The following is a 50,639-nucleotide window of genomic DNA, read 5'->3' as shown; positions in this document are numbered from 1 at the left end:
AGTGCATATCAGCATACATCCTCCCTACAATTTCCATTCTTTCCGCGTCGTCTCGATCATGCGGGCGATGGCGTCTTTCATGATTGATCCTCGCTCAATGTCTTCTCGACCCGCGCCAGCCCTCGCTGTCGCAAATCTGTCATAGGGTTATCCATGGGGTTGTCCACTGCGGATGTGGGTAAGTCAGGCATGCCCATCCCTCACCCAGCGCCGAACACGCATTTCACAGCCGCCCATAAGGCACAGCCCATTCGCCATCCCCGCGTGTGTCCTACGTCCGCCGCAGCCGCAGGAGCATTTGCGCCGCGACCTGACGGGCTCCATGTAGCGGATGTTTTCTGTTGCTGATCCAACCTGGCCCCAGCCGTCGGTCCCGCCGCGCATTGCGGCAGACCGAGCTGCTGGACTCAATTTGCTGATGTCAGGCATGGTCATCCCCCTTCGCTGCGCGGGCGACCTGGGCGCACTCGGCAATCGCGCGCTCATACCCGCGCCGCTCTGCCGCTTCGATGATCTGACGTTGGGTTTCAGCAAGCGACCTTTCTTTTTCGGCTGCACGCTTGCGCCAAAAGCACACGTCGCACAGGCCCTGGTCCGTGTTGTCACGCCCGTGCCGCCCAGGGTTGATCGCGTAGCTGCCGCATTTTTCGCAGGCTTTCATTGCGCATCCTCCCGATCCTGGGCGGCAGCCCCCAGCGCGGCATACAAGGTGTCCTCGCTGTCGTATACGCAATGCTCGTTGCGCAGAACGGCCCGCATTGCATGCGTGAGCGGTGGCATAGTGGGTTGCGCCTGGGCGGCAACGTCGGGCAAATACCGCACTGCTGCGCCGATCTTTTCCAGCCAACCGGGGCGCTGCTCAAAAGCCGCTTCGACGCCCTCTCGGATTGCGGGATGGATTTGCTGCTGCGCCTGGGCGGCAACTGGGGCTGCGAAGATGGGCGTGCCGTCCTCTGGGGGCCGTCCGCACCAGTCCACCAATGCAGACGGGTAAGGCGATCCGCGCCACCGAACTGTGCCGACCGGCTCCTGCGCTACAGGGGCGGCACAATCCGGGCACGGCTCTCCCCCTTCGTCGGGTTGGTAATAAGTGGGGCCGCCGATCCATCCGCTTCCGCCGCACGTCTTGCACGGCTCCGCGCTTGCGGCAGGCCGTTCCAATTCCCCAGAATTCGACGGTTTTGGCTGGCCGCTGCTGTAGCGGGATAGAAGGGCGCGGGCGAATCCCATGAATCCGGGCGCGCAGTGGCAATCGTACTGCTTCGCCAGCACCTGAATAGCCTCGTCGCTCGGCACCATTTCGCTGACGCCACCGGATTGGTCCATCATTTTCGTGACGCCGCGAAAATGATCCTGTCGGTCGGCTTTGGCGTCAGCGGCTGCCATACATGCCTCCTTGAATTGACGGATGGCCTCGTTTTGATCCTCGAATGGGATTCCGCCTTTTGTGACTATCAATTCTGGCAAAGGCTTCGCTGTCCGATCCTGCCGGTCGGCTTCGACGGCGGCGCTCCACCCCGCTTTAAATGCATCGCGCTCAGCCGGGTACTTTCTAGGGTCGTGATTGTCTCGCCACACGATGAAAGCGCGGTCTTGTTCGGTAATCATGCCTTTTCCTCTCTCAATAGCTGTGTCTTGGTTGCATTCCCCCAGGCCCGCTCCCATTCAATGCGGAACAGCCGCTTGTATGCGCCCGTAATAGCTTCGTAAGCCGCCACCGCGTCTCTCTTCAACTTGAACGTGCCAGCACATTCGATGGTGTGCGAGTCGTCCGGGCCGTACATCACCATGTACAGGACGCTCATTCCCCACCCCCCTCAATGCGGCGCACCACAACTTCGTAAGCAGCCGCTCCGTTTTCGTTGATCGTGAACGTACCACCGTGGCTTTCCGTGTACTGGATGATGCAAGCGAGAAAGTCGGAAGTCACGTCATGCCGGACACCAACGGCTTCTGCGTAGCCCTCTCTCTGTCGAATCCTCCCGGCGTAGATTGTTCGCGTCAGAGGCGACATAACTAGGCGGAATGGGTGTTTAGCTATTGGCATGGTTGCCTCCCTCAATGCGACGGGCGTGGTCGATGGCTTCGTCAAGCTCCTGTCCGTTGTATGTATATACGCGGGTAATAGCACTATCACGACGCATGACGCACCAACCTGAATTTCCTTCTTCCCCGAAATGTGAGAAAAGTTGTGCGTTATCCCTCAGCCAGCGATATCGCAAAGCATCCTCCCGATCCTGGGCGGCAACGGGGGCGGCGTAGAGCGGCACAGGATAGATTTCACGGCATCGGTCTTGCCGCCGTCTATCGGTGGGAATGCGCGAAAGTTCAAGTTCTGTGATTGCGCGACCGTTACCCGGAGTCATCCACGCCACCGGCTCCTGCGCTACAGGCGACTCCACAGGCAAAAGCCCATCCATCAAGTGCGCAAAAGGCTCACCGTTGGCTGCCGCGCTGAGCACGTCGAGGAAGCGCACGGGCATGTCATATGCACCCGCCGCCTGGTAGAGTGCTGCGGCCAAGGGCTGCCACGGCTCCTGCGCTACAGGGGCGGCACCGCCCCCGGTGCGGAATGGATGGGCACAGTAGTAATACGGACCGGCTCCGCAATGCGGGCACGACACGCTGATGCTGCTGCGGGTCAATTCCTGCGCCACCGGCTCACCCCTGCGCTTGCGGTCGTCTTCGATGGCGAGACGGGCGTAAGCTTCCAGAGTTGTTGAGGTATAACCGTTAAAGTACGCGCCAGTGCCCGAAGGCCCATGCAAATCCGGGGTAGGTAGCGGCGGCAGTTCAATTTTGTCGTGAGTGTTCATTTCCTTTCCTTGGCTAGTGTTCGATACGCATCCTTGCCCAACTTGTATTCGGTGACACAGCGTTCACACCTCACATACAAGTCTCGATGTGCCCGAAGAATGCCGTCGTGGTAGGGGGTCGAATGGTAGGGTGGCAGATGTAGCCATACCAAGGCCTGGGCTTGTGCCCGAATAGCCTGCAAAGAAGGTTCATTCCTCTTCTCCCTCAATGCGGCGGGCCTCTTTTTTCAGAAAGTCTTCGTAATCCATCCCTTGGTGATAGGCGTCGATCCAGCGTTGATACTCGGCTGCCATCGCCCGATAGCCCTCCTCCTGATCCTGCGATTGCAGGGCGGATCGGGCCTGCCAGCCTTCCCAGGCGCACTGATGCTCGTATTGCTGGTAGTTTCCCGGCCACGCCGAGTCTTCTCCGTAGCGATGGAACTCCCACTCAAACGGCGGCCTGCTGAACGCGACCTCAAACGCAGCGCGTTCCTGGGTGATGTCAGTCTTGGTTGTCATCGCTGTCTCCCTGTTCCTGTGCGCACTGATCCAGATATTCCCGCGCTTCGTCCAACTCGCCCTGCCAATAGGCCGTGGATTGCCAAGTGCTGATAAAAGCGCTGTCCAGCGCAACCACAAGCGCCTGTAAAAGCCGTTCTGCCTCAGTCATGACCCCTCCTGTGCGAGTGCGGTCAAGCACCGATCAAGCAGGGTCTCCGGCTTGTTGCCGGTCACCCAAATGGTGTCCGTGATTGACGATGGATTGGATTCGATGACGCGGACGGTCTCTTGCACCGCTTCCCGCAGCCTGTCGCGCTCGGCCAGCAGGGCGTCGATGCGGTTGAGCAGACCAATGACCGCCGCGGGGCTGGCAGCCGCGATGAATTGTTCATCCACCACGGGCGGGCGGTCATCACCCAGGGTTTTCCAGTCGTCGGCGTCATACCAGGCATCGCCGAAGTCGTCGATGACGGCTTGCGCTGCTTTGCGCAGCTCCTGTGTGTTGATAGTCATCATGCTTCGATTCCTCCCCGCACCGCAATCGCGATCGCCAAAGGCCGCACCCAAATGGGCGTGGCGGACAATTGAAAGGTCTCGCCAGCCCGAGACAGCAAGATGGCCCGGCCGATTTCCTCGGCCATTGCCTGGGCAGCATCAGGCGGCACCATGTTGCCAATGTGTTCTCGCCAGACCTGGTCAGACGTTCCTTCCATGACCAGCGGGCCATGTTCGGCGAAGTCGTCGGGGTCGTAGTAGGACTGGAGCGCAGCTAACTCAAGAGTGGTGAACGGGCGGTGCCAAGTTCCATCCAATGACCGGATGCGGCAAACCAACTTGTCATTGGGTGCCGGCAACGAAACTTGCGAATTTGCGCTATTTGGCAAGTTCCTGGGGTCGGCCACACTCCAACGACCATTGTCGTGGCAAGCTGAGGCGGAAACCGCGCCGCTGGGCTGGGCCCAATTCACGATGCCGTAGTGGCCGCCGGTCAGGTAGTCGTCGCCCTTGGTGCGGCGCATGCTGGATCGAGGGTCGGCTACCGCATATGCGCCTTGACCGCTGGTGCTACCACTGATCACAGCATTGGCCGATGACTCGTAGGAGGTGACGCCGTATTTTGCGAAACCGTGGCCGCCACGCGGGTCAGCAACACATTGCCCCGTTCCGTGAGCGCTGGTGATTGCGCCGGACGCCTGGTCGAATGGCACGATACGGTATTCGTTGCTGTGTTTTTCTGGACCGCTGTGGCGAGGGTCAGCGACACTAAATGTGCCCTGTCCAGGGCTCTTGACCCCGATCACCGCACCAGACGTATCCTCCATGCGCATGACACCGTATTGCTTGTACTGAGCGGCATTGATGGCCGCGCGCGGGTCTGCGATTGAGAAAGCACCATTTGTCGGCAGTCCACGGCTTGTGACCGCCCCCGATGTATCCCCTGGTCGAAGTACCCCGAGATATCCGTGATACGCTTTGGGCACAATCAGATAATCACGCAGATACCCATCTTCTACCGTTAGGCGATTTAGTGATCGCCAGTCCTTGCCAGCCTCTACAAACGCCAATCGAACCCAGGTTTTCCACGCAAGACGCGGCACCCTATGCATTGGTCCCGCGGTTGGGTCGCCTGGCAGGTGCATGCGATCGAGAACTTCCCCCACTGAGCGAAGCGGCCGCACTGGCGGCTCATACACGGCCGAGGGCATTTTCTCCGCGTGCCGCGCGACCAACAGGAACCGCTTGCGGCTCTGGGCCAGGCCGCCCAGTTCGCCGCAATCGTGCGTGGTTTCGCGCACGACGTAACCGTAGTGGCGCAGCATGCCTGTGATCTGGTCCAGCAGGTGGCGGCCCCGTGTAGCGATGCGAGGGACGTTCTCGAACAGGATCACCGGCACCGGGTCATAAGCCCATGCCTCCAGCATGAGCCAGACGCCGCGCAGGGTCAGTTCGTTCAGCGCCTGGTAGCGGCGTGATGATGCGTGCGCGGCGGGCAAAAGGCCGGAGAAACCCTTGCAGGGGGCCGACAGAAACACGATGTCTGGCACCTGGTGCTGGGCAGCTGCGCGGATGTCGTCGGGGCCTGCCTCAACCCAGTCTGCAGACGGCTCATGGCCATGCCACGCGACGTACTGCTGGCGGCTGAAAAGATCGCGCACCATGCAGGGCATGCCAGTGAGCATGCGAAAGTCCTCGGCCGCCACTGCGTCATTGTCCATGCCGCCCAGGCAAACCATTTTTCCCTGCAGGCCGGGGATTGTGGGGGCCGCGTCGTTGAAACCAGCGGCACCAGACCCGCTGCCGCAAAATAGGTGGAAATGCTTGATGCTCTCGATCATTGCTCTTGTCCAGGAAATGGGATGTCGCGCCCGGGCTTCTGCCGGCGCTGGCGGCTGCGCTTGCTCATGATTTCTCACCCACGAATTCAATCAGCCCGCGCTCGAAGTTATCCGCCTCAGCCTGTCCGTATCCGGCAAACATTGCGTCCCGGGCTTTGTGTCCGGCGTCTTCATCGCCGAACCCGTTGTTGACATGCAGCAGGATGCCGTCGTATTGCATGCTCACGTCCACGGACGGATTCCCGTCTTCGTCGCTGGACAGAAACACCAGCACTTGACGGCCTGACGAGGCCCGGATAATCTTGCAGAAATCGTCTTCGTGATTGCTCATGACCCCTCCGGTTTCGATGCGGCAAGCCGCTGCATATAGGATTTTTCGACGTTGCGGTAGTCCCGAAGCGCCTGGTTGACTTGTTCGTCCATGCCGATGCTGAAGTCGTGGCCGTAGTCGGCTTTGAGTTTCAGCAGCAGGAAGCCCATGCCCATGACGATAGATTCGAGGCGCTCAATTTTCTTCGTGGGCGATTTTCTGCTCATGATCCCTCCCGATCAATCAGGGCGCGGATGGCTTGCGCTGGGCCGCCATTTCCGAACTGTCGCTGTTCAGGCGTTGTCCACTGATCTGCAATCTTGGCTGCCTGTTCCAGCGCCTCCCGCCGCACTGCGGCTGCGTAGGCTTCGGCTTGGGCGGTGGTGATGAGGCTGCTGACGTGCTCGGGTCTCATGTCATGGACTCCAGAGTATTCAGCCTCATCGGGAAGCAAGACATTGCAATAGGCGAGCGTGTTGGCGGCCTTAATTGCATACGCCACTGGCTCCGGCATCTTTATGCTCATGATCCCTCCCTGGCAGCCAGCATGGATTCCGCGTGGCCGTCGATATCCTCGTAGGTCTCGGGGTGACTCCATTCGATCCACTGAGGCTCGCCGTCGATGAAGCCTTCAACCACCTCCAGCCCGGAAGCGTTGCAATAGTCGGGCTTGATGCGATTCTCGAACTGGAATATGTCGTAATCGCCCTGGATTTGAAGGATCTTCACGGCCTCGTCAGGCGACTGCACAGGTACATGAAACGGCTTCATGATGACTTGCGGGATATGCCATACACGCAGGTCGCCGAGCCGGGCCGCCGTCGTTCGTTCGCTCATGTTGTCTCCACGTGTTTGCTGGCTTCCGTGAGTCGCGCCCTGATTTCGTCGGCTTGCTCTTGACCGACGATCACGAATCCATACTTGGCTGCAGCCTCGCGGTAATGCCGCTCGATCAGCAGGCCGGGCTGCATCATCCTGTCGTAGGTGTATTTGCCCGGAATTTCGGCCACGTCCTTACGAGAAAGAAAGGCATCCCACTTGGCAACCAGAAACGGCCCACGCCCTGCGGCAATGGCGTCAGAAACAAGATCGGGGCGAGGGGCTAGCGCCCATTGGGTGCGCGGCAAGGGCCCGAAGGTCTGTACGCCCGAATGCTCCCAGCCTTCCAGTGTGGTGCCGTTCCAGTTGCCGTCTTCGACGACGAACCAATACTCCCGGCCTTCCACGGTGACGATTCCCTGGGCGCGGACATTGATGGCATCCAGCCGATCCTGTCCAAGGATATGGACGCAACCATGCTGGCCTTCGCCCATGTGCGCTGCCTCTGAAATGGCGGTCATGATGTCGTCGCGCAGGGCGGCGGGAATGTCTGCATCGAATGCTTCATCTGGTGTCAGCGTTGCTGGCATGTCATTTCCTTTTGGTGGGCAGGCGTCAGTCATTCGCGTCCGGGGTGGTGGCATCCAGGGCCGCACCGACGCTGCCCCGAAAGTCGATATCCGGCATGATGGTTTGCGGCTTGAACGTGACGCGGTAGTGGTACGCGCTGGCCCGCACGGCCTCCATCTGCTCGGCAAAATAGGTCACGTTGTCAGACAGCCCCAGGAAATGCTTTTTGTAGACGCCTGGCCCCGTTTTGCATGTCACGAAGAACGTCTTGCCGCTGCCGCTGGTGTCGATTGAGCACAGACCCTCAATGGAGAGCATGTAGCCGCCGGTGATGCCGTTGTAAAAAACGATGCGGCGGACGACCTCGAAGTTATCGGCGGCTTTGGAGAGATTGCGGGATGCGATCCGAGCGTCATCTTCGCAGCCAGCGAGGGCCAGGGCCGCCAGGCAGGCGGCAGCGATCTTGGTGATGGTTTTCATGTGTGTCCTTGAATGGAGTTATTGTGGGTCGGCCCGAATCCCGTCCACCGCCGCTACCAGGTCGTCCAGCAGGCGGGCCAGCTCGCCGGTCATCAGGGCGAAGTCGGCGTCCAGGCGCTCGGCCTCGTTGGCGGCCTGGGCGTCCTGGTTTTCTTTCAGCACGTCCAGCGGGGCCACGCGCTTGATGTCCAGGTTGTCGGTCAGCACGAAGGACACCCGGTCATTCCAGGTCAGGGCCAGGCGCGTGCATTGCTTGCCGGCTTCGATGTGGCGGCGCACTTCGTCGGCGTCCACGCTTTGGCGCTGGTAGCGCACTGAGGCCCGCGACTCGCCGGTGGATTGCAGCTGCGTGTCCTGGTCGATGGTGAAGCCGGCCGGGGCTTCGTCCTCGGACAGCCACAGCGTCATGGCGGCGCCTGGCGACATTTCCACGTGCAGCGGCACGATGGGGAGGGGCGTCAGGGTCTTGGCCAGCAGGCCCAGCACTTCATCGGATTGCGCGGCCGCCGATGCGTCGATCACAAACCAGCCGTTTTTCGTGTCGATCCAGACGCGGGTATCGCGCTGGATGACGTGGGACTTGGGCAGCAGCTCCATCGTCACCGCCTCCTTGATCTCCTTCATCTGCTTGCGGCCTGGCTTGTAGCCCTGCTGTTCTTCGATCTGCAGGGCGCGCTCGCGGGCAGCCTGGTTGATGACGCTGGTGGGCAGCAGGCCGCTGTCTTCGCGGGGCGGAACCCAGCCGGATGATTGGGCGTCTTGGCTGCTGCAGGGCTGGAATCGCTGCTGTTCCATGGCGTCGTAAAAGTCGTCAGCGGTCAGAATGCGATTCAGGTCCAGACGGTAGAGTTTCAGGTTTTTGAACCACATGAGCGAGATCCTTGGTGTGATGGGTTGATCTGCGGTGAGCCTTCGTCAGGTCCGCGCTGACGCAGTGCCCGCGCTTGCGGGCCGCGTTGGCAATCCGGGCGCGGTCGTGGTGTCCGCTGCAGTGCCGCAGCAGGCCCAGGTAACTGTTGATGGTTTCCAACGTGTTTTCGGGCGGCATGCTCTCGATGGCTGCCAGACCAGCATTGACCGTGCGGCGCCGGGCCTCCATGCGCCAGGGTTTTATGACGTAGCCGGCGAAGTCCACGCCGCGATTGATCGGCTGGATGATGGTCTTGTGCGGGTTGAGCGCCAGGCCCAAGCCGGGCAGGAATGCTTCGATCTGAGTCTTGGCGGCGTTCAGCCACTGCGCGGATTCGTGCAGCAACACCATGTCGTCTACATATCGGATGTAGGCGTGTGCCCGGATGGTGTGCTTGATGTGCTGGTCCAGGGCGTCCAGCAGAACGTTGGCGAAGAATTGCGACGACAGGTTCCCGATTGGCAGGCCATGATCTGGCGGGGCCGACAGCAAGCGTTTGTGCGGTGGCACACGCTCAATGAGGGCGGGATCGCCGTGATATTCGTAGTCCGTTCGCGGATCGTGGAACAGGATCAGGTGGGCGAGGTCGCACCACCAGGGTTCCGGTATGTGACGCTGCAGTAGCGGCCAGACCGCGTGCTTGTTGATCGACACGAAGAAGTTGGACAAATCCAGCTTCAGGTAGTAGCCGGGCAGCGTCCAGTTCTGCGTCTGGCTGCGGATCTTGGCGTGCAGGCGCTGGACGCCGTAGAGCGTCCCGCGCCCCGGGATGCACGCGCAGGAATCCGCGATGAACCGGCTATGGAAGTCACCGGCAATCTGGTTGTAGAGAAGGTGGTGGACGATCCGATCCCGGAATTCGGCTGCCCACACCTCTCGGGGTTTCGGCCTGGTGATGACAAAGCAGATGGAGCGCCCAGGCCGGTACGAGCCATCCATCAACTCTTCGTGCAACTGGACCAGGTTGTGCTCCAGGTCCTGTTCGAATCGGAGCGCGCTGGCCGTGTTGCGCTTGTTCTTCCTGCAGTCGTAGTAAGCCGCGACCAGCAGTTCGAACGAATAGCCAGAATCCATCGGAACACCCGTGATGATTTGCGGAAAGGGCGGACGCGGAACTCGTTGTTGCGGTTGTTCGTGTTCACGTTGCCGTTCTCGAAGTCCACGGCCCAGGCGTTGTTGGAGCCGTAGGGCGAGTGCCGCACTATTCACGTCGCCCGGGCGAGGCCTTGCGGATTCACCCGGGAAACTGCGCTGGATCACTGCGACTGCTGCCGCCGATATCCGTGTCTGCGCCTGTCGGTGGGCTTATGGCCCAGCGGTGCGACCAGATCATCTATGCGCACTGGGTCGGTCGCCTTGGCGGCCGGTCATCTGGCGCGTTTCGGTGTGTTTTTTCCAGCCGGTCAACTGGCGGCCGATGCTCTGGGTCAACTGGATTGCCCTGGCGTAGTGCTTGCGTGACATTCGGCCCACATCCACAGCAAGGCGCATCGACAGTTCGATGGCTACGACTTTTTCCCGCATGCCCTGGATGATTGTCAATCGGTCCGATGCCGCATTGGCACGATAGACATCCATCACAAGATCAATGCACTGATCGTCCAGCCTCTTGCCCAGCGTGAATTTGTAGTCGCGCTGCATGTTGGCAACGACCTGGGAAATCAGCTTCGCCAGATCGCGGGTGTCTTTGTAGACGGGGAGATCAGTGTGCAGGGCCATATCGTGGACGGGCTACGCCCGCAAAAGGATTAAAGAGATGAAGCGATGATGCTGCGGAAAGGGCGGACGCGGAACTCGTTGGTGCGGGTGTACGTGTCCACGGTGCCGTTCTCGAAGTCCACGGCCCAGGCGTAGTTGGAGCCGTAGGGCGTACTGGTGATCTGAATGGATTCCAGGCCCTCCCGGTGGAAGAGATTGGGGGCGTTGATATAAGCCAGCATCGCGTCTTCTTGGCTGCCGTGGCGCCAGTCGCTGAACCCGTTGATCTCACCCTTGGCGGCGATGCGCTCGGCCGCGTTGTCGTGACTGGCCTTGATGTCGTATTCGGTGCCGCCCGGGATGACGACGTGATGGATTTGGCCGTCAATCAGGCGCGCGCCGATGTAGACGCCGCCCTGTTCGGGCCAGGGCTGGCCGATGGCCGGGATGGTGACTGCGGTAGCGGTGTTGTTCATAGTGTGGCTCCTGCCGGGCTGCGCCCGGAAAAATGGATAAATGGATTAATGGGTAAATCTGCGGAAAGGGAGGACGCGGAACTCGTTGTAGCGGCCGTCCGTGAGCACGTCGCCGATCTCGAAGTCCACGGCCCAGGCGTTGTAGGAGCCGTAGGGCGTCGAGCTCCAGTACCAGGAATCCTTGCCGAACAGGTGCGGCACATTGGCCATAGCGATCAGCATTTCGCGGTGCGCCGGCAGGTAGAAGTCCACGTGGCCATCGGCCTCGTAGTCGCTGGCCAGCTTGGCGGCGGGACAATCGGCACGCAGGATGTTGGTGTTGCTCAGACCGTCCCAGTCGGACAGATCGAGTTCGCCCTCTGCGCCCCATTTGGCGCGGCCAATGTCTTCGTCCTTGGGGGTGATCAGGCCGTACGTCACGCCGTCATTACCCCGGATGTCGCCGACATAGATGCCGCCTTGGCCGGAGAGGTATTCGCCGATCTGGGGGCGGGGTTGAGTAGTGGCCTGGCGGGCGTCTCGCTGCAGCTGTTCGATCAGCTGCTTGACGGCAATGTCGGCGGGCAGGGCAATAGTGGCCCCGCCGCCCAGGTCGTACTGGATGGTGGTCATGGTGGGTTCCTAGAGGTAGGGAGGGTATGATTTCGCCAAACAAAGGAGGTGGACCGTATGGAAAAGAATCAATTGCCCTGTTGGGTCGTTCTAAGCATCATTGCGGGCTTGGTGCTTCTGGGAGTGTTCATCTGGCAGTTCCCGACGAATACGACCGAGTGGGCGTCTTGGGTTCAGGCTTTTGGGTCTATTGGCGCGATTATTGGGGCTATCTGGATTTCGACTATTCAATCGAGAGCAGAGGCCGATAGGCGTCAAGAGGTGCTAGATGAGCGGAAGGCCAATGCCGTTTTGCACGGCGCTTATGCCAAAGCGATAATGCTAGATGTAACTACTCAGATGTGGGATTTGCAGATTAAAAAGTCGCCCAATGAAAATTTGTCCCCGGCTGAATGGCGCGAGAAGGCTGATGTCGTTGTCCTTCTTATCAATAGTCTGGAGAGCATTAGGATGGACGATATAAGACTAATCAACGCAGAGGCTGCCGACTTGGCGCTAAAGGCTTTGGTTTCCGCAAGAAACCTAAAGATTTATAGCGAAAACATAAGAACCATTAAGGCAATATCTGCGTTCAATCAAGACTTAAAGTGTGCCGAAAAAAGGCTTCGCGGCTCTATTAAAAAAATGGGAGACGCAAGTGAATTCATCATGCGGTCCTCTTAAAGTGTGGCGATCGGCTAAAGAATCCTCAGCGACACCACCTGCGCCAGCCGCGCCCCCGTCGACCTAGGCCCTCTCAAGCCGTTCTCACGCCGGTATTTCGTGTCCGTCGAATATGCGACCCCGACAATCCCCGCGATCCGGCGGCTTGATAGGCTCGGGTTTTCGGCAAGCCGCTTGATCTGCGCCCATTTCTCGTCGGGCATCTTGGGCCTGCCGGGGAATGGGTGCTTTGGTTTCGGGGCCGGCTTGATGCGCGGCGGCTTGGGCGGCCTGAATTTCGTCCTGCGGATGCGCCGGGCGATCTTGGGATTGAGCGTCAGCGTCACTAGCTGGGCGAGTGCTTGAGACATGCGGCCTCCGTGATGCTGACGCCCTGACCGTCAGACGGTTTCCATCGTCCGCGCCTCGCTGATGCGCAGGATCAGGGCCGCGCAAATCCGCTGAAAATCAGACTCGCGGTACAACTTGGCGGCCTTGTCGGTGGCTGTGTGCGTGATGCCCAAATCGGCCAGTCCTGCAGCCGATAGACTGATGGGAGCAAGACGCTCATTGATCTGGCCCAGGCGCAGCGCGGCTGGATCGTCGGCGGGAATCGCCGGTGCTGCCGCGCTTGCGGGTTGGCCCTGGGCTGTGTAGGCAACAGCGCCGTGCGCCCCATGTAGCGGCGTTGGTTGCGCGGCAGGTACTGGGGCTGCGGGCGGCGGCGTTACTGCCGCCGCCTTCGCCTTGGCCGCGTCCTCGATCTGCTGGCGGCGCTCGTCATCGGCCTTTTTCTGCTGCTCGACACGCGCCACGACCGCCGCCTCAAAATGATTCGGTGCCATCGTCATCAGATCATCCAGGTCGCGGAATAGGCCCTGATATTCGGGGGGCACCAGCTCATCAAATTTCGCCAGCTTGGCCCGGATGTCAGCCGCGTACTCGTTGGCTTCAATCTTGGCATTGGCCAGGGCCGTACCGACGGCATCCTTGATGCTGGATAGCGTTTTCAGGCCCTTGATGGCGCTGGCGAAGTCCGGCATGCCGGTATTTAGGCGCACCCGGATTTCACCCTGCAGGCCGGCCAGGAAAGCACTGAACTGCTGGCGGGCTGTCGTGACTATTTCGGTGCGAATGGCCTCCTTGCGGGCCTTGACCAGCTTTTCGCTTGCCAGTCGCGTCTGACGGGCGAGTTCTTTCAGGGTGGCGACGGTGCGCTGCATGGCGGCGACATCATCGAGGCTGGCTAGGGCCTGGGTTTCGGCCGCCGCCAGGGCGTCCTCGGCTTCCTTCAGGCGCTTGCATGCGGCTTCCGTGTCGGCGAATTCCTGATCGGTCTCAGGATTTTTGGGGATGCGCCCCACGAAGGCTCGTAATGCCTCGCCGAACAAATCCAGGTTTGATGTGATAGACAGGCTGCCCGATACCTGGGCGAAGACGGCTGGCAGGGCTTCCTGGGCCTGGGCCGTGACCGGCTCTGCGGCTGGCTCCGGGACGTAGCTGGCTAGATCCTCGTCAAACTGCTCCCAGCCAGCCACGATTCGGGCGCGAAGATCCGGATTCGGCGTGTACCAGCAGTGGCGTACATCTACCGGGTTTCCGGCGGCATCAAACTGCGCGGCGGTGAACAGCGCCCGGTCGCACTCAGACACCATCGCCTGATGCTCCATCTGGATCTGGTAGACAAGCGGCAGGTCGGTGCCGGTGCAGTCGGGCCGCATGGCTTCTCGCAGCGTCGCATTCAGTGTCTTGCACTCCCAGTTGATGTTGCCCAGCATCGTCAGGCCGTCGAAACTGGCGGCGTATTTGCCGTTCGCGCCCACGACCGGGTACAGATCGTCGCCGATGAAGTCCTCGGCCAGCGGGCGGGCCAGGGCCTCGATGCGGTGGCCGTCGTCAAAGCGGCGCTGGGTAGCTGCATCCACCTCCGGGCTGATTCCGGTGGCCTTTTCGTGCAGTAATTGGCTGCGGGTCTTGTAGGGCGATTCGCCCATCATGGCCGGGGCGTCGCTGGCCGTGAAGTGTTCGGCGCGAAAGGCCAGCCAGGCGGGCGATCCCTGCTGCAGGTCGATGGTCTGCATTATGCGTTCTCCCTTGCCCACGAAGCGATCTCAACCTTCTGATCTTCCGTGAGGATGTCTTTGGTTTGGATGGTGGCGATCAGGTCATTGACCGTCTTTTTGCCCGACTCGATCATCGCCTTCCATCCGGGTGATTTTTTGGCAAATGCCTCATCGGAAAGAGGCTCGGGCGCCGCCTTGCCGGACGATTCGTCGGCATGGTTCTGCATGACGGTCTGCCATGTGGCTTCGCCATCCCGGATGGCCCCGTAGATGCCGCGTAGGGTGACCAGTTGCGCCGGGGAGCATTTGCCGATGTCATGCCCGAGATAGCCGGTCAGGTCGGTTGCTGTGACGTTGATTTCCGCGAAGGCGTCTACGATTTTCTTGCGTTCGGCATCAGGGTCTTGAGCAGCCTTGTCCAGGCGGATGTGCTTGATGATTTCCTCAGCCTCGTCGCATAAATCGCCCGGAATGATCCGCAGGCCAATGGTGCGAATGGCCTTGGAAATGAGGGCGCCGCGCTTGTTCAGAATGTCGTCGTCGGTGCCCTCGACGGTGTATACGTCCTTGTTCCAGCTATTCTTGCGGACGCTGATGTAGGAGCCGTCACTGTTGGGCTTGGACCTCTCGACGGTCTTGGAGACGCGCACATCCAGCGGGTAGGTGATATTGGCTTCCAGGTCCGTGACGGACACGCGGTGCACCTCTTTCATGCTGTCTTCAAAAATCATGGTGGTTTCGACCAGCACGTTTTTCATGCAGCGTAGGGCGACCTCGACAAAGCGAATGCCCAGGCCCTCTACACCATTGCCGATAGGCTTGATGTAATAGGCGCTCTTGTTGTGCGCGAAGCTCGGGCGCTTGCACTCCTTTATCAGATCGGAACGCACCTGGTCCCAATTGCGTGGGTTGCGCATCGCCATGATGTAGCGCGACTCCACCATGGCCTTGGATTGTGCGGCTATGGCTGTTGATGCTGTCTCCACCGAGGCAATGGTTGTGGTGCTTTCACTGAATCCCTGGCTGACTGCCAAGGCGTTTTGATGGTCTGTCATGCGTATGCTCCCCATTCCTTAAATTCCAGCGCCTCGATCCGAGCCTCAGCTTTCGCTTCAGCCGCTGCGGATTCGTGCGCGGCGATGATTTCTTGCTCGACGGCCCTCGCGTCGGCATCGCCCATCTTGCGTTCCAGCCAGGGTGCAGGTCGGCCGCGCCGATCCAACACATCAAATTCGACTTCAGCGGGTTCCGGCGGGTAACAACGATCAACTGGGCCTGTGATCCGCCCAGGGTCGGCTGGCGTGTAGTGCGTCACCGACACTTGGCACGGGATGCCCTGGATGTGCGTGTTCAGAATCACGGCTCCTCCGTAGCTGATTTGATGGCCGCTCGAATTTCCCTGGCTATGGATGCGGCGTAACCGGGTCGGTAGCCCGGGTCTTGTTCCGCATCTTCGACAAACGACAGGGCGGCCAGCAGGGCATCCAGCATGGCTGGGGATGCCGCAATCTGCCTGCCGTTGGCCATCCCCACGCCGCCACGGTGCGGGGCCACATCGCAGATCACGACGCCCTTGGCGATGACCCGAATGGGGCCGGTGCTGGCGTCCAAGCTCCAGGGGCCGGGGGTTGTGTTGGTGTTCATCAAAGGCTTCACAGAATCGCTGGGCCGTAGTAGGCCGCCAAGCCGAATGCCGCAGCAGCAGCAGCGACAACCACGCAGTCCCCGATTTTTTCCATCAGCGACGGCTCTCGATAGTCGGGGCCCGGGTACTGCGGAAACGCTTCATCCATCGTGCGTGGTGCGCGGCCCTCGGCGCTGGCTTTGCGCTTGACGTACAGGCGCGGATTTTGGATTGTTTGCATGATCAGTCTCCTGAGATAGTTGTGGGGCGAACCGGCTAAGACGGCTCCGCTACCCTAGGATTCGCGGCCTTTTCAGGCTCACAGTTGCCCCACATCAGGCCGCACTGGCCGCCCGGTATAAGCCCCCGGTTCTGTTCAACCACGAACGCGACAAGTTAAGGAATTCGGCAGGCGGGCAAGTGCCTGACCGGGCCAGAACGGCCTGATGTGGGTGATCCCGTGTCGTGGGATCAAGCGTCCAGATCACGCCCATAGAGGACTTGGAGGCGCATCTTGTCCGGGCTGTCCTGCGCTCTCGCGCCGCTTTTCGCGTACCTGCCCGACCCGACGGGCTTAGAGGATCAGATCAGACAGAGTACGCGGGGCGCTCTGGATGCGGATGTTTGCTGCACCGCCCACCGTCCGCTGGGGCGTCCAGGTTATCCCTTACGGGGCCGCCCTGGCAGCGGTAGCGTTTGGATGCTCGGCTTGATCAGGTGCGCTGCTTGGCGGCCTTGTCCAGCTCGGCGCGGCGCTTGTTGATGACGTCGGCCCGCTTTTCGAGCGCCTTCTGTTGTTCGTCCAGGCACCGATGCCCCGCAGCGATGGCTTCTTCTCGCGTCGGCCAAACGTCGGCCGCAGAGATATAAGTCGCCTCCGCTGTTTTGTAGTGGGTGCCGTAGTAGTCGTTGGTGACAGCCACAAGCGTGACTTCCTTGAGCCGGTAACTCGGCAGCAAGCGCCACGTCTGGCGCGGAAATTGTTCGTCCATGATGCTCCTTTGGCGTGGGATGCTGGTTGCATCATCCCACGATGCTCCATCCCAGCTTTGCTGGCACTGAAATTGGTGGGCGCCCCCGGAATCGAACCGGGTTTCCCCTTGGGGATACAGATTTACAGTCTGCTGCAGTCGCCAATGCCGCTCGGCGCCCGTTTGTGCCCGTTTGTACGTCCGGGGCCAGACGGGTCGGATTGCAGCCGTCAAGCTGCGCTCCTGGCTTATATCGTCGCTACCGCGAAGCTGCGTCCGCGCCGGTGGCGTAGATCCTCCCGCCTAGGACGGGGCGCGACGGCATCCGCTTCGATTTGATGGCTGCGTACGATTGCGACATTCGGTTTGCGGCCTATCGCTTCACGCCCTCGCCAGGGCCGGGGCTGATTACCCGAGTTCTTCAAGCCATCACATAGGCGGGCCGGACGTTACCCCGGCGATGCATTCCCGCTTGTTCACCTTTCGGTACTTCCAGTGGCGGATCGGATGCCCTCCTTCCTCAGCGGGCTTTATTTCTGACAGCCCCGCTCTGTCTTTGCGTGTCTCCGATTCTCCACGCCGCCGCCTATGTGATGGCCCTGGCCTTGCATCCGGGATGCCCCGCTCACCGTGGGGTCGGGCCTGTGCGCCTACAGGCTGGCGTTTGAGTGCAAATGTGTGACAATGACAGGATTTACCTAAACTTGAGGAAGATTTCCATGGGCAATAAGATCGTTACTGAAGCCGACCGTAAGCGCACTCCCCGTCCCGTTCTCCCAAAAGGCGTGACCCTTACCACTCGAAGCAGCAAACATGTGAGTAAAGAGCGTGGCCCGAATATCCATCACAAGAAAAATCCCGGCAAACGTCACCGCTAGGGTTAATCTCTGGGGTCAGTATTCAAGCGGCGTTTGAGTCAGGCCGCCCGCCGCCGCCTGGACGTCGCTCTGGTATTCGTCGCTTGAAATCAGGTTGCGGACGGCAGCAGCGCAAGCGACGGCCTCTATATCGACATCTGTGGTGTCTATGCCTGGATCGCCTGTGCGAATGCGGGACTCGCAAGCCCGGGCCGCCTTTTCCAGCGCCGCCGCCACCCTGGCGGCTGCGTAGGCTTCGGCTTGGGTGGTGGTGATGAGCCAGTCGCCAACCTTGACGTCAAGGCGTTTTACAAGATCTGCAATTGGGCCTCCGCCCATGAAAAACAGATCGTAGTCGTGACATACCGCCGCCACCGGTTCGGGAGCCTGAATCTTGCTCATGGCTTTTGCTCCATTGCGGTGTCAACAGTTTTGTCCCACGTGCCGGTATCTTCATCGGGTATGTAATAGCCGCCTGGAAGCGTGTAATCATCTTGAATATTGGCTTTGAGCCACCGATACCGCTCCGCATCCTTCCTCAGCGCCGCGATATGCTCGACCAGCTCCGGCTGCATCCGCTTTCCGTCGTCGCCAGCGGCGAAGCGGATATCGACCAGCAGGCGCAGCAGTTGGGATTCGTAGGATTGCAGGACGGCGGCTTCGATGTGCCGGGCAAAGTCATGATGACTCATGCGGAACGTCTCACGACTAAAAGAGGCGTGAATTTCGTCCCACAACGCTGATATGAATTCGTCCGTCAGGATCTTGGTTTCAGTGGTCATGGCCGCAGCCTTTCAACAAGCTCGATGACGTCCCGCACAGACTCGCAGGCCTCGAATTCAGCATCACTGATTTCGATCCCCATGCGGTCTTCCAGGGCCATCACGATTTCAATGACATCCAGAGAATCAGCGCCCAGGCTGTCTAGGCTTGAGTCTGGCGTGATGCTTGATTCAGGGATGCCCAGGCACTCAGAAATGATCTTGTAGGTGCTGGATTGGATTGCGGTTATGTTGGTCATGGGGTGGTTCCTGTGGTTTTGGCTGCGCGTTTTTTTTCAAGCTCATGCTGAGCAACCAGTATTTGCCATTCCTCACGTTCTATACGTCGGCAGCCTTCTAGCTGCATGTCAAACGATTTGGCTGGCTCGGAAACCGTGTAGCCCTGGCGCTCACGCTGCTCGACCTCTGCCCGCACATCTGGAATCCATAGTGCGTACGGACCATCTACTGAAAGAAAGAGAAATCCGCATTCCTGTAGCGGTGAACCGATGCAACTAGAGCCGTGGCAATCCTCGCCCTGGTAACTGATTCTAAGAGGCACGTTGAACGCCTCCGATATAACGCTTGATTCGCTGGCGTGTCCCTCCTGTGCAGCAAACCTTTTTGCCCACTCGGTCCCTTTTTTCGGCCTGCTCCCGTATTTTCCAGGCTTGGTGAACTCAGGGTGTATGCGCTCTTTAAATTCGACTGTCGTGATAACTCCGTCACCAATCCGCACCCGGTAGCGATCAGCACCCAACTCCTCGGCAAGATCGTGGTTTTGCTGCCTGACTCGCTTTACCTCCGCGATGTGATGCCTGACCAGATCAAGGGCCTTTCCGCTCTCGATCATGTAAATGACGTTGCTCATAGGATCTCCTTATCATTCAGCGCGGCACTGAATCAATGCCGCCTTGAATAACTCCGCGCCCGGCAAGATGCCGCGATGCCTGGGCGCAGATTGCTGACTTGCACAGCGCTTCCCGGTTGGGCCGGGAAATCGTCTCCCTGGTTACGACGCCACCAGGGCAGTGTGTGGGCGCGGCTTTCGCCGTCCCCGGTTCCTGTCTGCGTACTACGGCCCACTCTAGGGCCTGGCTGACACTCGCCGGATTTCGACCCTTTTGCTCCTGCGGGATCGCGTGTTGCGCAGCCGGCCAAACCTGCATCCGTATAGGGCGCGGGGCCGGTATTCATCGTCTTCGGTTTTTAAAGATCATCCGGTTTCCCGGCTGCGGCCGTTGCCGCTGTTGCTGCATCCCTGTCGCTGGCCCTGGGGCCTAGGCTTGGGGATGCTTGCTTCGATAAAGACCCTCAATGAAGGCCCTTGTCGAAGCGCCCGTTTCCGGGCAGATGGATTAGGACAGAAGCGCTTCGGCCATCCCTGCCGCCTTGCTGTTCGTCGCCAGATTCCAGTAGCGCAGCGACTCAGCCAAGCACCAGGGTTCTGCGATCAGCTCGGCCACCAGCTTTAGGCCGGCCTGCTCGTTGCCGCCGTTCTTGATGTAGCGGGCGACTGCGTTCGTGATTGCTTCGGTCTTGGTCATGTCTGGCTCCGTGCGGTTGGTGATGCGATGAATGAATATTACTAAACAGTAATTTCATTGTCAATACTGTTTGGTAATTATTCTGCGTAAGGGAAACCCCCACCAAAACCGAGCGCCCACAAAAAAGCCCTCCGTGGAGGGCTGATGGATTGTCGCTTTGTGGTTATTGCGGCGGTGAGGGCGCGTCAGGCGCTATTGAGTGCGGCACCGAGATTGGAGGCGCTGGCTGCACATAGATAACTGATGGCTGGCTGACTCGCGCATTCACTGCGCCGGAGTCAATGCGCTGAACGCCGAAATAGACAGCCGCTGACAAGCCAATGAGACTGATGGCTAGAGTCGCTACCCATTTATAGATATCGGTATGAGACTTTTCTACAGTCGCACGGATGCCGGTGATGTCCAGCTTGGCATCCAAGGACGCAACAGCGACCTTGACGTCCGAAAGCCCATCCTTTAAAGACGCAACATCGCCTTCGATCCGACCAAGTCGGCCGTCAATGTGACCCACGCGGTGCTCAAGACGATCAAGACGACCATCGATGCTACCTACGCGCTTCTCTAAGCGATCAAGACGTTCATCCATGTCTCCATTATCGCCTCCGCCTCCGCCTGGGGGCAATGGCCCTCGTTCTTTTTTAGGCGGAGCTTCTGTAAACGAGCCTTTATAGTCCTCCAGAGATACGAGATTATTCATGATGCTCCTCGTCATAATCGTCAGTGCCAGAATTATTCTGTCTATCTTCTTGCCACTTGGCGATGATCTGAAGATCAAAGATGCGCTCGAATCCGCAGTTTTTACAGTTTAGGCGTAGCTTGGGATCAAGTTTTGATGCCGTACGTCCTTCAGAGTTAAAAATAAAGGATTTCTCTGCTGTTACATAACCAGTTCTCGGCGATGAGCTAACTAGCCACCCCCCAGCGCCACACGCTGGGCACGCGTTGTTTATCCCTTTAGCATCTGAAAACTCACGAAATAACTTAATGTATTCGTGGCCTTCCAGGACTTTGAAGATTTTTCGGCGCATGCTATCTGCAGGCGGCTCATTTCTTTCGTCGACGTCGTGTGCTTCTTCGTCCATTCTGGATTTACACCCTTTGTTGTAATGCCACTGATTTTTTCGTTACGGATCAAACCCACACCAGAAGGCGCGGGCTTACGATGCGCGATACTTTCCCGGTGACAGCAGGTTGCTGACCGGGTGCATTGTTGCTATTTCCTCCAACCGCAACGTCAGGCGCGTGCCGCCGTTGACTGACTGCAAGCCGACCTCCGTACTTGTGCGGTACAGAAATTCCTTGACCATCTTGCGGCCATCAATCAAAGCCACAGCAACGAAATCCGAGGGATTGAGGGCATGGTTCGGTTCGACGACCACGTACCAGCCGTTTCGGATGGCTGGGAACATGGAGTCGCCCAAGACCCGTAGAGCATAGGCGTCAGGGTCGTTGGACACGGCTTCCACGAAGCCGTCGCAGCCCACCTCCTGCACTACGTCATACCAGCCGTTCTCGCCAAGCCTGGCCTGGCCTACGACGGCCACCAATCGCTGGGCGGGAGCGGCACCGACGTACTCTACCGTTTGAGCCTCAAGCGGAGCAAGCCGATCGAAGACCTCGACCTCGAGAGCATCGAAATCATTACGGCCTTCGAGCAGTCTTGGAACGAATGCTGGAAGCAGCCATTCGTCCTGCGCCAGTCTCGCTCCAGTGGTCATGTCAAACCAATACCGGTTTAGGCCGATTTGTTCCGCAAGGGTCCTTGCCTTCTTGTCACCGAAGGATCGTGGCCCATGGTCTTTCTGTAGGCCCGATAACTCGCCCTGGTTCGGACGCTTTCCGGTGCGCCTCTCGATGTGATCAAGCAGCGCAGCATCGCGCCCATCAAAGCAGTGCGCGATAAGTTCCCGGAGTCGGGCGCGGCGGTTCCTGGTGTCGGCATCGTCCATGGAGAGATTTTCGTTTACTAAACGGTAAATGACCAAACGGTATTGACTGATGATTACTGTTCAGTAATAATTGTCGTCATGAAAGACCTGATCGATTACCTGAACAGCCTGACCCGCGACAAGCAAGGCGCATTCGCCACCCGATGCGGCACCTCGGTCGGCTACCTGCGCAAAGCAGCGTCTGTCGGCCAGCGCCTGGGGGAAAGCCTGTGCATTGAGTTGGAGCGTGAATCTGACGGCGCGATTCGCTGCGAATCCCTGCGCCCGGATGTCGATTGGGCGTATCTGGCGAACCGCACCCCCAAGGAGCCCACCAATGTCTGAGCAATCCATCACCAAGCGTTTCGCGGTCAACGCCACCTTGCACATTGCCGCTGGCACCGCCTTGTATGCCTGGCAGGTTCTCGGTGTTGAGCAGGCTGGCAACGTCTTTATCTTCTGGATGTGGTTTGTGGCCATCTTGTTTTCCTTTTCCTTTTTGGCGTCATTTGATCTGCCGAAGAAGCTCCCTCGTAAAAACCGTTTGCTGACGTGGATGAACCTGTCGGTTTGGCTGTTCTTCATCGGCGCATTGGTCTGGATTGGGTATGTGTTTCTTCCTTCTGTCTTGGTGTTCGGCCTGCTTGCGACGCACATACTTCAGTCGAAATATGACAAGGACGGCAACCTGAAGGCGGAGGGCGGTGATGCCTGAGCTCCTCCTAATCCTAGTCGCCGCCATCGTCTTCGGCTGCGGCTACGTCGTCGGTCATATCCAGGCGCTGATGGGCTACCACAAGCGTCGGTCTATGGATCGGCGCGGGGAGGACGGCAAGCATGCGTGAAATCACCCTCCAACCCGGCGCCTGCATCGAAATCGACGGCGTGATCGTTCGTGCCGCGAAGCCGCTGGTGGCCGAGTTCGCGTCCGGCGGCATGGTCTACGACCCGGCTACTGGCCTGATGGTTTCCGAGGCCCAGGAAGAAACGGAGTCCCGTTCTTTGCATAGTCCTTTGGGAGCCGCGAAAGCAACTCCCTTGCAGCCCAACTTAGCGTTGCGTGTCGAAGGTCTGTGATGGTTGGGTCATCTATTCCCACTAGCCCGCGAACAACAAACGTCACGTTGACTGATGACCCGTGCTGTTTGTCATTGATCGACAGATCAATTGTGTGCAGGCCGTTGTCGCTTTTGATGATGAAGCTCAAGTTGTCGTCGTTCATGGTCAGTTCCTTGCTCAAAGGATTAAAGGGTCGGTTCCTTGATTCTACGGGCTTGGAGCTGGCCACCCCATCAATGCATCGGCCCGCGCTGGGCCAGCGCCTCTGCAGCCTCGTCCAGGTCTTCGTCCAGCAGATCGGTTTCAAGCTCAAGCCTGCGAAACACCGAGCACAACAGGTCGTCGGATACGTCCAGGCGGTCGGTGACGCGCTGGCAGATGGCTTTGGCTTCTTCCAGAAGCAATTCGGTTTTTGTCTTTTCCATGGTCTCACTGTAGGCCAGTTCAATCAGCGTCGAAACGCTGAAATTCAAGGGGTTTCAAGGTGACTTGCAGGTATTCCAATGTCGATTGGCTGGACGTCCTCTACAACAGCGTGCGGCGCACCTCCGGCGGCGTGGTTGATGCCGCCCGGTTCCTGACGGAGCGCCGGGGCCGCAGCATCCACCCCGAGAGCCTGCGCGCCAAGCTGCGGGCTGTGAATGGAGATGAGATAAGTTTGTCCATGGCCGATTTGCTCACTGAGTGGATGGAGGAAAAAGAGGGCGGTCGCGCATATGCCCGCGACTGGATGCTGGCCCATGCCGCGCAAAACGGCCTGGCGGCCGATGTCGTCCCTGATGATGAGGCCAGCCCGCAAGACCTGATCAAGGACATCCAGGCCAAGGCCATGCAAATTGGGGCTTTGACTGGCGGCGTGCTGGGCACGACAGCGGAATCTCTAGCTGACAACATCGTTTCCCCCACCGAACGGGACAAAGTGGTTGCGCTTTTGCGTGAACTGCGGACGCGTACTCACAACCTGGAACGCGGCTTTTTGCTGGCTGCCGACAAGAGGGCGTGCAATGACTGAACTCGACATCATCGTATTCGCTATCGCCATGATCCTGCCCCTGGTAGCTGTGGCGGTTGCGCTTTGGGTGAGGTTGAAGTGATGGAAGGCCAAGCGTTCAACCTCATCAGCAACCACGTTCGGCGCAACGCGGCCCAAGCCGTGATGCAGGCTCCCGAAGACTGGCGCGTGGAAATCAAGCCGCGTACCCGGTCGCTGGATCAGAATGCGCTGCTGCACGCGCTGTTCTCGACAGTTGCCAAGCATGCGAAGTGGGGTGACCGAAAACTGACTGCCACGCAATGGAAGGTGCTGTTTATCAGCGGCCATGCTGCAGCTACCGGCCTGGACTCCGACATGGTGCCGGGGCTGGAAGGTGAATTCGTGAACATCCGCGAATCGTCCGCTCGCATGTCGGTCGCCCGCATGACCAGCCTCATCGAATACATCCTGGCCTGGTGTGCCATGCAGGGTATCGACACCCGGCAAGACCGGATCAAGCACGGTATGAAGCTGCTGCCCGATGAAACGACCACCGACCTGGAATGGCGCGAGGTGGCGGAATGACCCCACAGCGCCAAGCACAGATCCTGGCTGGTCAAACCAACATAGCCCGCAAGGTCTACGAAGCCGTCACGCCTTGCCAAAACCACGCGAACACATCCGGCGAAATCGTGGCGGCTATGTACAAAAACACCGGGTCCGGCTGCGAGCACCCGGTCCTCATGGGCTGCCTGAAAAAACTCAAAGAATCCGGGCTCATCCGAGAGGTTGTCCCTGGATCGTTTCGCCGCACTCACATCAAAGAGGAAAAGCCCGTGGCAACAAAACCCAACGCGGAACAGAAAAACCCCACACCGAAAGCCCAAGCCAAGCCCCAGGACTCGATGCAGCTCCTGGGTGACATCGCCGCGCGCGTGCGCGCCGCTGCCGGCACGCTGAATCAGATCGCCGACGACATTGATACGGCGGCCATCTGCCTGGAAGAAAAGAGCGGCGAAGACAAGAAAAAACTGGAAACGCTGCGCCAGCTGCAGGCGCTGTTGAAGGGCTGATTGTTATGACCTGGAACAGCACCCTCAAGCCCGGCAAGCCATTGCAGCGCAAGACGCCGATGAAGGCGACCAAGCCGATGGGGCGCAGGCCCTCGAAGAAATCCAGAGTCTCAGCGGCCGAACATCGTTTCCTGAGCGCAATAGCGGCCCAAGGCTGCATTTTGTGCCGTCGCCTCGGGTATCCGGGCACGCCAGCGGAAATCCATCACCTGCGCGATGGCGTGGGCGCTGGCCAACGCAACAGCAACCTGATGACGATCCCGCTTTGCCCGGAACACCATCGGGGCGCGACCGGCTTTCATGGCCTGGGTCGCCGCGCATTCGAGCGCGCCTATGGCGTCACCGAACTGGACCTGCTGCGCGAAGCCTGGGAGGTGATGGACGCCGGTCGCGCGGATCGAATTTCGCACAACACATGGTCAACGGCCGATGAACTGGAATACCACCAGGTTATTCAGCCGCTGGCGCGCATGGTGCATGGGGACGAATGATGGGTTTGCACACGGCTATCCCGACGGGGAGAAAAGGCGGATTCCTCCACCGCCCTGCCGCCGTGCATCTTTTTGGAGATCAATGGAGGGTCACATGCCTACCAGGATGATCAGGGACGGCATTCTGACAAGCGAGAGGGTCAACGCCCTGTCGCCGCACGCGGAACTGTTCTACCGCCGGTTAATGTCGGTGGTGGATGACTACGGGAGATTTTCGGCCAATCTGACGCTGCTGAGGGCGTCCTGCTACCCGCTGAAACTGGATAGCGTGAAAGAAGACTCGATCAAAAAGCACCTTGCCGAGGCTGAAGGTGCCGGACTGATCGTTCTCTACACGGTCGCAGGTAAGGTGTACTTGGAAATGCAGGACTTCGGGCAGCGCATTCAGAGTAAGTCGAAATTCCCGGAACCGCCCGGAAATAGCCAAGACTCACCGAAAATTCCTGATGAAAAACAGGATTCCACGGTGGTTCACGGTGGATCACCGGGAAAAACCGCTTTAGTCGTAGTCGAAGACGAAGAAAAGACATTGTCGGGTGACCCCGACGATTCACCGCCAAAACCCGACCCAAAGGCTGATGCCAAGGAGGTGCTTGCTTACCTGAACCAGAAGACGGGCAGGGCATATCGCCCCGTTCCTGCAAACCTGGATCTCATCACGGCCAGGGTGCGAGACGGAACGTCTGTTGCCCAGCTGAAAACTGTTATCGACGTGAAGTCCGCGCAGTGGCTGGACGACCCGAAGATGGCCGAATACCTGAGGCCGGCAACGCTGTTTTCCCGCACCAAGTGCGAGCAGTACCTGGGGCAACTGCAGGCGGGCCATGCAAGCCAAGCATTGGAGTACGACGTATGACCGGGCACCGGCCGCTCATCGAAATGCGCCTGGCTGGCTACATGCCGAAAAGCGCATTTGTCACGATCCTGGAAACCCGCCCGACATGGGGCCCGTACACCCATCCGAACGAAGCCATGAACCTGGGCGGCGCACCGAGCATTGTGATTTTGCCTGACGACAGTCCATCCACCGTGGATCTCCGTTGCCTGCGGGGGGTCGTGGTGCACATCGCCGGAAACGACCGCACCCGCGCTATTGCCGCGCTGGAGCGCATTGCCGAGTTTGAGCCCGCCAAGGCCATTGCAGGCGGCGATTGGGGCCTGCGAGCTTGGAAACCGAACAAAGGATTTTTTGATCTATGACCCTCATCATTACGCCTGACAACACGGATTTTTCTGCCTACATGGCGGAAACAGAGCCTTCCGTGAAGGTGCTGCCGGTCGAGTCCTGGGAAAACGCCCTGGTTGCTGCCGTGAACCAGCCGGAACACATCACGGGCGCTCGCCTCCCATGGTCTAAGACGCACGACAAAATCCGGTTTCGCCCTGGCGAGGTGACGCTGTGGCAGGGGATCAACGGCCACGGGAAAAGCCAGATCCTGGGACAAGCGATCCTGGGATTCACCGCGCAGGGTCAGAAGTCCTGCATTGCGTCCTTTGAAATGCGGCCGGTATCGACCTTAAAGCGCATGCTTCGCCAGGTGTCGATGAACGACCAGCCCGGAGAGGCAGCGGCACGTCAGATGATGTCCTGGTTGACTGGCAAGGCCTGGATCTACGACCAACTGGGTCGTGCTGAGCCTCGGACCCTGGCTGCCGTCATCCGGTATTGCGCCGAGCGCCTGAAGATTGACCATTTCGTGATCGACAGTCTCATGCGCTGTGTGGCTGGAGAGGACGACTACAACGGCCAAAAAGATTTTGTGGAACTGCTGTGCAGGCTGGCACAGGACTGCAACATCCACATCCACCTCGTGCACCACGCCCGCAAGCGCGAAAACGAGGACCAGAAGCCAGGCAAGTTCGACGCGAAAGGATCGGGGGCCATCGTTGATCAGGTCGATCAGATGCTCACTATCTGGCGCAACAAAAAGAAGGAAAAGGATGTGGACAAGGCGCTGCGCGTGCCCGGTGGATCGATCTCGGAAGACCTGGAAAAGACGCCCGATTGCCTGCTGATCTGCGACAAAAACCGACACGGCGAATGGGAGGGTACGGTGGCGTTGTGGTACCACGCCCCCAGCTTGCAATACACGCCGGATTCACGCCGCCTGCCGCTAAATTTCATGCGAGATCGGGGTTATGACGCCTGATCACATCAACTGCATCGACTGCATCCATTTTGACCTTCGCACCGCCCCGGCGATGGCCAAGCAAGGCTACGGCGTCTGCGGCAAGGATGGCCGATCCGGGCGCTACGAGAGCGCGACATTCAGCCGGACGTGCCGGATGTTCGAGGCCGAGCCTACCGAGAACTCGCAGAAGCGGCGGGTTTGGCTTGAGGCCGAGCGCCAGCGGTTTGAAGAAAAAATCATGGGGGCAGCATGACCCTGGACCACATCACCATCAACCTGCCGTGGCCCGACCCGATACTGTTTCCGAACCGCAGGCGCGGCAGCTTCCGCAAGTTCCAGCCGTTCATCGAGGCGGCCCGGCAGTCCGGGTTCTACGCGGCCCGGCAGGCTCTGGGCCGCAATATCGCGGGCCTGTCCGATCAGGTCCCCGTCAAGATCACATTTGCCGCGCCCGACCGCCGTCGCCGGGACCTGGACGGAATGCTGGGCGCGATCAAGCACAACCTGGACGGTATCGCGAAGGCCCTGGGCGTGGATGACAGCAGGTTCGTGCCAGTCACCCTGGATCGGGTACTGGACCCCAACAAACAAGGATTCGTCACTGTGGAGATAGGCGCATGCGCTACGCACTCATCCTGATAGGCGCTGCCGTTGTCGCCTATCTGATCACCAAAGGAATTGCCGCTGTCATGGCGGATCGTCAACCCAAGAAAAGGAAGTCCATCAAATGAATAATCGTGGAATGGCATTCATTGCCGCAGGCATCGTCACCTTTCTCGCCATCGTCCTGCTGGCGTTTGGCTCATGGTTCCAAGTGGACCAGGGCGAGCGCGGGGTATTGCTTCGCAACGGCAAGCTGTCCAGCGTGGCCGGGCCTGGACTGGGCTTCAAGACGCCTGTGATTGATTCTGTACGGTTTGTGTCAGTACGGGATCACAACGTCACCCTGCCGCTGGAAGCCTATTCGTACGACCAGCAGCCAGCCTCGATGCAGGTGTCTGTCACCTACCGGGTTCCAGTGGATCGGGTCAGCGACCTGTACAGCGAGTACGGCACGCTGGAGAACCTGCAGGCCCGGGTGATCGAGCGACGCACCCCCGATGCAGTCAAAAACGTGTTCGGAAAATTCACGGCAGTTCGCGCCATTCAAGAGCGCGAGAAGCTGGGGACCGAAGCCACCCAGGCCGTAACCCAGGTTATGCGCGATGCGCCGGTGCAAATCGTTGGCGTGCAGGTGGAGGAAGTCGGGTTCTCGTCGGCTTATGAGCAGTCCATCGAACAGCGAATGTTGGCCCAGGTGCAAATCGAGACCACGCGCCAGCAAAAGGAAACCGCGACCATCAACGCTGAAATTCAGGTGGTGAAGGCCCGGGCCGAGGCCGATGCCTTGCGTGAAGCATTCCAGGCCGAAGCCGACGGCATCCGGCTGCGTGGCGATGCTGAAGCCGCTGCTATTCAGGCCCGTGCCGATGCGCTGGCGGCAAACACCAATCTGGTCAGCCTGATCGCTGTGGAAAAGTGGGACGGTTCGCTGCCCACCACGCAGGTTCCCGGGTCGGCACTGCCGTTCATCGGCATCAAGTAACGGAGGTCCTATGACTGACCGAGACACCCTGAACAAAGCCAAGTACCGGCTATCGAAGGCCCTACAGACCCGCGACGAACAAATCAAGAGCTATGCCTCGGCAGACAAGTTCGAGGACGTCTGTACCAGGCTGGGCCTGCCGCGCCTGCCTCGTGAGCCAGTGCTGGACTACATAAATCGTTGCGTCGAGGTGCTGGAAACGGGCCGCTCGACGCCGAAGTTTCAGGGTACGCCAGCTGCGCCCAGACTGCCGATGAAATTCCAGCAGCTGAAGCCGCGCCCGCATCTGCGCCAGAACGAGATTGATGCGCAGCCGGTGCTGGTCAGCATGGGCGGGATAGGTAATGGGGGAAATGGCGGTTTTGGGAGAGGCAGGTGAAAGAGACGGGATCGATTGATCGTGACGCCATGCGCAAGGTTTTGCATGGCTGGTTTGCCATACATGCTGAGCAGAACGGTCTGAGCATGCGGGGCGAGACCACTGAGGACGGCTTCCTGTTTTACAGCATGGACACGAAGCAGGCATTTAACCACTACATCATGGGCTACATGGCGGGTAGGGCGGATGTGCTGGGAGGGCAGGCAACACAAGAGGTGGGGCGATGACAGAAGAACAGAAAGCTCGCATCCGCGCTGCTGCCATTGAGCTTTCGGCGGCGCTGAGTGATGCGGATGAAAGCTTCATTGTTACCGCGTGCATTGACATGGATGCACGCAAGGAGGGCTCGAAGCCTATCTACAGGATTGATATATCAGGGGATGAGGAGTGGATCGTATGAAGATGCGCAAGCTCAGAAGGCAGCAGGCTGTGAGGTCCGTGAAGTTCGGGAATTCCCGCGCCTGGGCGTGTCGATTGCTGCCGGAATTTATAAGCCTTGTCGAGGGATTCAGGGCGCTTGTTGACGCCATTGATGGCTACGCGGATATGCACTATTCGAAAACCAATGGGATGGGCTCCTGATGGAGCGCTGGCGCATGGGTGATCCATTCGAGGTGGTGGCCAGGATGGAAGAGCATGAAATAAAGCGGGATACCCGCGTTGTGGAGGAGTATATGGGGCGCAAGCTGCAGTCCGTTTCTGGTCGAATCCAGCAAGATATGTATCAATGGGGAGACTGGGCAAGGCGGCCGCAGTTTTGGGCGAATCTGGGCGTTACCCCGTTTTGCCGAATCCTTGGCCAGCTGTCTGACCGAGAGCCGCGAGACTTTCGCCTGGACCCCCAGAGCATGGCGATTCACAAGGCCGTGATGGCGCTGGAGGACACGCATAAGATCGTCTTGTATGCGTATTTCGTGGCACATATCAGGCATGAGGATATGCCGGTGATTTTCAATTCTCGCGGAGTAAGCAGGGCAACCTATTACCGCCGCCTGGATGCCGGCTCGGTAATGGCGCATAACAAGGCAATGCGGATGCTTGAGCGGGCCAAGCAAGGGTTGTGAGACTATTTGGTATGGTTTATACTGTTTTCCAGATAGCCTCAGGTAGTTGCGATTGGGGCGGACGGGGCCCTGCCTAGAGCGGGGTTTTTTCGTTTGCCACAGATTCATACACGCTGGTGTTGCATAGCGCACCGGCACGAATTACCAAGAGGAAAGCAAGTGGATATTAAAAATCTAATCCCTAAAAAGGTGGCTGTTGAAACAAGCGCCGGTGAGCTATATGTTCGCCACAATTTAACAGGGGACTTGGAGAAGCTAAAGAAGCTTGAAAGCGGGGAAGGTGGATTAACGGCGGCTTTGGTTCGCCTTTACGCCAGCGAGGATCAGAATAACTTTGATGTAGCCCCCTTGTCAGACAGCCTATTCTCTCGCTTAGGGAAAGATGACATCGAGAACATCTTAGCCGCCACAGCGAGGCAGGTTTATATGAAAGACTTGCCCGAAGGCTTGGTGCCTGATGGTCTTAGCGACTTTATTAAAAATGAAATCGTAGAGGAAGAAAAAAAACGGGCCAAAATGTTTGAGAAGGCTGGGCTGTACAGCTTCTTGGGAGACCAAGCCTATTCATCGATACTGGAGCAAGAGAAGAAAAAGGCTCGTATGCAAGGACTGGCTGGCCTCTCTGCTATAGCAGAGACTGAGGCCCGAGCATCAAGAGTTGTGTTCGAGCAACCAAAACCAATCCGGCTCCCCGAAAATCCATTGATCAAGCTTTCTCAGGAGAATGCGCAAATATCCAGGAATATGGCGCAAAAAACAGATAGCTTGATTGATGTGGTCAGTGGTTTGCACGATGCGCTAGTTGTTGAGGTTTTGCCGAAGTGGATGGAGGAAGCCAGAAAGAGCGAACAGAGGACGGGAGAGGCGCTTGAGATATCGAAGGCTCAAGTAGTTGAGTCAATAAAGTCAAACGCAATTGCAGCCAGAGGACAGCGGCTTACAAAAATTGCTGTTGGCGTGGCGATTGTTGCCGCTTTGTCAGGATTGGTTGGTCAGATATGGGGTGATAAAACCGCTTTGGACGCCACCCTCAAAACATTGCATGACATCGAAATTAGTTTTCAGGAAAAGCTAACGGACCAGCAAGCACTTATAGCTCAGCAGAGATCTGAAATTGAAAGACTGCAAGGGGTTGTCGCCGAAAAGCCAGATGCAATTAGTAAGTGAGCGCAGCCCTATATTATTTAGCGCGGTGTGCGGGATATGATCAGTCAGGGCCTAGCTCAAAAAACACGCGACCAGACCCGGCTATTGATATTTTTTGTAGATCAGAAACAGTAAGTTTGTCCACGCCATAGTTACCGCAAGCACTATATGGGATATTTTTATTAGGACAAACCCTAATTGTGGCTAGATTGCAAACGATTCCGTCGCGCCTCGGAAAACTGCCCGCGAAACGGCAGCAGGCTCAAGGCAACCTCGACAGCTGGCGCGGCGGCAAGACATCAGCTCAGCGCGGGTACGGCTACAAATGGCAGCAGGCCAGGGCCGGATATCTGGCCAAGCATCCGCACTGCGTCATGTGCCTAGCTGATCTGGACATGACAGATCTGCCGCCAGCTGATGTGATCGTGGAGTGCGCCAAGCGCGGCGTGGCTGAGCCGCTGGCAACGATTGTTGACCACAGGATCCCGCATCGTGGAGACCAGGCGTTGTTCTGGGATCGCAGCAACTGGCAGGGTCTGTGCAAGACACATCACGACAGCACCAAACAGCGCATCGAGCGCGGCAGCCAGCGCCAGGCAATCGGGCTTGACGGCTGGCCGGTGGAGGATTGAGGCGTGAAGATCAACACAGACAAGCAGCACCGCGACGTGTACGCGACCACGGTCGATCAAGACGTGGCGCTGCGGATCATTGCTGAGCGAGTGGCGGAAAAGGTGGGCGTCAGCCTGGATGGTACGGGCGTGACGTGGCGGGCCTGGGTGTCTACCCGCGACACCAGCACCGGCATTCTCCATGATATCAAGGTTGAGATCATCGACGATCACACCCTAAAGCCGGTGGCTGGATGATGCAGACCAATATAGACCTGGACGCGATCGAGCGGCGCAATCGTGGCTGGCTGCTGCCGGGTATCTGCCCGCCGTGCCGCGTGTACCTGGACGGCGTGGAGTTGCGGCACGTCACGGCCGCCAGTGTCAGCAAAGGGCGCGTGCGGGTAGAGGACGATCCGATCAAGATCAGCAAGCGCGGCCGGATCATCAGTCGCACGCTGTACGGCCGTGTCACTGTGGAGCTGCTCTGATGCAGCGTCAGGTGACGATACGCATATCCGTGGCCTGGTGGCTGCGCTGGTACATCGTGGGCGTGGTGCTCATGTGCCGCATGACTGGGTGCGCGCCCGATGTCGAGCGCGTGGCGTACTGGGTACGGCGGGCTATCAGGATGAGGATTGAGTGATGGCCGTCTAGGGCTGGCCAGACGGGCATAGGTGAGGCGCTGCGGCGCTCCCGCCATCACCGCGTACGAGCGCACAGGCGGGCTACAGCGGGCTGGCATGGGCATTCAAGCGGGGGGGGGCGGGTCGAAACCCTGGGCGGATCGGAAACCTAGACCGGCAGCTTCTCTCATTCAGAGATTTTTCCCCTTAACAGGAACTTGTTAACTGAGGTTGTTCATGGCGTTTACCGACAAAAAGCGCAAATTCGTTGCCGCGCTCCAGTCGGGGCTGTCTGGCGCGAAAGCGGCTGTGGCTGCGGGCTATAGCGAGAAGGGTGCGCCTCAAGCGGCCAGCCGCCTGATGAAGGACCCGGACGTTCAGGCCGCGCTGAAGCGCAAAGAGATTGTTGAACAAGCGAAATCCGAGGCAAAGGCGGCCGGCAAGGATGTCAACCTGCCCGATCTCGGGAAGATGTTCAGTGATCCTCAGGATTTTCTGAAGGCGCTCATGAATGATGTGTCTGAAGACATGAAGCTGAGGCTTGATGCGGCCAAGGCGCTCATGCCGTTCACTCATGAGCGCAAGGGCGAGGCCAGCAAGAAGTCAGCCAAGGAAGATGCGGCCAACAAGGCCATGCAGGGTCGATTTGCTGTTCCGGCGGCGCCCAGGTTGCAGTAATGGTTGCGCTTCCGCAGTGGAGTACTGCTTGCTTGGACTGGGAGCGACGGATTGTTGCGGGCGAGAGTCTGATCACCTTCAATCCGCTGTTTCCTGAGCAGGCTGACGCTGCGCTTCGGATATTCGAGCAGTTGAAGATCGTCGATTTGCCTGGAAGCCCGGCTATGGGCGAGGTCTCCAGGAAATGGGTGTTGGATTTTGTGTCGGCGGTGTTCGGCGCATACGACGCGGACACAGGTCGAAGGCTGATCACCGAATTCTTTCTGCTGATCAGCAAGAAGAATACGAAATCCACGACGGCTGCCGGCATCATGCTGACAGCGCTGCTGTTGAACTGGCGTCGTTCGGCTGAGTTGTCGATCATCGCGCCCACTGTGGAGATCGCGAAGAACTCGTATTTCCCGGCCCGAGACATGATCCAGGCTGACGATGAGCTCAAGGCCATCTTCCATGTTCAGGATCACGTGCGAACGATCACTGATCGGCGTACCGGAGCGATCCTAAGCGTGGTCGCCGCAGACACCGACACCGTGGGCGGCAAGAAGTCATCCATCGTGCTGGTCGATGAATTGTGGATCTTCGGCAAGAAGGCGAAGGCCGAGAACATGTTACGTGAAGCCACGGGTGGACTGGTATCTCGCCCAGAGGGCTTTGTGGTTTATCTGTCCACGCAGTCCGATGAGCCGCCGGCAGGTGTTTTTAAGCAGAAATTGCAGTACGCAAGGAAGGTTCGGGATGGCGTGATTGTTGACCCCCGGTTCTTGCCGGTCATTTACGAGCATCCGCAAGCCATGCTGGATGCCGGAGAGCATCGCAACCCGAAAACCTTCTACGTCACGAACCCGAATTTGGGGGCGTCCGTCAGTGAGGCCGACCTGATCCGGATGATGTCTCAGGCCGAAGAGAGTGGCGAGGAATCCGTGATCGGGTTCATGGCCAAGCACCTGAATGTCGAAATTGGCCTGAACCTGCGCTCCGACCGTTGGATGGGTGCGGACTACTGGCAGCAGCAAGCCGACCCGACCATCACCCTGTCTTATCTGCTGTCTGAATGCGAGGTCATCGACGTTGGAATCGACGGCGGCGGCCTGGACGACCTTCTGGGCTTGTGCGTGCTGGGTCGCCACAAGGACACGAAGGAATGGCTTGCCTGGTGCAAGGCATGGGCGCATCCGTCCGTGCTGGAGCGGCGCAAGGACATCGCGCCGCGGCTGAAGGACTTCGCCGCTGATGGCGATCTGATGCTGGTGGACCATATCGGCGAAGACGTGGACGATCTGGCCGCAATCGTGGCTGAGATCGAAGAATCCGGCCTGTTAGATCTGGTGGGCGCTGATCCGGCTGGGATTGGGTCGGTTCTGGATGCCTTAGAAGAAAAGGGCGTGCCCAAAACCAAGTTGATGGCGGTCAGTCAGGGATGGAAGCTCTCGGGCACCATCAAGACCGCTGAACGACGACTGGCAGAGGAGTCGTTCAAGCACGCTGGACAGCCATTGATGGCCTGGTGTGTAGGAAATGCCAAGACGGTGCCCGTGGGCAACGCGATCAACATTACAAAGCAGGCCAGCGGATCAGCAAAGATCGATCCGCTCATGGCGCTCTTTGATGCTGTGCAACTGATGGCGCTCAACCCGGAGGCGCGATCTTCAGGCGACTTCTGGGAAGCCATCCGAAACCCGATTATTGCGTGAGAATCATGACTATTGCTTTGACCCTCTTCCTGTTGGCCGCCATCGCTGGCCTGAGCCTGCTGGTGGCCGGTACGTTCGTGTTGGCCGGACCTGGCTGGGCGTTTGTCGCTGGCGGCGCTGCGCTGCTTGTGTGTGCGGCCTTTCTTCGCAGTGGACTGCGCTCTGAGGTGAAACGTGCGTAAGCGAGGTATCGCATCGGTGCTGATTCAGGCCGCCCAAAGTGAGTCGATCTGGCATAACGCGCCGATCCGACTGACTGACGGCGGTTTTTGGTCATCTTGGCTTGGGGGTGCATCTTCCAGTGGTCGTGCGGTCGGCGTGAACGACGCAATGAAGCTGTCTGCCGTCTGGGCGTGCGTTCGACTGGTGTCCATGTCGGTGGCGGGCCTGCCAATTGGTGTCTACAAGCGCAAATCGGACGGCGGTCGCGAATCGGCGAACGACCATCCTTTGTATGCGCTGGTGCATGTGTCTCCTAACGAAGACATGACACCCATGCAGTTCTGGCAGGCCATGGTGGCGGCCATGATGCTGTGGGGGAACACGTACGCGAGAATCCAACGAATCGGCAAGCGGGCTGTGGCGTTGGAATTTCTGCTGCCATCTCGTGTTCGTTTGGATTGTGATGATTTGGGCCGCTTGAGGTACTTTTTCAGACCGAGGTCTGGTGCCGAAATCGAGATTGCCCGTACTGACATTCTGCATATCCCTGCCTTTTCCTTGGATGGCAGAATCGGCCTGTCGGCCATTCGGTACGGCGTGGATGTGATGGGTGCGGCCATGTCGGCCGAGGACGCCGCAAATGGGACGTTCAAAAATGGGCTTATGCCGACGGTCGCGTTTTCTGTTGACCGGACGATGAATTCAAAACAGCGCGAGGAATTCCGCGAGTATGTGGCCGCAGTATCCGGGGCATTGAACGCTGGTCGCGCTCCGGTGCTGGAGCATGGGGTAAAGCCCGAATCCATCGGCATCAACCCGAATGACGCCCAGCTGCTGGAGTCTCGGGGCTGGTCTACGCAAGAAATCTGCCGTTGGTTCGGTGTCCCCCCTTGGATGGTTGGATATACCGACAAAGGGTCGAATTGGGGAACCGGCCTTGAGCAGCAGATGCTGGCCTTTCTCACGTTTGTCATCACCAGCTACACCACGCAGATTCAGCAGTGCATCAATAAGCGCTTGCTGGAACCGAAAGACTGGCCGCTGTATTACGCGGAATACTCTCTTGAAGGGTTCCTTAGGGCCGATAGCGCTTCTCGTGCTGCCTTCTATAGCTCCATGGCTCAGAACGGGGTCTACACCAGGGACGATATTCGAGAAAAAGAGAATCTTCCCAGAAAGGGCGGAAATGCCGAGGTTCTCACCGTGCAGTCCAACCTTCTACCACTAGACAGGCTGGGCGAATCCAGCGACTCAAACAGCGTGCGTTCCGCGCTATCGAACTGGCTCAAAACAGCCGAAACCCAGGAGTAAATCCCATGCCTATCCGCAATCTTCCGGCTGCCCCGGAGGGCCGCCCGTGCGCGGCTGTTACGAGCAGTATTTTGCCACGCGCCCTAGATCGCTGGGACGCCGGGATTCGCGCTGCTGCAGACGAAGACCGCACGATCAGCATCTATGACGTGATTGGCTACGACTACTGGACGGGCGAAGGCGTGACGGCCAAGCGCATTGCCGGTGCGTTGCGCAACATGGGCCCAGGGCCAGTGACAGTCAACATCAACAGCCCTGGCGGCGACATGTTCGAGGGCCTGGCGATCTACAACCTGCTGCGCGAACACGACGGCGACGTGACGGTCAAGGTTCTGGGTCTGGCCGCCTCTGCCGCCTCGATTATCGCCATGGCTGGCGATACCGTGCAGATTGCGCGCGCCGGATTCTTCATGATCCACAACTGCTGGGTGGTGGCAATTGGCAACCGCAACGACCTGCGAGCCGTGGCCGACAAGCTCGATCCATTTGATGCTGCCATGGCGGATATTTATGTGGCGCGCACCGGCAAAGACCTGGCTGAGATTCAGCAGCAGATGGATGGCGAAACCTGGATCGGCGGCAGTTCTGCGGTTGATCAAGGTTTCGCCGACGAATTACTGCCGTCTGATCAGGTGAAGCAGGGCGATAAAAAAAGCGCCTCAGCGGTTCGCCGGTTGGAGTCCGCACTGCGAGCCTCTGGCATGCCGAAGTCCGAGGCTATGCGCCTCATATCCGAATTCAAGTCCGGTCTGGGTGATCCGACTGGCGGCGGTGAGGGCGATCCCACCGAACACAGTGCGGGAGATCCGCCTGTTATCGACCTTTCCTCATCGCTTACTGCGATCAAATCTATCTCAATAGGAGCCTAATCATGGCTGATCCCATCGAAAAGCAGGTTGAAGACCTGAACGCGAACATCACGCGACTGAACAGCGAAATCAAGCCCCTGGCCGAACAGGCCATCAAGGAAGCCAAGAACGCGGGCGAGGTGAACGCCGAAACCCGCGCCAAGGTCGACGAGCTGCTGGTCAAATACGGCGAAGCTCAGGCTCGCATGGCTGCTGTCGAGCAGGCTGTGGCCGCTGGCAGGGCTGAAGATGGACCGCAAACTCACCAAACCGCCGGTCAGATGGTGTCCGCATCGCTCACCGAGCAGGGCGTGAATTCGTCTTCTCGCGGCGCGTATCGGGTCGCCATCCCGCAAGCCGCCATTACTTCGGTGACGGGCTCCGGTGGTGACCTGGTGCAATCCGACCGCCAGCCCGGCATTGTGGCAGCGCCCAATCGCCGCCTGACCATCCGTGATCTTGTCGCTCCTGGAACGACCAGCAGCAACAACATCGAGTATGTGAAGGAAACCGGCTTCACGAACAGTGCCGCGATGGTCTCCGAAGGTGGGCAAAAGCCTTACTCGGAAATCGCGTTCGAGCTGGCCAACGCGCCGGTGCGCACGATCGCTCACCTGTTTAAGGCCAGTCGCCAGATTCTGGACGATGCGCCTGGGCTGGCAAGCTATATCGATGCGCGCGGCACCTACGGCCTGGACCTGAAGGAAGAAAGCCAATTCCTGTACGGTAATGGCGCAGGCGTCAACCTGAACGGCATCATCCCGCAGGCGGAAAGCTTCGTGGCTGCGTTCACTCCCGAGAAATATCAGGGGATTGATCGCGTTCGGTTGGCCATCCTGCAGGCCATCCTGGCCGAATATCCGGCCAGCGGCATCGTGCTGCACCCGGCTGATTGGGCGCAAATCGAGCTGACCAAAGATGCGAACGGCAACTACATCATTGCTCGTCCGCAAGATGGTACTCCAGCCCGACTGTGGAATCTTCCTGTGGTGGCTACACAAGCCATTGTGCAGGATGACTTCCTGGTGGGAGCGTTCCGCCTCGGAGCGCAGGTCTTCGATCGCATGGATACCGAGATCCTGGTGTCTACCGAGAACGACAAGGACTTCGAGAAGAACATGGTGACCATCCGCGCTGAGCGCCGTCTGGCCTTCGCTGTGTATCGCCCCGAAGCGTTCGTGACCGGGCAGCTGAGCGGATCGTAAAGCAATGTGCGGGCAGTCTCGGCTGCCCGCACTGTTTTCTGAGGAAATTATGGTGGATCAAGTCGAGGCATTGCCTCTGAAGTCATTTGAATACGGCGGAACCGTTCGCGCACCACGAAAGGGAGTCTTCTTCATCGATCGACGCACGGCCCAGCAGCTCGAAGCCTCTGGCTTGCTCAGAATCGTTGACCAAGCACATGACCCTTTGTCGGCCGCTGGGGAACAGTCGTCTGCCTCGCCAGTGGCCCAAGCCTCACCGTCGCAGACGTCGAACGGGTCCGCGCCTGGCGGCAAGCGGGGACGACCGAAGAAGGAAGGCGAGTAATCGTCACCAACACGACCTTTCGGGCCGCGCCTTGGGCCGACGCACTATTTGCGATGGATCGCGCTTGGTGGCAACGGCATATCGACGAGGTTAAGGCTGTTTTTTGCGGCGCGCTTTTGACTTCGGCGGTGCATTGTTATGGGGCGCAGCGCATCAGCTGCGAGGAATACAGGAATAGCGGGGCAGGCGCCATCGTCTCGGCGCTGAAGTTCGGGGCAAAAAAGGTCATCTTGCTGGGTTATGACTGCCAAAAAACCGGCGGCGTTGCGCACTGGCATGTCGATCACCCCAAGGGGCTTGGCAATGCAGATTCTATTGATCGGTGGCCAGCCATTTTTGATCGTGTGCGAAGGAATTTCCCAGCCGCGAATATTGTCAATTGCACTCAGCAGACGGCGCTGACGCAATTTCCATTATCGAACATCGAGGATGAATTGGCGACGGCGAAGCCTCTGCTTGTGCGCGGCCTGAACGGTCTGGGTGACAACATTTATCAGCGGGCGTTTATCCGCCACATGCCAGGCTTGGTGTATGTCGAAACGCCGTGGCCGGAGTTGTACGCGGATTTGCCTAATGTCAGGTGCGTTCGATCTGAAACCCAGCTGCGGACGCAGGCAAAGAACGCGGACAGCACAGCGTATGAATGGGCGCAGCGGCCAGCACATATACCCCAGATCGCGCTTCGTTACGGCCACGCCGATCTTGTGCGCGGCTCAATCCTGCGGGCCATGTCGCGCTGCCTGGAGGTGAGAAAAGCTACGTTTGATTTGCCGGACTTTGGTCCATCGCCCATCAAGTCGGATCGGCCTGTCGCTATCGTGCGACCAGTGACGGCCCGTAAAGAGTGGCTGAATACAGCCAGAAGCCCCAAGCATGAGTATGTCTATCAGGCTGCTGTCGAATTGCAGCGCCGAGGCTTCTATGTGGTGTCTGTGGCCGATATTGAGCGCGGGAAGGAATGGATCGAAGGCGAGCCGCCACCAGCCGACCTGGTGTTGCATAGCGGCGAACTGAATATCACACAATTGCTGTCAGCGATTCAGCAGGCTGCTGTGGTGGTGGGTGGGGTCGGCTGGATTGTGCCTGCCTGCATTTCTGCCGGGGTGCCGCTCTACTGCATTCTGGGCGGCCAGCTTGGACATAACGCGCCCGACAGGATCACAGATGCGTCAACGATGGATCTGTCGCGCGCCGGGTGGGCAGTGCCGGATAGGCCGTGCCACTGCTCGAACATGCGGCACGACTGCGAGAAGGCAATTTCAGGATTCCCGGATAGGTTCCGGCAATGGCTCGACAAGCAAGGCCTGTAGGGCAAAACACAAACACAGGGCGATTCTTCGGAGTCGCCCTTTTTTATTGGGTGAACGGAATTGATCCAAGACGAATATTTCGACAGCGCGGCAGCAACCGATTTGGTCTGGCTTCCAAGCCTTGGCATGGGCCGGTGCCTGCGGCATGAGCCTGCAATCTACGACGACGGCTATTGGGAGAAATACGCCCGCATGGCCGATACGCCCATGGGCAAGGCCCTGACCCAGGCTCGTGTCGATCTAGTGGCGCGGCACTACTCTGGGCCGCTGCTGGATGTCGGAATCGGCTCTGGCTCTTTCGTGTTGGCGCGTCCAGATACCTTCGGTGCCGACGTGAACCCGCATGCAGTTCGTTGGCTTGAGGAGCGCGGCCTATTGCAAGACCCGTACCGCGACAGCTTTCGAGCTTTGTCTGCCTGGGATGTTCTTGAGCATGTGACACAACCCGCAGCACTGGTCGCGAGAGCTGGCGAATGGTTTTTCACGAGCATGCCGATCTACCGAGATGCTGCGCACTGCAGGGCCAGCCGCCACTATCGGCCTGGGGAGCACCTGTGGTACTGGGCGCATGACGGTTTGATTCGTTGGTTCGAGCGTCAGGGATTCGAGTGCGTCGAGCACAACACGGCGGAGACCGACTTGGGCCGCGAAGACATTGGCAGCTACGCCTTTCGGAGGCTGGAATGAGCATTGTTGATGCTGATCTGGTAAAGGCGCACCTTCGCCTGGACGATGATTCGCCTGATGGTGATCTGGTTGCTGCCTACCAAAGCGCCGCCGAAGAAGCCGCGATTCAGTATCTGGCGCGTCCCGTCTTTGCTACGCAATTGGAGGTCGACGAATCTGCCGACGAGAATGCCATGCTGGTCAACGCAAGCTTTACGGCTGCTGTGATGTATGCCGTGGCCGCCATGTACAACAAACGCGAGGATGCGACCGCAGATGTGTCGCAGTTCCCTCAGGAATCGCGCCGTTTTCTTGATCCGTTTCGGGTCGGACAGGGTGTGTGATGGAAGCCGGCCGACTCAACCGCAAGATCACGATCCAGAAGCGCACGCAAGTTCAAGACGAATCTGGGCAACCGAAGGACGCTTGGACGGACGTGGCAAAGCTCTGGGCTTGGGTGAAGACCCAGACCGGCATGGGGTCGCTGCGAAACGATCAAGCGGGCAGTGTTTCCATGTCGCTGGTCGCCTACAGCTTCCGAATCCGGTACCGGCCATCGGTCACTGACGACATGCGCGTGGTCTACGGCGGCCTGAACTTCGACATCAAGCAGGTTCGCCATGACCTAGCCGATCACGACTGGACCGACATTGTTTGCGAAGAGGGCGGAAACGATGGCTGACGCAGGTATCAAGTTCGACTTTCAGGAAGCCTACGACCGCCTGGACGGCCTGGCCGAGATCGCCAAGCAACACCTGCCGCGCTCGATGGCTGTGGCTGCGGGCCAGGTATACCGCGACGAAGCGAAGGCCCGTGCGCCAATCTATGACCAATCCGAAAGCCTTATGGCCGCCGGTGTTGAATTCACCAGGCCGCGCATCCCCGGCACGCTTCGAGATGCCATCTATCTGGCTTATTCGGAATCCCGCTCGGCGCCACAAATCGGGATGGCCGTTTATTCAGTGACGTGGAACGCCACCAAAGCCCCTCATGGCCATCTTGTTGAGTTTGGGCATATGGGCACAAACAAGCTGATCAAGGACAAGGACGGGAAATACATACCGACGAACGCGAAATTGCCAAAGCCTGTTCGTGTTCCAGCCACACCATTCCTGCGCCCGGCTTATGACGCCGTGGGCACTGCGGCGGGTGCAGCTGCGATGGACAGGGGGCGCATCAGGCTGGCTGAAATTCTGGCCAATCCGGCCATTCTTGATCAGTACAAATAATGAGCATCGAATCATCCCTTTTTGCGCTCCTTGGCCCTTTGGTGGGCGGGCGCTGCTATCCAGACGTCATGCCAGATAATCCGACGTTTCCGTTAATCATCTACCAGGTGGTTGGCGGCCAGGCCATGGAATGGCTGGATCGCACCTTGCCCGAGACCGAAAACTACCGCGTCCAGATCGAGTGCTGGTCGAAGATCGGACTTGAAAGGGGGGCGTTGGCATTGTCGGCGCGCCAGAAAATCATCGAAGAGGGCGCGGAGTTTGCTTCAGCTGAGACTCTGGGGCAGTCCATCAACCAAAACAACAGCACGTTGAAAATTTACGGATCAAGGCAGGATTTCAGCATTTGGATTCACGTTCGCTGATCTGTTTCTCCCGGATATCTCCCGGATATCTCCCGGATATCTCCCCAATTTGACAACTTCCCGCCCGCCGTGCCCATGCATTGGCGGGCTTTGCGTTTTGTGCCGACTAGATCGACGGATCGAACGCGGGGGATGTCTCCTAACCCTGCCCGTCGGCACAACCTTATTCATGGAGACATGGAGATTGTTATGAGCAATGTCATCAAGTACGACTTTGAAGGGAAGCTGTACAGCTTCAATCTGAACGGTTGGTTCAATGCCACCGAGGCGGCCAAACGATATGGCAAGGGCATTGATGATTGGTTGGCCCTGTCCGGCACGCTGGAGTACATCCAGGCCCTGGACGAAACGCTGACGGGGCGGCCGGGCCAGATTCTACATACCCGTGATTCCAGGTATGTAAAAACCAGCAAGGCCCGCGTTGATCGTGGCGGCGGTACATGGCTGCATCCTAAGCTGGCCGTCCGCTTCGCGCAGTGGCTGAACGCGAAGTTTGCGGTTTGGTGCGACCTGCAAATCGACACCATTATCCGCAACAGCATCCGGGCCGAGGGCAATACCAACCTGCTGCCGCTGTTCTTGCGTGATTCTGCTGCTACCTGGGAGCTGCGCTTTGAGCCGTCTTATTACCGCGCACTGGCGCGCATGACGGGCACGCATTACACAGGGCATGCGGGCGGAACATCGCCGATCTATGGGGCCATCACGGAAGAATGGGTCTATGGCTGCATTTTGCCTGCCGATGTCCACGCGGAATTGAAGGCCCGCCGCCAGAAGTCGGAAAAAATGCACCAGTGGTTGACTGCTGGCGGCCAAGACGTGCTGGATCGCCAGATCGCCCTGGTGACGGCTATCGCCGCATCGTCTGCTGATTATCAGGACTTCAAGGCCCGCATGATGGCCGTGTCGAATCGCAGCGGTCAGCTGGGCTTTGTCTACCCAAGGGTGGCGTGATGGAAGGATTCAACATCTCTACCCTGTCCGACGCCTTCGCCCTGGCCGTTCGGGCTGATGGCAAGGAAATCAGCGGCGAACGTATCGCCAGCCTGTTGGCCGAGGCTGCCAAGGAAAACGATAGAGAGGTGGAGGCCGGGCATCTGCCCATCACCGCCATGTACCTAATCTTCGCGGACTTCAGTGACAAGCTGGGGCGCGAACTTGGGCATGAGATCGACCCGGAAGGGTTCGCCCTGGATTGGGCCGACGACTACCCGCAACTACGCAGGGCATGCGCGCAAGTAGAAGTGCTTGTTGTGCAGACCATGAGCGATGCGGGGCGACTGTTCCGCGAAGTCAGTGGCTTCGGCCCAGAAGATGTATTCGTCCGAATGATGCAGGACGAAACAACGGCAGAAGTTGCTGCCGCCCAACTCGAATCAGAGCGACAACGACCAACGATTCACTAGCCCGGCCCAGAGCCGGGTTTTTCATTTTTACCCCCCCATTGCCGCCATGTGCGGCTTTTTTTATTGGAGCTTCATCATGGCGAAGAACCGCTTTAACTTCCCCAACGGCAGCATTCTTGAATTGGCCACGGCCTTTTCCTCTGCCAAGACCATTTCCGCGATCACGAACGCCAAGCCGGCGGTGGCCACGTCTGCGGCCCACGGCTTGCTGGATGGCGATATCGGCATCATCACGACCAAATGGCCGCGCCTGAACAATCGCGGCGTTCGGGTGGCCAATACCGACGCCAACACTTTCGAGCTGGAAAACATCAACACCACCAAAACCCAAATGTTCCCGGCCGGGCGCGGGGTTGGTGCCATTGAAATCCCCACCGATTGGGAGGTGATCGACAAGATTCTGGAGGTCACCACCAATGGCGGCGATGACAAGTTCTGGACTGGCGGGTTTCTCGAAGACTACGAAGATACCCAAATTCCGGTTGGCCGCAACCCGCAGTCGATGGAATTGACCCTGGGGGACGACCCCGATTCCGACCGGGACGATGCGCTCCTGGAAGCCGACGCAAACAAGGACAAGACGCATCTTTTGCGCCTGACTCTGCCCAGCGGGGACATCATTTTGTACACGGGAATCCTGTCCTACAACGATAACCCACAAATGAGCCGGGACAACCCGATGTCCACGCGCCTGACGATTTCCATGTCCGGGCGCCCCATGCGCTACGCCGAATTCGTGTCCTAAGCACGATCCATCCACACCATCAGCCGCCATGTGCGGCTTTTTCTTTTCTAAGGATCTATCACCATGGCAATCAAGAAAGGCAATGCACCCAAGACCATCAAGGCCAAGCTGGAACTGGCCGGCGGCGGCGAGACCAACACTCTTGACCTGACTTACCACAACCGCAAAGCCAAGGAAGTGCAGGACAAGATGGAATCCATGAAGAAGTCGAAAGCCCCATTCTTGCCGACCATGGTTCTGTTCCTGGTCAAAGAATGGGATACCGACTATTCGCTGTCCCTGGAAGGGATTCTTGAACTGGAAGACGAACGCCCCGGCATCTGCGCCGCCATCTTGCAGGGTTTTCACAACAACCGAATGGTGGCCCTGCAGGGAAACTGAGGGCGGCTGCAGAGGCGCTATTTCGGCGGCCCCCCGACGAAAGCGCCCTTGCAGCCTTTGGCTTCACCGCAGACGATTTCAAGGGCGAGGATGTCGAGGTCTGGCCGGAAAACTGGCCCGCCCTTGACCTGTGCGCCAGGAACCGTACCCAAGTGATCGCGGGGCCTGGCGGTCTGATTGGGCTGAACTATATTTGGTTCCAGTCCTGCCTTGATCGCCAGGGCCTTGATGCCGAGGAAGTCGAACGTATCATGAGCGGTATTCGGGTGATCGAAGCCGTTCTGCTGGTCGAAGCGTACCGGGATGAGTAGAATGCCCTGTATCTAACTGATACGGGGATGGGGCATGTCTGTTGCTGATGAAATTGAAAAACTGGCGGCACTGCGAGACAGCAGGGCGCTGACTGAAGCGGAGTTTCAGACTGCGAAATCAAAGGCCTTGGGCGAGGAAGCCTCACCCAAGCCGTTGAGTGCAGACGAAGTTATAGGCAGCGCCGGTGGCATTGGAATAAATAAACCGAGTCCGATGAAGCTGACGGCGATGATCATCTTGGCTGGTGTGATTATTTTCCTTGCCTTTGGGGTGGTCAGGTCAAATACGCCTGAGGGGAAGGAAAAAGCGAAATTGAGAGCCGCCATAGATATGTGCTGGAATGATTACAAAACCAGTTCACTTGGAATGGATGCGAGGAAAATTATCGCTGGAACATGTCTGCTTTTAACGGATGAATTTAAAAACAAATACGGATTTAATCCGTAAAGCCACAAACCGCCCTTTTGGGCGGTTTTTTCATTTCTGGCCCTGCCGCTCGGCGGGGCTTTTTATTGGACATTGCAATGGCTGACGAAACTATCGGCGTAGCGCGAATAGACCTTATCGCGGACAGTAGTGGTCTTGATGTTGAGATTGCTAAGGCCAAAAACCGCCTTGAGTCTTTTTCCGTCGATGCACAGCGATCCTATGAGGGCCTGACCGGCGCGGCTAAACGAGCCACGACAAACTTCGTCAAATGGGCTGATTCTGCCAATAAAACGGCTGAGTCGCAGAAAATCCTGAACGCTGCTGCCGCTGGTGTGCCCACTAAAATCATTGAGGAAGTTGCGCAGAGGATGCGTGATTTGTCTGCGGCGACCGAGGCCGCTGCAGAACGGGCAAAGCGACTTGCCGATACGCAGGCATTTGAAAAACAGCACGCTGCCGCCCAGCGCTTGGTCAAGTCGTCCGAATACGTCCGCTGGTGGGAAGACGCCCTACAAAAAGCGGACATCGCTGAAGCGAAGCTGTCGAATGATCGAGCCTTCATTCGATCCCTGGAAAATCGCGCCAAAGCTGCGGGCAAGACCGCATCAGAAATCCTGGAAATGCAGGCCGCCGAGCGCGGCCTGACGGATCAAGCTGCGCCCTTTATTGCCAAGATGCGCGAACAGGAGGGCGCTGTTCGATCCAGCGGAATCGAGTTCAACAAGTATGGACTGTCAGCCAAACAAACGTCTGCGGCCCTGCGCCAAGTTCCCGCCCAGATCACTGACATTATCGTATCTTTGCAGGGCGGGCAGGCCCCGCTGACTGTTCTGCTGCAGCAGGGCGGACAGCTGAAAGATGTGTTCGGTGGGATTGTGCCTGCAGCCCAGGCTCTCGGGTCCACCGTTTTGAAGCTGATCAACCCTGTGATGCTGGCTGCTGCAGCAGTAGGCGGCCTGTACCTTGCTTATCGGACTGGGGCCGGAGAATCAGAGGCGTTCAATAAGACGTTGATCATGACCGGCAACGTCGCTGGCGTGACGTCTGGCGAACTCCAGGCTATGGCAGCCAGGATTGGTGGTCTTGTTGGCACGCAGCATAGCGCTTCGGCAGCGCTGAATGAATTTGCAAAATCAGCCCGCATTGGATCTGGCAATCTGGAGGATTTCACAGCCGCTGCAATGCAGTGGGAGGCTGCAACTGGCACGGCTGTATCTGAAGTTGTCAAACAATTCAATGAATTAGGGAAAGACCCACTTAAAGAGTCGCTCAAGCTCAATGAGTCAATGAATTTTCTGACCGCCTCTGTTTATGAGCAGATCAAGGCGTTGCAGGACCAGGGCCGCGAAACGGAAGCCGCTGCGCTGGCGCAAAAGACATTTGCAGACACAATCAAGGAGCGCGCGCCGCAGATAATCGAGAATATCGGATATATAGAGCGGGCCTGGGGTAGCGTTAAGAAGGCTATCGTTGGGGCTGGTGATGCTGTCGCTGGCTTTGGTCGGCAGTCAACAGCGCAAAACAAGCTGGATTCTCTGAACCGCGAAATTGAGGCCGCAAATAAGATAATTGCTTCCGGTGGTGCGGGAATGAGTGGCGGCGGGTACGACTATGCGGTTGTCGCTATTGCTGCGTCCCAGGCCAAACTTGATCGCTTATATGCGGAGCGTGATTTAGTTCAGGGTCAAATCGACACAGAAAATTACGCGGCCAGAGTGAGGTCCGAGGCTGCGCAGGCGGAGCTGGAACTCATCAAGCAGGAAGAATTGCGCGTCAGCTATCTTGGCGATTCCGGTCGTCAGACTCGATCCGAACAGCGCATTGCCGCAGCTGACGCTGAAAACAAAGCGTTCAAGGCTGCGATTGCTGGGTTGGCGACCGACTCCAGTGCGTACGAGGCGATCTATGCTGCTCACAAGACGGCCTTGCTCAATATCGACAAGAAGTACGCCGACAAAAAGACGGCTGGCAGTATTTCCGCCACTCAAACAGAGCTTGCCCGCCTAAATGGATTGATTGAGGCGGAGCGTCAACGTGAAGCACTGCTGCGTTCCGTGACGGCCACTCAAAGCGACCTGAACGAAGGCGAAAAGCTGGCGATCCAGTATGGCGAAAAGCTGAAGCTGGTCACAGATGAAAAAACCCGCACACAGCTTCAAGCGAATCAGGCCAAGGCAGCTGAATACGGCGCACTGAAGCGCAGCAATGACGAGGCCGAAAAGGATTTCAAGGCCCAGCTTAAAACCACCCAAAGTGTCAAGGATAAAACCAAGTCGCTAAGGGATGAAATCTCTGTCTATGGGCAGTCTGAATCGGCCATCCAAGACACGATCATTGCCCGCCTGGAAGAACAGAAAATCCAGGCCCAGGCCAAAGGTCTTTCTGATGTCGTCGTTCAGGGGATTCAGGACGAAATCAATGCGCGCCGTGATCTGCAGGCCGCGATGCAGGAAAAGGAGTTCCTGGATCGGGAGGCAAAGGCTTGGCAGCAATGGCAGCAAGACATCGGCCAAATCTTCGATCAAGTCGGCCAAAGCCTGACGGACGCCCTATTTGAAGGCGGTAAGTCCGGGCGCGACCTGATCAAGTCGATCTTCAAGACGCTGACGCTCAAAATCCTGATCCAGCCGGTGATGGGCGCCCTGCAGGGCATGGTCACGCAGCAGCTGGGCGGGATGCTGGGGTATCAGCAGCCAGGGCAGCAGGGCGGGGGCTTCGATATGCCCGGCGGCGGCAGCTCGATTGGCCAGTACCTGGGTGACGGCATCAGCCGCGTGGGCAGCTGGGTCAACAGCACGTCCATGATGCAGTTCGGCAATGATTTCGGCGTGGGTTATGGCTTGAGCAGTGGCGCCTATACCGGGGCGCTGACGGATGCACAGGCGGCGGCGTTCATGGGCCAAGGCGGGTCGGGCGGCACCCAGGCCGGGCAGTTCCTGGGCGAGTACGGCGGGCAAATCCTGGGCTATGGCAGCGCCATTTACAGCGCCATCCAGGGCCAGTACGGCAGCGCCATCGGCCAGGCCATCGGCACTTATATCATGCCCGGTATCGGCACCGCTGTCGGCGGCCTGGTCGGCAGCTTGGCGGATAGCCTGTTCAGCGGCGAACCCCAGACCCGGCACGGTCAGTCCACGGTCTACGAATACCGAGGCGGCGACATCACGCGCACGCATAACGAAGACGAGCAGTCCGCTCAGTTTTACGACTCCATCGAGCAGATGGTGCGCGCCACATCTGACGGCATCCGCAATACATTCGAGTTGCTGGGCGTCAATGCCAGCTTGGAGGATTTGCGCGGTCGCACGGATATTTCGCAGACAGGCAAAGGGGATGGAGTATCGAGCGCCGGCGGCATTTTGATCAATGGCCGTTACGTCGATATCGGCATCCCGCACGAATCCGACGACACGAAATATGGATTCGGCGGCTGGTCGGATCAGCCGGTCTTGCCCAGGCTGGCTGCCGATCTGAAGATGACCGCGTTACAAGCCTTCCAAGCAGCAGCCGAGGTAATGCCCAACGCCATCAATCGTGTGCTGGACGGCCTGGATATCCGCAGCCTGGGGGCGGAGCAGATCGAGGCGCTGTCCAACCAGATCAGCGGCATGGTCGTGGGGGCGCAGGCGCTGCAGCAGGCGATGGAGCACCTGCCGTTTGAAAACCTCAAGAACCTGTCGATTGATGCCGCGATGGGCCTGCTGCAGCTTGCGGGCGGCCTGGAAAACCTGGCAACGCTGCAATCGTCCTACATCGACAACTTTTACAGCGACGCCGAAAAACAGGCCCTGCAGATCGAGTCCATCAGCCGGGCACTGGCCGACGTCGGGCTGGAAATGCCTGCGGTGACGGGCAGTGCGGATCAAATGCGGGCGGCGTACCGGGCGCTGGTCGATGCGCAGGACGTCAATACCGAGGCTGGCCAGCGGGCATATGTGGCGCTGCTGGCCACCAGCGGGGCATTCTCGCAGCTGGCCGATACGGTCGGCTCCGTCATGAGCACGTTGGGGATTGATGTCGCCAAGTCCGCGCTGTCCTCGGTGCAGTCTGCGGTGCAGCGGGAACGGGATCGGATCAACGCCGAGGCCGTGGCGCAGCAAAAACTGCTGCAAGACGCGATCAAGGGCGTATCCGCGTCGGTGTCTGAGCTGACCGGACTGACGGGCAAGTTGCAATCGGCGCTCAATTCGATGGCGTTGCGGATCAACCCGGCCGGCACCTTTGCCTGGGCACAAAACCGGGTTGATCAGGCGCTGTCGGTGGCGAAACTGACCGGCATCATGCCCCAGGGCGCGGATTTCGATGCCGCGCTGCAGGCGATCCAGCGACCCGATGCCGCGCTGTACGACACGTTTGAGGATTTCCAGGCAGCGCAGCTGAAATCCGCGAACCTGGTCAACGATCTGAATGGCCTGGCTGACAAGCAACTGGCCTCGCAAAAGTCCCAACTGCAAATGCTGGAAGACCAGCTGCAGCAGAACAAGGACTGGCAGGACGCTGAGATGCAGCGCCTTGATGACATCCTGGACACGGC

General features: G+C 58.6%; 79 protein-coding genes and 1 tRNA gene (1 of these 80 running past the window's edge). 42 read left to right on the top strand and 38 right to left on the bottom strand.

Going from position 1 to position 50,639, the window contains the following annotated elements; translation table 11 throughout:
- The 20 genes from ACMHYJ_RS14410 to ACMHYJ_RS14315 all read right to left on the bottom strand — a co-directional run.
- Positions 1 to 15 carry the 5' portion of a DUF4224 domain-containing protein gene (locus tag ACMHYJ_RS14410; RefSeq protein WP_414246881.1) on the bottom strand. Its footprint begins 237 nt before the window's first position, so 15 of the gene's 252 nt are visible here — the first part of the coding sequence; the start codon lies at positions 13 to 15; the stop codon falls past the left edge of the window.
- Between the two features lie 406 nt (positions 16 to 421).
- Complete coding sequence (locus ACMHYJ_RS14405) at positions 422 to 661, bottom strand: hypothetical protein (RefSeq protein ID WP_414246880.1); 240 nt, start codon at positions 659 to 661, stop codon at positions 422 to 424.
- Positions 658 to 1,608, bottom strand: coding sequence for a hypothetical protein (locus tag ACMHYJ_RS14400; RefSeq protein ID WP_414246879.1), 951 nt, complete (start codon positions 1,606 to 1,608; stop codon positions 658 to 660). Before ACMHYJ_RS14400 ends, ACMHYJ_RS14405 begins: the two co-directional genes overlap by 4 nt.
- The gene (locus tag ACMHYJ_RS14395; protein ID WP_414246878.1) at positions 1,605 to 1,805 is read right to left on the bottom strand and encodes a hypothetical protein; all 201 of its coding nucleotides are present in this window, start codon (positions 1,803 to 1,805) and stop codon (positions 1,605 to 1,607) included. The genes ACMHYJ_RS14400 and ACMHYJ_RS14395 overlap by 4 nt, the downstream gene beginning before the upstream one ends.
- Before the next feature lie 228 nt (positions 1,806 to 2,033).
- Positions 2,034 to 2,816: a hypothetical protein gene (locus ACMHYJ_RS14390; protein WP_414246877.1), complete on the bottom strand. Its 783-nt coding sequence runs from the start codon at positions 2,814 to 2,816 to the stop codon at positions 2,034 to 2,036.
- 189 nt (positions 2,817 to 3,005) lie between these two features.
- Entirely contained in the window at positions 3,006 to 3,317 is a 312-nt protein-coding gene (locus tag ACMHYJ_RS14385) for a hypothetical protein (RefSeq protein ID WP_414246876.1), read from the bottom strand.
- A complete protein-coding gene (locus tag ACMHYJ_RS14380) occupies positions 3,301 to 3,468 on the bottom strand; it encodes a hypothetical protein (protein ID WP_414246875.1) in 168 nt (55 codons plus the stop codon). The genes ACMHYJ_RS14385 and ACMHYJ_RS14380 overlap by 17 nt, the downstream gene beginning before the upstream one ends.
- Positions 3,465 to 3,815 carry a hypothetical protein gene (locus tag ACMHYJ_RS14375; protein ID WP_414246874.1) on the bottom strand — a complete coding sequence of 117 codons (351 nt, stop codon included), beginning with the start codon at positions 3,813 to 3,815 and terminating at the stop codon, positions 3,465 to 3,467. Before ACMHYJ_RS14375 ends, ACMHYJ_RS14380 begins: the two co-directional genes overlap by 4 nt.
- Entirely contained in the window at positions 3,812 to 5,635 is a 1,824-nt protein-coding gene (locus ACMHYJ_RS14370; protein WP_414246873.1) for a DNA cytosine methyltransferase, read from the bottom strand. The genes ACMHYJ_RS14375 and ACMHYJ_RS14370 overlap by 4 nt, the downstream gene beginning before the upstream one ends.
- 64 nt (positions 5,636 to 5,699) lie before the next feature.
- Complete coding sequence (locus ACMHYJ_RS14365) at positions 5,700 to 5,966, bottom strand: hypothetical protein (protein ID WP_414246872.1); 267 nt, start codon at positions 5,964 to 5,966, stop codon at positions 5,700 to 5,702.
- A complete protein-coding gene (locus ACMHYJ_RS14360; protein WP_414246871.1) occupies positions 5,963 to 6,172 on the bottom strand; it encodes a hypothetical protein in 210 nt (69 codons plus the stop codon). The genes ACMHYJ_RS14365 and ACMHYJ_RS14360 overlap by 4 nt, the downstream gene beginning before the upstream one ends.
- On the bottom strand, positions 6,169 to 6,471 hold the full coding sequence (locus ACMHYJ_RS14355) for a hypothetical protein (protein WP_414246870.1): 303 nt from the start codon (positions 6,469 to 6,471) through the stop codon (positions 6,169 to 6,171). The genes ACMHYJ_RS14360 and ACMHYJ_RS14355 overlap by 4 nt, the downstream gene beginning before the upstream one ends.
- Positions 6,468 to 6,782: a hypothetical protein gene (locus ACMHYJ_RS14350; RefSeq protein WP_414246869.1), complete on the bottom strand. Its 315-nt coding sequence runs from the start codon at positions 6,780 to 6,782 to the stop codon at positions 6,468 to 6,470. Before ACMHYJ_RS14350 ends, ACMHYJ_RS14355 begins: the two co-directional genes overlap by 4 nt.
- The gene (locus ACMHYJ_RS14345) at positions 6,779 to 7,354 is read right to left on the bottom strand and encodes a hypothetical protein (protein WP_414246868.1); all 576 of its coding nucleotides are present in this window, start codon (positions 7,352 to 7,354) and stop codon (positions 6,779 to 6,781) included. The genes ACMHYJ_RS14350 and ACMHYJ_RS14345 overlap by 4 nt, the downstream gene beginning before the upstream one ends.
- 25 nt (positions 7,355 to 7,379) lie before the next feature.
- A complete protein-coding gene (locus ACMHYJ_RS14340; protein WP_414246867.1) occupies positions 7,380 to 7,814 on the bottom strand; it encodes a hypothetical protein in 435 nt (144 codons plus the stop codon).
- Positions 7,815 to 7,832: 18 nt separating this feature from the next.
- A complete protein-coding gene (locus ACMHYJ_RS14335; RefSeq protein ID WP_414246866.1) occupies positions 7,833 to 8,684 on the bottom strand; it encodes a recombination-associated protein RdgC in 852 nt (283 codons plus the stop codon).
- Positions 8,626 to 9,798, bottom strand: coding sequence for an RNA-directed DNA polymerase (locus tag ACMHYJ_RS14330; protein ID WP_414246865.1), 1,173 nt, complete (start codon positions 9,796 to 9,798; stop codon positions 8,626 to 8,628). The genes ACMHYJ_RS14335 and ACMHYJ_RS14330 overlap by 59 nt, the downstream gene beginning before the upstream one ends.
- A 255-nt stretch (positions 9,799 to 10,053) precedes the next feature.
- Positions 10,054 to 10,443: a four helix bundle protein gene (locus ACMHYJ_RS14325; RefSeq protein ID WP_414246864.1), complete on the bottom strand. Its 390-nt coding sequence runs from the start codon at positions 10,441 to 10,443 to the stop codon at positions 10,054 to 10,056.
- Between the two features lie 29 nt (positions 10,444 to 10,472).
- On the bottom strand, positions 10,473 to 10,898 hold the full coding sequence (locus ACMHYJ_RS14320) for a hypothetical protein (RefSeq protein WP_414246863.1): 426 nt from the start codon (positions 10,896 to 10,898) through the stop codon (positions 10,473 to 10,475).
- Positions 10,899 to 10,943: 45 nt separating this feature from the next.
- Positions 10,944 to 11,510: a hypothetical protein gene (locus tag ACMHYJ_RS14315; protein ID WP_414246862.1), complete on the bottom strand. Its 567-nt coding sequence runs from the start codon at positions 11,508 to 11,510 to the stop codon at positions 10,944 to 10,946.
- 57 nt (positions 11,511 to 11,567) lie between these two features.
- Here ACMHYJ_RS14315 and ACMHYJ_RS14310 point away from each other — a divergent pair, with 57 nt between their 5' ends.
- Positions 11,568 to 12,173: a hypothetical protein gene (locus ACMHYJ_RS14310; RefSeq protein ID WP_414246861.1), complete on the top strand. Its 606-nt coding sequence runs from the start codon at positions 11,568 to 11,570 to the stop codon at positions 12,171 to 12,173.
- A gap of 14 nt (positions 12,174 to 12,187) precedes the next feature.
- On the opposite strand, the gene ACMHYJ_RS14305 is transcribed toward ACMHYJ_RS14310, so the two are convergent.
- From ACMHYJ_RS14305 to ACMHYJ_RS14230, 16 genes are all read right to left on the bottom strand, one after another.
- Complete coding sequence (locus tag ACMHYJ_RS14305) at positions 12,188 to 12,523, bottom strand: hypothetical protein (RefSeq protein ID WP_414246860.1); 336 nt, start codon at positions 12,521 to 12,523, stop codon at positions 12,188 to 12,190.
- 30 nt (positions 12,524 to 12,553) lie between these two features.
- Complete coding sequence (locus ACMHYJ_RS14300; RefSeq protein ID WP_414246859.1) at positions 12,554 to 14,233, bottom strand: YqaJ viral recombinase family protein; 1,680 nt, start codon at positions 14,231 to 14,233, stop codon at positions 12,554 to 12,556.
- Positions 14,233 to 15,270: a hypothetical protein gene (locus ACMHYJ_RS14295; protein ID WP_414246858.1), complete on the bottom strand. Its 1,038-nt coding sequence runs from the start codon at positions 15,268 to 15,270 to the stop codon at positions 14,233 to 14,235. Before ACMHYJ_RS14295 ends, ACMHYJ_RS14300 begins: the two co-directional genes overlap by 1 nt.
- The gene (locus tag ACMHYJ_RS14290; protein WP_414246857.1) at positions 15,267 to 15,575 is read right to left on the bottom strand and encodes a hypothetical protein; all 309 of its coding nucleotides are present in this window, start codon (positions 15,573 to 15,575) and stop codon (positions 15,267 to 15,269) included. Before ACMHYJ_RS14290 ends, ACMHYJ_RS14295 begins: the two co-directional genes overlap by 4 nt.
- Entirely contained in the window at positions 15,572 to 15,859 is a 288-nt protein-coding gene (locus ACMHYJ_RS14285; RefSeq protein ID WP_414246856.1) for a hypothetical protein, read from the bottom strand. Before ACMHYJ_RS14285 ends, ACMHYJ_RS14290 begins: the two co-directional genes overlap by 4 nt.
- A gap of 8 nt (positions 15,860 to 15,867) precedes the next feature.
- Positions 15,868 to 16,080 (bottom strand): hypothetical protein, encoded by a 213-nt coding sequence (locus ACMHYJ_RS14280; protein WP_414246855.1) that lies wholly within the window; start codon positions 16,078 to 16,080, stop codon positions 15,868 to 15,870.
- A gap of 472 nt (positions 16,081 to 16,552) precedes the next feature.
- Positions 16,553 to 16,831 (bottom strand): hypothetical protein, encoded by a 279-nt coding sequence (locus ACMHYJ_RS14275; protein ID WP_414246854.1) that lies wholly within the window; start codon positions 16,829 to 16,831, stop codon positions 16,553 to 16,555.
- Positions 16,832 to 16,904: 73 nt separating this feature from the next.
- Positions 16,905 to 16,991: transfer RNA gene (locus tag ACMHYJ_RS14270), tRNA-Tyr, on the bottom strand.
- A gap of 712 nt (positions 16,992 to 17,703) precedes the next feature.
- On the bottom strand, positions 17,704 to 18,069 hold the full coding sequence (locus ACMHYJ_RS14265; protein ID WP_414246853.1) for a hypothetical protein: 366 nt from the start codon (positions 18,067 to 18,069) through the stop codon (positions 17,704 to 17,706).
- Positions 18,066 to 18,449: a hypothetical protein gene (locus ACMHYJ_RS14260; protein WP_414246852.1), complete on the bottom strand. Its 384-nt coding sequence runs from the start codon at positions 18,447 to 18,449 to the stop codon at positions 18,066 to 18,068. Before ACMHYJ_RS14260 ends, ACMHYJ_RS14265 begins: the two co-directional genes overlap by 4 nt.
- On the bottom strand, positions 18,446 to 18,688 hold the full coding sequence (locus ACMHYJ_RS14255; RefSeq protein ID WP_414246851.1) for an acyl carrier protein: 243 nt from the start codon (positions 18,686 to 18,688) through the stop codon (positions 18,446 to 18,448). The genes ACMHYJ_RS14260 and ACMHYJ_RS14255 overlap by 4 nt, the downstream gene beginning before the upstream one ends.
- Positions 18,685 to 19,299 (bottom strand): hypothetical protein, encoded by a 615-nt coding sequence (locus ACMHYJ_RS14250; protein ID WP_414246850.1) that lies wholly within the window; start codon positions 19,297 to 19,299, stop codon positions 18,685 to 18,687. The genes ACMHYJ_RS14255 and ACMHYJ_RS14250 overlap by 4 nt, the downstream gene beginning before the upstream one ends.
- A gap of 487 nt (positions 19,300 to 19,786) precedes the next feature.
- The gene (locus ACMHYJ_RS14245; protein ID WP_414246849.1) at positions 19,787 to 19,975 is read right to left on the bottom strand and encodes a hypothetical protein; all 189 of its coding nucleotides are present in this window, start codon (positions 19,973 to 19,975) and stop codon (positions 19,787 to 19,789) included.
- Positions 19,976 to 20,138: 163 nt separating this feature from the next.
- A complete protein-coding gene (locus ACMHYJ_RS14240) occupies positions 20,139 to 20,672 on the bottom strand; it encodes a hypothetical protein (protein WP_414246848.1) in 534 nt (177 codons plus the stop codon).
- Positions 20,665 to 21,057 carry a hypothetical protein gene (locus tag ACMHYJ_RS14235; protein WP_414246847.1) on the bottom strand — a complete coding sequence of 131 codons (393 nt, stop codon included), beginning with the start codon at positions 21,055 to 21,057 and terminating at the stop codon, positions 20,665 to 20,667. The genes ACMHYJ_RS14240 and ACMHYJ_RS14235 overlap by 8 nt, the downstream gene beginning before the upstream one ends.
- A 75-nt stretch (positions 21,058 to 21,132) precedes the next feature.
- Positions 21,133 to 21,924 carry a S24 family peptidase gene (locus ACMHYJ_RS14230; RefSeq protein ID WP_414246846.1) on the bottom strand — a complete coding sequence of 264 codons (792 nt, stop codon included), beginning with the start codon at positions 21,922 to 21,924 and terminating at the stop codon, positions 21,133 to 21,135.
- A 78-nt stretch (positions 21,925 to 22,002) separates the two neighbouring features.
- On the opposite strand from ACMHYJ_RS14230, the gene ACMHYJ_RS14225 reads away from it, so the two are divergent.
- Genes ACMHYJ_RS14225 through ACMHYJ_RS14210 form a run of 4 tightly spaced genes read left to right on the top strand, consistent with a single transcriptional unit; the run spans position 22,003 to position 22,980 of the window.
- Positions 22,003 to 22,248 (top strand): transcriptional regulator, encoded by a 246-nt coding sequence (locus tag ACMHYJ_RS14225; protein WP_414246845.1) that lies wholly within the window; start codon positions 22,003 to 22,005, stop codon positions 22,246 to 22,248.
- Positions 22,241 to 22,618 carry a hypothetical protein gene (locus ACMHYJ_RS14220; protein ID WP_414246844.1) on the top strand — a complete coding sequence of 126 codons (378 nt, stop codon included), beginning with the start codon at positions 22,241 to 22,243 and terminating at the stop codon, positions 22,616 to 22,618. The genes ACMHYJ_RS14225 and ACMHYJ_RS14220 overlap by 8 nt, the downstream gene beginning before the upstream one ends.
- Positions 22,611 to 22,748: a hypothetical protein gene (locus tag ACMHYJ_RS14215; RefSeq protein ID WP_414246843.1), complete on the top strand. Its 138-nt coding sequence runs from the start codon at positions 22,611 to 22,613 to the stop codon at positions 22,746 to 22,748. Before ACMHYJ_RS14220 ends, ACMHYJ_RS14215 begins: the two co-directional genes overlap by 8 nt.
- Entirely contained in the window at positions 22,741 to 22,980 is a 240-nt protein-coding gene (locus ACMHYJ_RS14210) for a hypothetical protein (RefSeq protein ID WP_414246842.1), read from the top strand. Before ACMHYJ_RS14215 ends, ACMHYJ_RS14210 begins: the two co-directional genes overlap by 8 nt.
- Positions 22,981 to 23,195: 215 nt before the next feature.
- Here ACMHYJ_RS14210 and ACMHYJ_RS14205 read toward each other — a convergent pair whose 3' ends face one another.
- A complete protein-coding gene (locus tag ACMHYJ_RS14205) occupies positions 23,196 to 23,387 on the bottom strand; it encodes a hypothetical protein (protein ID WP_414246841.1) in 192 nt (63 codons plus the stop codon).
- A 110-nt stretch (positions 23,388 to 23,497) separates the two neighbouring features.
- Here ACMHYJ_RS14205 and ACMHYJ_RS14200 point away from each other — a divergent pair, with 110 nt between their 5' ends.
- From ACMHYJ_RS14200 to ACMHYJ_RS14115, 18 genes are all read left to right on the top strand, one after another.
- Positions 23,498 to 23,974: a hypothetical protein gene (locus ACMHYJ_RS14200; RefSeq protein WP_414246840.1), complete on the top strand. Its 477-nt coding sequence runs from the start codon at positions 23,498 to 23,500 to the stop codon at positions 23,972 to 23,974.
- Positions 23,975 to 24,055: 81 nt separating this feature from the next.
- The gene (locus ACMHYJ_RS14195; protein WP_414246839.1) at positions 24,056 to 24,520 is read left to right on the top strand and encodes a recombination protein NinB; all 465 of its coding nucleotides are present in this window, start codon (positions 24,056 to 24,058) and stop codon (positions 24,518 to 24,520) included.
- Complete coding sequence (locus tag ACMHYJ_RS14190; protein WP_414246838.1) at positions 24,517 to 25,008, top strand: hypothetical protein; 492 nt, start codon at positions 24,517 to 24,519, stop codon at positions 25,006 to 25,008. Before ACMHYJ_RS14195 ends, ACMHYJ_RS14190 begins: the two co-directional genes overlap by 4 nt.
- 5 nt (positions 25,009 to 25,013) lie before the next feature.
- The gene (locus ACMHYJ_RS14185; RefSeq protein ID WP_414246837.1) at positions 25,014 to 25,499 is read left to right on the top strand and encodes a Ref family recombination enhancement nuclease; all 486 of its coding nucleotides are present in this window, start codon (positions 25,014 to 25,016) and stop codon (positions 25,497 to 25,499) included.
- Positions 25,500 to 25,593: 94 nt separating this feature from the next.
- Positions 25,594 to 26,355, top strand: coding sequence for a conserved phage C-terminal domain-containing protein (locus ACMHYJ_RS14180; protein ID WP_414246836.1), 762 nt, complete (start codon positions 25,594 to 25,596; stop codon positions 26,353 to 26,355).
- The gene (locus ACMHYJ_RS14175) at positions 26,352 to 26,699 is read left to right on the top strand and encodes a hypothetical protein (protein ID WP_414246835.1); all 348 of its coding nucleotides are present in this window, start codon (positions 26,352 to 26,354) and stop codon (positions 26,697 to 26,699) included. The genes ACMHYJ_RS14180 and ACMHYJ_RS14175 overlap by 4 nt, the downstream gene beginning before the upstream one ends.
- Complete coding sequence (locus ACMHYJ_RS14170) at positions 26,696 to 27,649, top strand: AAA family ATPase (RefSeq protein ID WP_414246834.1); 954 nt, start codon at positions 26,696 to 26,698, stop codon at positions 27,647 to 27,649. The genes ACMHYJ_RS14175 and ACMHYJ_RS14170 overlap by 4 nt, the downstream gene beginning before the upstream one ends.
- On the top strand, positions 27,639 to 27,884 hold the full coding sequence (locus ACMHYJ_RS14165) for a hypothetical protein (RefSeq protein WP_414246833.1): 246 nt from the start codon (positions 27,639 to 27,641) through the stop codon (positions 27,882 to 27,884). Before ACMHYJ_RS14170 ends, ACMHYJ_RS14165 begins: the two co-directional genes overlap by 11 nt.
- Positions 27,881 to 28,270 (top strand): hypothetical protein, encoded by a 390-nt coding sequence (locus tag ACMHYJ_RS14160; RefSeq protein ID WP_414246832.1) that lies wholly within the window; start codon positions 27,881 to 27,883, stop codon positions 28,268 to 28,270. Before ACMHYJ_RS14165 ends, ACMHYJ_RS14160 begins: the two co-directional genes overlap by 4 nt.
- Before the next feature lie 88 nt (positions 28,271 to 28,358).
- Positions 28,359 to 29,216 (top strand): prohibitin family protein, encoded by an 858-nt coding sequence (locus tag ACMHYJ_RS14155; protein ID WP_414246831.1) that lies wholly within the window; start codon positions 28,359 to 28,361, stop codon positions 29,214 to 29,216.
- Positions 29,217 to 29,226: 10 nt separating this feature from the next.
- Entirely contained in the window at positions 29,227 to 29,595 is a 369-nt protein-coding gene (locus ACMHYJ_RS14150; RefSeq protein ID WP_414246830.1) for a hypothetical protein, read from the top strand.
- On the top strand, positions 29,592 to 29,822 hold the full coding sequence (locus ACMHYJ_RS14145; RefSeq protein ID WP_414246829.1) for a hypothetical protein: 231 nt from the start codon (positions 29,592 to 29,594) through the stop codon (positions 29,820 to 29,822). The genes ACMHYJ_RS14150 and ACMHYJ_RS14145 overlap by 4 nt, the downstream gene beginning before the upstream one ends.
- On the top strand, positions 29,819 to 29,995 hold the full coding sequence (locus ACMHYJ_RS14140; RefSeq protein ID WP_414246828.1) for a hypothetical protein: 177 nt from the start codon (positions 29,819 to 29,821) through the stop codon (positions 29,993 to 29,995). Before ACMHYJ_RS14145 ends, ACMHYJ_RS14140 begins: the two co-directional genes overlap by 4 nt.
- Positions 29,996 to 30,176: 181 nt before the next feature.
- Positions 30,177 to 30,659 carry a hypothetical protein gene (locus ACMHYJ_RS14135; RefSeq protein ID WP_414246827.1) on the top strand — a complete coding sequence of 161 codons (483 nt, stop codon included), beginning with the start codon at positions 30,177 to 30,179 and terminating at the stop codon, positions 30,657 to 30,659.
- Positions 30,660 to 30,818: 159 nt separating this feature from the next.
- Positions 30,819 to 31,826, top strand: coding sequence for a hypothetical protein (locus tag ACMHYJ_RS14130; protein WP_414246826.1), 1,008 nt, complete (start codon positions 30,819 to 30,821; stop codon positions 31,824 to 31,826).
- A gap of 179 nt (positions 31,827 to 32,005) precedes the next feature.
- Positions 32,006 to 32,437, top strand: coding sequence for an HNH endonuclease signature motif containing protein (locus ACMHYJ_RS14125; protein WP_414246825.1), 432 nt, complete (start codon positions 32,006 to 32,008; stop codon positions 32,435 to 32,437).
- A gap of 3 nt (positions 32,438 to 32,440) precedes the next feature.
- The gene (locus ACMHYJ_RS14120) at positions 32,441 to 32,674 is read left to right on the top strand and encodes a hypothetical protein (RefSeq protein ID WP_414246824.1); all 234 of its coding nucleotides are present in this window, start codon (positions 32,441 to 32,443) and stop codon (positions 32,672 to 32,674) included.
- Entirely contained in the window at positions 32,671 to 32,907 is a 237-nt protein-coding gene (locus ACMHYJ_RS14115; RefSeq protein WP_414246823.1) for a hypothetical protein, read from the top strand. The genes ACMHYJ_RS14120 and ACMHYJ_RS14115 overlap by 4 nt, the downstream gene beginning before the upstream one ends.
- A 7-nt stretch (positions 32,908 to 32,914) precedes the next feature.
- Here ACMHYJ_RS14115 and ACMHYJ_RS14110 read toward each other — a convergent pair whose 3' ends face one another.
- The gene (locus ACMHYJ_RS14110; protein ID WP_414246822.1) at positions 32,915 to 33,091 is read right to left on the bottom strand and encodes a hypothetical protein; all 177 of its coding nucleotides are present in this window, start codon (positions 33,089 to 33,091) and stop codon (positions 32,915 to 32,917) included.
- Positions 33,092 to 33,279: 188 nt separating this feature from the next.
- On the opposite strand from ACMHYJ_RS14110, the gene ACMHYJ_RS14105 reads away from it, so the two are divergent.
- The 19 genes from ACMHYJ_RS14105 to ACMHYJ_RS14015 all read left to right on the top strand — a co-directional run.
- The gene (locus tag ACMHYJ_RS14105) at positions 33,280 to 33,720 is read left to right on the top strand and encodes a terminase small subunit (RefSeq protein ID WP_414246821.1); all 441 of its coding nucleotides are present in this window, start codon (positions 33,280 to 33,282) and stop codon (positions 33,718 to 33,720) included.
- 32 nt (positions 33,721 to 33,752) lie between these two features.
- Positions 33,753 to 35,411, top strand: a complete 1,659-nt coding sequence (locus ACMHYJ_RS14100) for a terminase large subunit (RefSeq protein WP_414246820.1) — start codon at positions 33,753 to 33,755, stop codon at positions 35,409 to 35,411.
- A 5-nt stretch (positions 35,412 to 35,416) separates the two neighbouring features.
- Complete coding sequence (locus ACMHYJ_RS14095; RefSeq protein WP_414246819.1) at positions 35,417 to 35,593, top strand: hypothetical protein; 177 nt, start codon at positions 35,417 to 35,419, stop codon at positions 35,591 to 35,593.
- Positions 35,586 to 36,884, top strand: a complete 1,299-nt coding sequence (locus ACMHYJ_RS14090; protein ID WP_414246818.1) for a phage portal protein — start codon at positions 35,586 to 35,588, stop codon at positions 36,882 to 36,884. The genes ACMHYJ_RS14095 and ACMHYJ_RS14090 overlap by 8 nt, the downstream gene beginning before the upstream one ends.
- A 5-nt stretch (positions 36,885 to 36,889) precedes the next feature.
- Positions 36,890 to 37,753, top strand: a complete 864-nt coding sequence (locus tag ACMHYJ_RS14085; protein WP_414246817.1) for a head maturation protease, ClpP-related — start codon at positions 36,890 to 36,892, stop codon at positions 37,751 to 37,753.
- Between the two features lie 2 nt (positions 37,754 to 37,755).
- On the top strand, positions 37,756 to 38,937 hold the full coding sequence (locus tag ACMHYJ_RS14080; RefSeq protein WP_414246816.1) for a phage major capsid protein: 1,182 nt from the start codon (positions 37,756 to 37,758) through the stop codon (positions 38,935 to 38,937).
- 378 nt (positions 38,938 to 39,315) lie between these two features.
- Positions 39,316 to 40,572 carry a hypothetical protein gene (locus ACMHYJ_RS14075; RefSeq protein ID WP_414246815.1) on the top strand — a complete coding sequence of 419 codons (1,257 nt, stop codon included), beginning with the start codon at positions 39,316 to 39,318 and terminating at the stop codon, positions 40,570 to 40,572.
- Positions 40,573 to 40,632: 60 nt separating this feature from the next.
- Positions 40,633 to 41,259 carry a methyltransferase domain-containing protein gene (locus tag ACMHYJ_RS14070; RefSeq protein WP_414246814.1) on the top strand — a complete coding sequence of 209 codons (627 nt, stop codon included), beginning with the start codon at positions 40,633 to 40,635 and terminating at the stop codon, positions 41,257 to 41,259.
- Positions 41,256 to 41,582 carry a head-tail connector protein gene (locus tag ACMHYJ_RS14065; RefSeq protein ID WP_414246813.1) on the top strand — a complete coding sequence of 109 codons (327 nt, stop codon included), beginning with the start codon at positions 41,256 to 41,258 and terminating at the stop codon, positions 41,580 to 41,582. The genes ACMHYJ_RS14070 and ACMHYJ_RS14065 overlap by 4 nt, the downstream gene beginning before the upstream one ends.
- Positions 41,582 to 41,920 (top strand): phage head closure protein, encoded by a 339-nt coding sequence (locus ACMHYJ_RS14060; RefSeq protein WP_414246906.1) that lies wholly within the window; start codon positions 41,582 to 41,584, stop codon positions 41,918 to 41,920. Before ACMHYJ_RS14065 ends, ACMHYJ_RS14060 begins: the two co-directional genes overlap by 1 nt.
- Complete coding sequence (locus ACMHYJ_RS14055) at positions 41,913 to 42,467, top strand: HK97 gp10 family phage protein (RefSeq protein WP_414246812.1); 555 nt, start codon at positions 41,913 to 41,915, stop codon at positions 42,465 to 42,467. The genes ACMHYJ_RS14060 and ACMHYJ_RS14055 overlap by 8 nt, the downstream gene beginning before the upstream one ends.
- Positions 42,467 to 42,832, top strand: coding sequence for a tail completion protein gp17 (gp17, locus tag ACMHYJ_RS14050; RefSeq protein ID WP_414246811.1), 366 nt, complete (start codon positions 42,467 to 42,469; stop codon positions 42,830 to 42,832). Before ACMHYJ_RS14055 ends, gp17 begins: the two co-directional genes overlap by 1 nt.
- 189 nt (positions 42,833 to 43,021) lie before the next feature.
- Positions 43,022 to 43,786 carry a KilA-N domain-containing protein gene (locus ACMHYJ_RS14045; RefSeq protein WP_414246810.1) on the top strand — a complete coding sequence of 255 codons (765 nt, stop codon included), beginning with the start codon at positions 43,022 to 43,024 and terminating at the stop codon, positions 43,784 to 43,786.
- Positions 43,786 to 44,238 (top strand): hypothetical protein, encoded by a 453-nt coding sequence (locus tag ACMHYJ_RS14040; protein WP_414246809.1) that lies wholly within the window; start codon positions 43,786 to 43,788, stop codon positions 44,236 to 44,238. The genes ACMHYJ_RS14045 and ACMHYJ_RS14040 overlap by 1 nt, the downstream gene beginning before the upstream one ends.
- Before the next feature lie 76 nt (positions 44,239 to 44,314).
- Complete coding sequence (locus ACMHYJ_RS14035; RefSeq protein WP_414246808.1) at positions 44,315 to 44,983, top strand: phage tail protein; 669 nt, start codon at positions 44,315 to 44,317, stop codon at positions 44,981 to 44,983.
- A gap of 63 nt (positions 44,984 to 45,046) precedes the next feature.
- Positions 45,047 to 45,364: a hypothetical protein gene (locus ACMHYJ_RS14030; protein WP_414246807.1), complete on the top strand. Its 318-nt coding sequence runs from the start codon at positions 45,047 to 45,049 to the stop codon at positions 45,362 to 45,364.
- Positions 45,304 to 45,675: a DUF1799 domain-containing protein gene (locus ACMHYJ_RS14025; RefSeq protein ID WP_414246905.1), complete on the top strand. Its 372-nt coding sequence runs from the start codon at positions 45,304 to 45,306 to the stop codon at positions 45,673 to 45,675. The genes ACMHYJ_RS14030 and ACMHYJ_RS14025 overlap by 61 nt, the downstream gene beginning before the upstream one ends.
- 34 nt (positions 45,676 to 45,709) lie before the next feature.
- A complete protein-coding gene (locus ACMHYJ_RS14020; protein ID WP_414246806.1) occupies positions 45,710 to 46,123 on the top strand; it encodes an SHOCT domain-containing protein in 414 nt (137 codons plus the stop codon).
- Between the two features lie 77 nt (positions 46,124 to 46,200).
- Positions 46,201 to 50,639, top strand: a 4,439-nt coding sequence (locus ACMHYJ_RS14015; protein ID WP_414246805.1) for a phage tail length tape measure family protein, incomplete at its 3' end; no start/stop codon positions are given.

It is taken from the genome of Castellaniella hirudinis (genome assembly GCF_047468865.1).
In the GTDB taxonomy this organism is placed as follows: Bacteria; Pseudomonadota; Gammaproteobacteria; order Burkholderiales; family Burkholderiaceae_B; genus Castellaniella; species Castellaniella hirudinis_A.
This window is presented reverse-complemented; position numbering and strand designations above follow the sequence as displayed.

Coding starts and splice junctions, on each gene's coding strand:
- ACMHYJ_RS14405 (WP_414246880.1), bottom strand. CDS start 661: ATGAAAGCCTGCGAAAAATGCGGCAGCTACGCGATCAACCCTGGGCGG.
- ACMHYJ_RS14400 (WP_414246879.1), bottom strand. CDS start 1,608: ATGATTACCGAACAAGACCGCGCTTTCATCGTGTGGCGAGACAATCAC.
- ACMHYJ_RS14395 (WP_414246878.1), bottom strand. CDS start 1,805: ATGAGCGTCCTGTACATGGTGATGTACGGCCCGGACGACTCGCACACC.
- ACMHYJ_RS14390 (WP_414246877.1), bottom strand. CDS start 2,816: ATGAACACTCACGACAAAATTGAACTGCCGCCGCTACCTACCCCGGAT.
- ACMHYJ_RS14385 (WP_414246876.1), bottom strand. CDS start 3,317: ATGACAACCAAGACTGACATCACCCAGGAACGCGCTGCGTTTGAGGTC.
- ACMHYJ_RS14380 (WP_414246875.1), bottom strand. CDS start 3,468: ATGACTGAGGCAGAACGGCTTTTACAGGCGCTTGTGGTTGCGCTGGAC.
- ACMHYJ_RS14375 (WP_414246874.1), bottom strand. CDS start 3,815: ATGATGACTATCAACACACAGGAGCTGCGCAAAGCAGCGCAAGCCGTC.
- ACMHYJ_RS14370 (WP_414246873.1), bottom strand. CDS start 5,635: ATGATCGAGAGCATCAAGCATTTCCACCTATTTTGCGGCAGCGGGTCT.
- ACMHYJ_RS14365 (WP_414246872.1), bottom strand. CDS start 5,966: ATGAGCAATCACGAAGACGATTTCTGCAAGATTATCCGGGCCTCGTCA.
- ACMHYJ_RS14360 (WP_414246871.1), bottom strand. CDS start 6,172: ATGAGCAGAAAATCGCCCACGAAGAAAATTGAGCGCCTCGAATCTATC.
- ACMHYJ_RS14355 (WP_414246870.1), bottom strand. CDS start 6,471: ATGAGCATAAAGATGCCGGAGCCAGTGGCGTATGCAATTAAGGCCGCC.
- ACMHYJ_RS14350 (WP_414246869.1), bottom strand. CDS start 6,782: ATGAGCGAACGAACGACGGCGGCCCGGCTCGGCGACCTGCGTGTATGG.
- ACMHYJ_RS14345 (WP_414246868.1), bottom strand. CDS start 7,354: ATGCCAGCAACGCTGACACCAGATGAAGCATTCGATGCAGACATTCCC.
- ACMHYJ_RS14340 (WP_414246867.1), bottom strand. CDS start 7,814: ATGAAAACCATCACCAAGATCGCTGCCGCCTGCCTGGCGGCCCTGGCC.
- ACMHYJ_RS14335 (WP_414246866.1), bottom strand. CDS start 8,684: ATGTGGTTCAAAAACCTGAAACTCTACCGTCTGGACCTGAATCGCATT.
- ACMHYJ_RS14330 (WP_414246865.1), bottom strand. CDS start 9,798: ATGGATTCTGGCTATTCGTTCGAACTGCTGGTCGCGGCTTACTACGAC.
- ACMHYJ_RS14325 (WP_414246864.1), bottom strand. CDS start 10,443: ATGGCCCTGCACACTGATCTCCCCGTCTACAAAGACACCCGCGATCTG.
- ACMHYJ_RS14320 (WP_414246863.1), bottom strand. CDS start 10,898: ATGAACAACACCGCTACCGCAGTCACCATCCCGGCCATCGGCCAGCCC.
- ACMHYJ_RS14315 (WP_414246862.1), bottom strand. CDS start 11,510: ATGACCACCATCCAGTACGACCTGGGCGGCGGGGCCACTATTGCCCTG.
- ACMHYJ_RS14310 (WP_414246861.1), top strand. CDS start 11,568: ATGGAAAAGAATCAATTGCCCTGTTGGGTCGTTCTAAGCATCATTGCG.
- ACMHYJ_RS14305 (WP_414246860.1), bottom strand. CDS start 12,523: ATGTCTCAAGCACTCGCCCAGCTAGTGACGCTGACGCTCAATCCCAAG.
- ACMHYJ_RS14300 (WP_414246859.1), bottom strand. CDS start 14,233: ATGCAGACCATCGACCTGCAGCAGGGATCGCCCGCCTGGCTGGCCTTT.
- ACMHYJ_RS14295 (WP_414246858.1), bottom strand. CDS start 15,270: ATGACAGACCATCAAAACGCCTTGGCAGTCAGCCAGGGATTCAGTGAA.
- ACMHYJ_RS14285 (WP_414246856.1), bottom strand. CDS start 15,859: ATGAACACCAACACAACCCCCGGCCCCTGGAGCTTGGACGCCAGCACC.
- ACMHYJ_RS14280 (WP_414246855.1), bottom strand. CDS start 16,080: ATGCAAACAATCCAAAATCCGCGCCTGTACGTCAAGCGCAAAGCCAGC.
- ACMHYJ_RS14275 (WP_414246854.1), bottom strand. CDS start 16,831: ATGGACGAACAATTTCCGCGCCAGACGTGGCGCTTGCTGCCGAGTTAC.
- ACMHYJ_RS14265 (WP_414246853.1), bottom strand. CDS start 18,069: ATGAGCAAGATTCAGGCTCCCGAACCGGTGGCGGCGGTATGTCACGAC.
- ACMHYJ_RS14260 (WP_414246852.1), bottom strand. CDS start 18,449: ATGACCACTGAAACCAAGATCCTGACGGACGAATTCATATCAGCGTTG.
- ACMHYJ_RS14255 (WP_414246851.1), bottom strand. CDS start 18,688: ATGACCAACATAACCGCAATCCAATCCAGCACCTACAAGATCATTTCT.
- ACMHYJ_RS14250 (WP_414246850.1), bottom strand. CDS start 19,299: ATGAGCAACGTCATTTACATGATCGAGAGCGGAAAGGCCCTTGATCTG.
- ACMHYJ_RS14245 (WP_414246849.1), bottom strand. CDS start 19,975: ATGACCAAGACCGAAGCAATCACGAACGCAGTCGCCCGCTACATCAAG.
- ACMHYJ_RS14240 (WP_414246848.1), bottom strand. CDS start 20,672: ATGAATAATCTCGTATCTCTGGAGGACTATAAAGGCTCGTTTACAGAA.
- ACMHYJ_RS14235 (WP_414246847.1), bottom strand. CDS start 21,057: ATGGACGAAGAAGCACACGACGTCGACGAAAGAAATGAGCCGCCTGCA.
- ACMHYJ_RS14230 (WP_414246846.1), bottom strand. CDS start 21,924: ATGGACGATGCCGACACCAGGAACCGCCGCGCCCGACTCCGGGAACTT.
- ACMHYJ_RS14225 (WP_414246845.1), top strand. CDS start 22,003: ATGAAAGACCTGATCGATTACCTGAACAGCCTGACCCGCGACAAGCAA.
- ACMHYJ_RS14220 (WP_414246844.1), top strand. CDS start 22,241: ATGTCTGAGCAATCCATCACCAAGCGTTTCGCGGTCAACGCCACCTTG.
- ACMHYJ_RS14215 (WP_414246843.1), top strand. CDS start 22,611: ATGCCTGAGCTCCTCCTAATCCTAGTCGCCGCCATCGTCTTCGGCTGC.
- ACMHYJ_RS14210 (WP_414246842.1), top strand. CDS start 22,741: ATGCGTGAAATCACCCTCCAACCCGGCGCCTGCATCGAAATCGACGGC.
- ACMHYJ_RS14205 (WP_414246841.1), bottom strand. CDS start 23,387: ATGGAAAAGACAAAAACCGAATTGCTTCTGGAAGAAGCCAAAGCCATC.
- ACMHYJ_RS14195 (WP_414246839.1), top strand. CDS start 24,056: ATGGAAGGCCAAGCGTTCAACCTCATCAGCAACCACGTTCGGCGCAAC.
- ACMHYJ_RS14190 (WP_414246838.1), top strand. CDS start 24,517: ATGACCCCACAGCGCCAAGCACAGATCCTGGCTGGTCAAACCAACATA.
- ACMHYJ_RS14185 (WP_414246837.1), top strand. CDS start 25,014: ATGACCTGGAACAGCACCCTCAAGCCCGGCAAGCCATTGCAGCGCAAG.
- ACMHYJ_RS14180 (WP_414246836.1), top strand. CDS start 25,594: ATGCCTACCAGGATGATCAGGGACGGCATTCTGACAAGCGAGAGGGTC.
- ACMHYJ_RS14175 (WP_414246835.1), top strand. CDS start 26,352: ATGACCGGGCACCGGCCGCTCATCGAAATGCGCCTGGCTGGCTACATG.
- ACMHYJ_RS14170 (WP_414246834.1), top strand. CDS start 26,696: ATGACCCTCATCATTACGCCTGACAACACGGATTTTTCTGCCTACATG.
- ACMHYJ_RS14165 (WP_414246833.1), top strand. CDS start 27,639: ATGACGCCTGATCACATCAACTGCATCGACTGCATCCATTTTGACCTT.
- ACMHYJ_RS14160 (WP_414246832.1), top strand. CDS start 27,881: ATGACCCTGGACCACATCACCATCAACCTGCCGTGGCCCGACCCGATA.
- ACMHYJ_RS14155 (WP_414246831.1), top strand. CDS start 28,359: ATGAATAATCGTGGAATGGCATTCATTGCCGCAGGCATCGTCACCTTT.
- ACMHYJ_RS14150 (WP_414246830.1), top strand. CDS start 29,227: ATGACTGACCGAGACACCCTGAACAAAGCCAAGTACCGGCTATCGAAG.
- ACMHYJ_RS14140 (WP_414246828.1), top strand. CDS start 29,819: ATGACAGAAGAACAGAAAGCTCGCATCCGCGCTGCTGCCATTGAGCTT.
- ACMHYJ_RS14135 (WP_414246827.1), top strand. CDS start 30,177: ATGGAGCGCTGGCGCATGGGTGATCCATTCGAGGTGGTGGCCAGGATG.
- ACMHYJ_RS14115 (WP_414246823.1), top strand. CDS start 32,671: ATGATGCAGACCAATATAGACCTGGACGCGATCGAGCGGCGCAATCGT.
- ACMHYJ_RS14110 (WP_414246822.1), bottom strand. CDS start 33,091: ATGCCCGTCTGGCCAGCCCTAGACGGCCATCACTCAATCCTCATCCTG.
- ACMHYJ_RS14105 (WP_414246821.1), top strand. CDS start 33,280: ATGGCGTTTACCGACAAAAAGCGCAAATTCGTTGCCGCGCTCCAGTCG.
- ACMHYJ_RS14095 (WP_414246819.1), top strand. CDS start 35,417: ATGACTATTGCTTTGACCCTCTTCCTGTTGGCCGCCATCGCTGGCCTG.
- ACMHYJ_RS14085 (WP_414246817.1), top strand. CDS start 36,890: ATGCCTATCCGCAATCTTCCGGCTGCCCCGGAGGGCCGCCCGTGCGCG.
- ACMHYJ_RS14080 (WP_414246816.1), top strand. CDS start 37,756: ATGGCTGATCCCATCGAAAAGCAGGTTGAAGACCTGAACGCGAACATC.
- ACMHYJ_RS14075 (WP_414246815.1), top strand. CDS start 39,316: ATGGATCGCGCTTGGTGGCAACGGCATATCGACGAGGTTAAGGCTGTT.
- ACMHYJ_RS14065 (WP_414246813.1), top strand. CDS start 41,256: ATGAGCATTGTTGATGCTGATCTGGTAAAGGCGCACCTTCGCCTGGAC.
- ACMHYJ_RS14060 (WP_414246906.1), top strand. CDS start 41,582: ATGGAAGCCGGCCGACTCAACCGCAAGATCACGATCCAGAAGCGCACG.
- ACMHYJ_RS14055 (WP_414246812.1), top strand. CDS start 41,913: ATGGCTGACGCAGGTATCAAGTTCGACTTTCAGGAAGCCTACGACCGC.
- gp17 (WP_414246811.1), top strand. CDS start 42,467: ATGAGCATCGAATCATCCCTTTTTGCGCTCCTTGGCCCTTTGGTGGGC.
- ACMHYJ_RS14045 (WP_414246810.1), top strand. CDS start 43,022: ATGAGCAATGTCATCAAGTACGACTTTGAAGGGAAGCTGTACAGCTTC.
- ACMHYJ_RS14040 (WP_414246809.1), top strand. CDS start 43,786: ATGGAAGGATTCAACATCTCTACCCTGTCCGACGCCTTCGCCCTGGCC.
- ACMHYJ_RS14035 (WP_414246808.1), top strand. CDS start 44,315: ATGGCGAAGAACCGCTTTAACTTCCCCAACGGCAGCATTCTTGAATTG.
- ACMHYJ_RS14030 (WP_414246807.1), top strand. CDS start 45,047: ATGGCAATCAAGAAAGGCAATGCACCCAAGACCATCAAGGCCAAGCTG.
- ACMHYJ_RS14020 (WP_414246806.1), top strand. CDS start 45,710: ATGTCTGTTGCTGATGAAATTGAAAAACTGGCGGCACTGCGAGACAGC.